Source organism: Methylobacterium cerastii, from assembly GCF_022179125.1.
Taxonomy (GTDB): domain Bacteria; phylum Pseudomonadota; class Alphaproteobacteria; order Rhizobiales; family Beijerinckiaceae; genus Methylobacterium; species Methylobacterium cerastii.
Genome location: NZ_BPQG01000069.1, coordinates 1 through 56390, shown reverse-complemented (window position 1 = coordinate 56390; position 56390 = coordinate 1). Strand labels below are relative to the sequence as shown.

Here is a 56390-nt window from a genome sequence, read left to right as displayed (position 1 = left end):
CCGAGTTCCTGGAAGATCCGCGTCATCTCGGCGAGCGTCGTGCGCAGGCTCCGGCCCGACGCGCCCCAGCGGTCCTCGGCGTCGGTGAAGCGCTCGGGCGCCACGTAGCGCACGCCGACCTCGGCGACGGCCGGGCCGGCGAGCGCCAGCCCCGCCAGGGCGGCGAGCGCGAGACGCCTCATTGCTTGGTGCGGTTGATCACCGCCAGCAACGCCCGGGCGACCGGCTCGGTGACGTTGCGGCGATACCTGCGGTGGACCAGCTGACCGTTGTGGTAGACGTCGTGCTCGACGTAGAGCCGCTCGCCGTCCCAGCGGACGATGTTGTCGGTCTCGGTGGTTTCCTCGACGCCGAGGTCGTCCCGAAGGATCGCGCTGCCGGTCTGGGTGAACATGCGCAACTCCTCGCACTTCGATCGGGGATCGCCAGCGCGGACGATCCCTCCGTCGAGGGCCACAATAGGCAACCGACGCGGACTGCGCCAGTTCTCGCGACGGCTCCCGAGGCTGCGACGCCTGACAGGCGACCGCCGGTCTCGCTCCCAACCAGATCAACGAACCGTGACCTGATCCTTGATCTTGTCGTAGGTGGCGCGGCTGAGCACGCGCTTCGACAGCAGCTGGTCGACCGAAGCGTAGGGCCGCCGCTGGATGATCGCCCGCCCGATGCTGCCGCCGCCGCGCAGACCGTTCAGATCCGCGACCGACGCGGTGTTGAGGTCGACGAGCGCCAACGCCCTCGGGCCGGCGGTGTCGGCGGCCGCGTCCACCTCCGCCCGCCCGGCAGGCTGGGAGGCGTCCAACTCGGGGGAGACGGTTCGCGGCTCAGGGGGCGTTTGCTGGACGGCGGGTGCCTCGGCCGTCGGCTGAGGCGCGGGCGTCGGCATGGTTGCCGGCGCAGGCATGGGAGCGGGTGCAGGCGGACGTGCCACGGCCGTGTCGCGCCGCGGCGCCGTCGAGGGCACCGGCACCGGCGGCCCGACCTGTCGCGGCGGCGGGGCCGTCGCCGCGGGCGGCGTCGCGACGGGCCGCTCGTCCACGGGGGCTGCGCCGTGCGGCAAAAAGTACTGGACCAGGGCGGCGAGGCAGCCCGCGACGACCAGCAGAAGCGAAATCCGCAGAATCGCCGAACCGCTCAGCATCTCCTCTCCCATCCCTGTGATTTTTCAAACTCTTGCCAGGATAGGGACTTCACGCTGCTTGAGCAAAGCGCGGCGTCGACGATCGAGGCGTCGTCAACAGGTGTCGGGGCCAAGACATCACCATCGAGACATCGCCTTCCGACGACGCCAACGGCGGGAACTTGATCGAACGTCCCGCCGGGGGCCGACGCGCATCCAGCCTCTGGCATCGACGCCGGGTCCTCGGCGGCCCATACCGGCCGGAATGCCGACCACCCGTCTCGACACCGTCCTCGCCGCCCCCGTCGCCGCGGCGCGGCGCCATCTCGCCGAACGCTTCGGATCGGTGCGCTACCTGCCGGCCCTGTTCGCGCAGGTGCGCGCCGCGAGCCCGCGCCTGTTCGCCGCAAGCCTCGCCCTGCGCCTCGTCGGCGCCGGCCTCCCGGTGGCGACCCTATGGCTCGCCAAGTTGATCCTCGACGCGATCGTGGCGGAGCACGCCCGGCCGCGCGCCACCCCGATGAGCCTCGACGCGTGGCTCTCGGACCCGCACCTGTCGCGGCTCGCCGCCCTCGTGGCCGCCGAGCTCGCGCTGGCGATCCTCGCCGACCTGATCGGCCGCCTGAGCACGCTCGTGGACGGCTTGCTCGGCGACCTCTACTCCAACGCCGCCTCGCTGCGGCTGATGCGCCATGCGGCGGCCCTCGACCTCGCCCAGTTCGAGGACAGCGCGCAGCAGGACCGGCTCGAGCGGGCGCGCCGGCAGGTCACCGGTCGCACCAGCCTGATCGGCCAGGTGTTCGGGCAGGGGCAGGCGCTGGTGACGCTGCTGTCGTTCGCGGCCGGCGTCGCGGTCTACACCCCCTGGCTGATCGTGCTGATCGCGGCGGCCTTGATCCCCGCCTTCCTCAACGAGGCGCACTTCACCCGCGCCGGCTACCGCCTGGCCTGGATGCGAACCCCGGAGCGGCGGCGGATCGACTACCTGCGCTACCTCGGCGCCAGCGTCGAATCGGCCAAGGAGGTCAAGCTGTTCGGCCTGAACGGCTACATCACCGACCTCTATGCCGGCTTGGCCGACAAGGTGGTGGCCGACAACCGCGCCTTAGCGATCCGCCGCGCCGGCTGGGGCGGCGCGTTCGCCGCGCTCGGGACGCTGGCCTACTACGCCGCCTACGCCGTCATCGTCTGGCGCACGGTGGCGGGCGGCTTCTCCATCGGCGACCTCGCCTTCCTCGCCGGCGCCTTCCAGCGCCTGCGCGGGCTGATCGAGGGCCTGCTGATCGGCTTCACCCAGATCGCGGGCCAGTCGCAGTACCTGGAGGACCTGTTCTCGTTCTTCGCGATCGAACCGTCGATCCACTCGCCCGACCGCCCCGTGCCCATGCCGGCGCCGATCCGGCAGGGCCTGACGTTCGAGGATGTCGGCTTCCGCTATCCCGGTTCGGAGGCCTGGGCGGTGCGGCACCTCAGCTTCACGCTGGCGGCCGGCGAGACCCTGGCGCTCGTCGGCGAGAACGGCGCCGGCAAGACCACCATCGTCAAGCTGATGACCCGTCTCTACGACCCGACCGAGGGGCGCATCCTGCTCGACGGCCTGCCGCTGCCGGCCTACGACCTCGACGCGCTGCGCGCCCGCATCGGCGCGATCTTCCAGGACTTCGTCCGCTTCGACCTCACCGCCGGCGAGAACGTCGCCGTCGGACGGATCGAGGCGCGGGACGATTCCGAGCGCATCGGCCGGGCGGCGGTGCGCGGCCTCGCCGACGCGGTGATCGCGCGGTTGCCGGGCGGCTACGACCAGCCTCTCGGCAAGCGTTTCGACGGCGGCGTCGACCTCTCCGGCGGCCAATGGCAGAAGATCGCCCTGTCGCGCGCCTACATGCGCGACGCCGAGATCCTGATCCTCGACGAGCCGACGGCGGCGCTCGACGCGCGCGCCGAGTACGACGTGTTCCGCCGCTTCCGCGATCTCAGCGCGGGCCGGGCGGCGGTGCTGATCTCGCACCGCTTCTCCACCGTTCGGATGGCCGACCGCATCCTCGTGCTGGAGGACGGCAAGGTGCTCGAAGCCGGCACGCACGACGCGCTCCTCGCCCGCCGCGGCCGCTACGCCGAGCTGTTCGAGCTCCAGGCGGCCGGCTACCGCTGATCCGGCTCGGCATTGCTCCGGACCTGGCATTGCTCCGCGCCCGGCACCCACTACCTGCAGCCTGCGCCTGCGCCTGACTTTTCACCTCGGCGGTCGCCGCCTCGGGAGTTTCCACGATGCCACGTCACGCCACCGCCCTCGTCGCCGCGCTCCTCGCCGGCGCGGCCTGCTTCGGCGAAACGGCGCACGCGGCGCCGGCGACCCCGGATGCCGCGACCAAGCCGGCGCCCGAGAGTCCGAAGTCCCAAAAGCCCGAGCCGGTGATCCTCGCCAACCATAAGGCGGTCTACGACCTGTCGCTGGCCTCCAGCGGCGGCACGCGGTCGGTCGAGAGCGCGCGCGGGCGCATCGTCATCGACTTCAAGGGCGACGCGTGCCGCGGCTACACCATGCAGACGCGGCAGGTGACCGTGCTCGAATCGGGCGAGAGCGGCGGCCGCACCTCGGACCTGCGCAACACCACCTTCGAGGGCGGCGAAGCCCACGACTTCCGCTTCCGCACCGTGACGGTGCTGAACGGCCAGCCGAGCCCGGCCGTGGACGGCACGGCGGATGCGAACGGCGACGCCTTCAAGATCCGGCTCAAGGAGCCGAAGAAGGAGCAGGTCTCGGCCGCCGGCCCGGTGCTGTTCCCGAGCCTGCACATGCGCCGCCTCGTCCAGGCCGCGCGGGCGGGCGAGACCACGATGTCGGCGAAGGTCTTCGACGGCTCGGACGACGGCAAGAAAGTCTACGACACCCTCGCGATCATCGGCCGCCGCGCCACGGGGCCGGCGAACGCCGCGGCGTCCGACCGCGACAAGCCCCTGCACGAGGGCGCGATGGCCACCGTGCCGCACTGGCCGGTGACCTTGAGCTACTTCACCCAAGGGGAGGGCGAGCGCACCCCGATCTACACCCTGACCTTCGACCTCTACGAGAACGGGGTCAGCGGCGCGCTCAAGCTCGATTACGGCGACTTCGCCATCCTGGGCGACATGACCCGCCTCGACCTCGACAAGGCGCCGGACAAGCCCTGCGCCCCGTGAGCGGCGCGGCGGCGCCTGTCAGAACTCGTCGGAGCCGCGCGGGGAGAGCCTTCCCCACGCCGCCGCGATCCGCTCGGGCTTGACGTCGAGCCCCTTGGCGCAAGCGAGCAGGACACCTTCGTCGCCCATGACGTGGTCGAGGACGCCGGCCAGGAACGCCGGGTCGGACAGCGACGCCCGCACGGTCTCGGGCGACAGGCCGGTGGCGTTCAGGAACGGGAACAGCCGGTCCTCGTCGGCGACGATCCAGCCGAGCACGTCCACGGCCAGGTTGTGGTCCGCGCCGGTGGCTCGCCCGGACCCATCGTCTTGAAGTGATTTGCGATTCATCAACATCTGGCGCTTACAAAGGAGGGAAGTCGGGTAACGTCCCGTAAAGGACGCGCGGCGGCACCGGGATCGAAGCGTGATGAAGAAGACGGTGCTCATCGTCGAGGACAACGAACTGAACATGAAGCTCTTCAACGATTTGTTGGAGGCCCATGGCTATGCGACCCTCAAGACGGCCAACGGCATCGAGGCGATCGAGCTCGCCCGCGCCCACCATCCCGACCTCATCCTGATGGACATTCAGCTCCCCGAGGTCTCGGGGCTCGAAGTGACCAAATGGCTCAAGGAGGACGACGACCTCAAGCACATTCCGGTCGTCGCGATCACCGCCTTCGCCATGAAGGGCGACGAGGAGCGCATCCTCGAAGGGGGCTGCGAGGCCTATTTGTCCAAGCCGATCTCCGTCGCGAAGTTTTTGGCAACAGTTCGCACGTATCTTGCCGACAAGTAGGGTTCGGATCGAGCCCTCGCCGGCGCCTTCGATCGCCCGCTGAAATTTTGTGCGAGGAACGATGTCGGCCCGCGTCCTGATCGTCGACGACCTCTTCCCGAACGTGAAGCTTCTGGAGACGAAGCTCGCGCTGGAATATTTCGACACCGTCGCGGCCATGAACGGCCCGGACGCGATCGCGATCTGCGAGAAGGGTCTGTGCGACATCGTCCTGCTCGACGTGATGATGCCCGGCATGGACGGGTTCGAGGTCTGCCGCATCCTCAAGAACAACCCGCTCACCGCGCACCTGCCGGTGGTGATGGTCACGGCCCTCGACCAGCCCTCGGACCGCCTGAAGGGCCTCGACGCCGGCGCCGACGACTTCCTGACGAAACCGATCGACGACACCGCCCTGTTCAGCCGTGTGCGCAGCCTCGTTCGCCTCAAGGCCGTCACCGACGAGCTACGCAGCCGCGCGCTGGCCTCGCGCGAGTTCGGCATGGGCGACCCGCTGGCGCTCGCGACCGCCGAGACCGGCCTCAACGCCAGCCTGCTGCTGGTCGAGGACCGGCGCGGCTCGGCCGAGCGGATGGCGGCGGCGCTCGGCCAGTACCACACGGTCACGGTCGAGGCCGACCCGCAGGCGGCGATCCACGTGGCGGCCGAGGGCAACTTCGACCTCGTGCTCGTCAGCCTCGACCTCGAAGGCTTCGACGGGCTGCGCCTGTGCAGCCAGCTGCGCAGCCTGGAGCGCACCCGGCAGGTGCCGCTGATCATGGTGGCCGAGGCGCATGACCGCGCCCGGATCGTGCGCGGCCTCGATTTCGGGGTGCACGACTACCTCCTGCGCCCGGTCGACCGGAACGAGCTGGTGGCGCGGGTCCGCACGCAGATCCGCCGCAAGCGCTTCTCCGAGGTTCTGCGCAGTGCCGTGCAGGCCTCGATGGAGATGGCCGTCACCGACGGGCTCACCGGCCTGCACAACCGGCGCTACCTCGACAACCACCTCGCCGGCCTGTTCGCCGATCCGCGGCTGCGCGAGCGCCCGGTGGCCGGGCTGATCCTCGACATCGACCACTTCAAGGCGATCAACGACACATACGGCCACGAGGCCGGCGACGAGGTGCTGCGCACCTTCGCCGACCGCGTGCGCCTACACACCCGCACCATCGACATCGTCGCCCGCTACGGCGGCGAGGAGGTGGTCATCCTGCTCCCCGACGCCGGGCTCGCCGAGGCCTACGCCATCGCCGAGCGCATCCGCGAGCGGATCGAGGGCACGCCGTTTCAGGTTCACCGCGACACCCGCAGCGTCGCCGTCACCGTCTCGATCGGCGTCGCGAACCGGCGGCCCGAGGATGTCGGCCCCGGCGAGATGCTGAAGCGGGCCGACCTCGCGCTCTACCGCGCCAAGGCCTCGGGCCGGAACCGTGTCGAGGCCCAGGCGGCCTGACACCTGCCGACCTCGGCCGAGCCGCCTCCGCTCGCCCCGACGTCGCCGCACCGCCGGTTGACACCCGTCCGCGCTTCGCCAACACCTCGCGCCGTTCGCGGCCGGGGCCGCCGGCACCTGCACCCGCGGCCGCTCCGGCCTTCGGATGGGAGTCCTGTGACGACGATGGCGGCGATGCGCTCCTACCTCGATTTCGAGAAGCCCGTGGCCGAGCTGGAGGCGAAGCTCGAAGAGCTTCGCGCCGTCGGCGCCCGCGACGGCGCGGTCGCGATCAGCGAGGAGGTCGGGCGGCTGGAGGCGAAGGCGGCGCAGGCGCTCGCCGAGATCTACGCCAACCTCACCCCCTGGCAGAAGACGCAGGTCGCCCGGCATCCGCAGCGCCCGCATTTCGTCGATTACTGCGCCGGGCTCATCGAGGAGTTCACGCCGCTGGCCGGCGACCGCGGTTTCGGCGAGGACGCGGCGATCGTCGGCGGCATGGGACGCTTCCGCGGCCGTCCGGTCTGCGTGCTCGGCCAGGAGAAGGGCGCGACCACCGAGACGCGCCTGCGCCACAACTTCGGCATGGCGCGGCCCGAAGGCTACCGCAAGGCGGTGCGCCTGATGGAGCTCGCCGACCGCTTCGGTCTGCCGGTGCTCGCCTTCGTCGACACCGCCGGCGCTTTCCCCGGGATCGAAGCGGAGGAGCGCGGGCAGGCCGAGGCCATCGCCCGCTCGACGGAGGCTTGCCTCGGCCTCGGCGTGCCCAACGTCGCCCTGGTGATCGGGGAGGGTGGCTCGGGCGGCGCCATCGCGCTCGCCACCGCCAACCGCGTCTTGATGATGGAGCACGCGATCTACGGCGTGATCTCGCCGGAGGGCGCCGCCTCGATCCTGTGGCGCGACCAGGGCCGCGCGCCCGACGCCGCCACCGCGATGAAGATCACCGCGCAGGACCTGATGCGCCTCGGCATCATCGACACCATCGTTCCCGAGGCGACCGGCGGCGCCCACCGCGACCGCTCAGGCGCCATCGCGGCCGCAGGCGACGCCCTGGCCGGCGCGCTCGCCGAGTTCGACGGGGTTGGCGCCGACGAGATCCGCGACCGGCGCGCCCGCAAGTTCCTCGAGATCGGCCGGCGCCTGTGAGCGGTCAGGAACCCGGCGGCCCCTACGGCACCGGCTTCCTGCGCGGGCTCGGACGCAGGCTCGGCGGTCTGCTCGCCAGCGAGCGCGAGCCCGGCCTCGTCAACCACGTCTCGCTCGGCGCCCACTGCCAGATGGCGCATGTGCTGAAGACGCTCGGGCTGCGCACCTGGTCGGGGCCGTTCGACTGGATCTTCACCATGCCGGGAATGGTCCGCGACTGCCTCGCCGACGACTTCGCCGACCTCCTCGACCGGACCCAGCTCGAGACGATCCCCCTGGCCGAGCGGCAAGGCGAGGGCATCTGGCGCGGACGCCACAGGCTGTACCGCGAGCGCCACGGCCTCGAATGCGTGTTCAACCACCACGACCCGGCCGCCGACGACGCCGACTACCGCTTCCTTGCCGACGGCGTCCGGCGCCTGCGGATCGCTTTGGCGAACCCCGCCGCCGCGAACCGATTCTGGCTGCTGACGCACCTCCACACCCCGATGGATGTAGTACAATCCATCTGCGACGCTTTGGCACAGTCTGGGTCACGGAACCATTTAACGTTTTTGCAACACCTGCCGGGGGCGTGCGAACGCCGCGTCGTCACCGGCGAGGCGACGCGGCCGGACCTGCGTTGGCTTGCGGTGGAAACCCCTTCCGCATCAATCGGTTTGCGGCTCGCCGAGCCTGCCGACGACGCCTTCCTCGTCGACGTGATCGCGGCGGAGTCGCGGCGCCCGGTGCCGCCATCCCCGTGATCCCCACGTTGGCCGTGCAGGGCAGGGCGGCGGGACGCCGATCCTTGCGGTAACGGAGGGGTAAGTTTACCAAAGCTAGAGAGTGGGGGAGTGACGCACGACGGTTGCCGCCAAGGCCCGCGCGCGGTGTGTTCGAGGACGAGGTTCCCCCATGGCTGTGCGCCGGTTCGCCGTTGCAAGTCTCGATCGCGCGTCCCGTTTGCTCGCGCCCGTCGTCGTCGCGGCCGCCCTGACCCTCGGCGGCTGCCAGGACGGGATGATCAACGGCGCCTCGACGCGCTCGCTGACGCCGATCCCGCCGCAGACCTTGTCCCTGATGCAGACCAAGGGCATGCAGCAGGGCGATCCGATCCTGATCCGCGCCTACAAGAAGGAAGCGGAGATGGAGGTGTGGAAGCGCGGCACCGACGGCCGCTACGCGCTCCTGAAAACCTATCCGATCTGCCGCTGGTCGGGCCAGCTCGGGCCCAAGCGCAAGCAGGGCGACCGCCAGGCGCCCGAGGGGTTCTACACGATCACCCCCGCCCAGATGAACCCGAACTCGTCCTACTACCTGTCCTTCGACACCGGATTCCCGAACGCCTACGACCGGGCGAACGGCAGCACCGGCAACTACCTGATGGTCCACGGCACCTGTTCGTCGGCCGGGTGCTTCGCGATGACCGACGCGTCGATGTCGGAGATCTATGCCGTCGCCCGCGAAGCCTTCGCCGGCGGGCAGCGCGCCTTCCAGTTCCAGTCGTATCCGTTCCGGATGACGGCCTCGAACATGACCAAGTACCGCAACGACCCGAACGCCCCGTTCTGGCGCAACCTCAAGGAGGGGGCCGACTACTTCGAGGCCCTGCGCGACGAGCCGAAGGTCGGGGTCTGCGGCACGAAGTACGTGTTCGGCGGCGCCGACGCGGCGGCCGGATCGTGCACGCCCAAGGTCGACCCGCTGGTCGCCGAGAAGCGCGCCCACGACAACCACGAGATCGCAGAGCTCGTCGCCAAGGGCACGCCGGCGACGCGAGTGGTCTACGACGACGGCGGCGGCAACCCGGTGTTTCGCGCCGAGCAGAGTACGGCCTTCGCCAACCTGTCCGGCACCGAGACCGAGCTGCCCTACAGCGCCAAAGATTACGGGCGGCACAACCTCGGCGACGTGAGCCGCCCAGAGAGCTTGGCCGCCGGCCCGCGCGAGATCGAGGTCGACGCCAAGGGCCGGCCGGTGATGCTCGCCGCCGCCCCCGAGGCGCCGATCCCGACGAAGGCCGCCGCCGCCCTCGGCAAGGGGGGCAAATCGGATGCGGCCAAGTCCGATACGGGTAAGTCCGATACGGGTAAGTCCGATACGGGTAAGTCCGATGCAGGAAAGCCCGATGCAGGAAAGCCCGGCGCGTTGAAGCCCGAGGCCCGGACGCTGATGGCCAAGCAGCCCGGCCCGGCCGACGACGACGCCAAGGCGACCGAGAAGGCCAAGCCCGTCCGCATCGCGGTCGCCGGCGCGGACGACGACCCGAGCGCCTACCAGAAGCTCCTCGGCAAGGTCTTCAACAAGGAGACCGCGCCGGTCCCGGCGACGCCCACCGCAGACGCGGTGGTGGCCGAGCCGATGAAGGCGGCGGCCCACAACGTGAAGATCGCCCACGTCGCGCCGCGCTCGGTCCACAAGGTGACGACGGCGCTTCGCACGGACAAATCCGACAAGGATTGATCGCCCGTCGACCACCTGAACCGAAGAGAGCCGCCGGTCGCAGGACCGGCGGCTCTCTTCGTTCGCAGAGCGATACTTTTAGAGCAGCGGGCGGTCGCGGTTCATCAGCCAGAGCGCGTGGATCATGCCCGGCAGGCCGAACATCAGCGTCAGCACGATGTTGAGCAGGAACTGCAGGCCGATGCCGTTGGTCACGAGGACGGCGATCGGCGGCAGGAAGATCGCGAGGAGGATGCGGACGAGCGACGACACGGGAACTCCGGGTATGCGGGCGTTGTCGCAGGTGGAACGAAGCTCGGCCGTTTCCGTTCCAGCCCCGGCCAGGGGATCCCCCGGCGTTCCGCGCATGCGCCGGCCATATCCCCGCCGTGAACTCGCCCGATGAGGCGGCCCGCGCGCCTTCCCGTCGAAGGCATCCCCGCGCCGCCGAGGGCGTTCCCCGTGACAGCACCGATCCGGCCCAACCCCCCCGACGGTCAGGCGATCCCGCGCGAGCGTCCCTGGACCGGGCCGGGCTTCGTCGAGTTCGTAGCGATCATCGCCCTGATGATGGCGGTCACCGCGATCTCGATCGACAACCTGCTGCCGGCCTTCCCGGCGATCCAGGACAGATTCGGGGTCAGCGACCCGAACCACCTGCAATGGCTGATCTACGTCTACATGATCGGGTTCGGCGCGGCGCAGATCGTCTACGGCCCGGTCTCCGACGCGCTCGGGCGGCGTCGCGTGCTGCTGGGCACGCTCGCCGTCTACGTCGCAGGCACGCTGCTGGCGATGGTCGCGCCGTCGTTCGGCTGGCTGCTCGCCGCCCGCGTGATCCAGGGGCTCGGCGCCGCAGGCGGCCGGGTGCTCTCGACCGCGATCGTGCGCGACCGCTTCGCCGGGCGCGAGATGGCGAGCGTGATGTCCTTCACCATGATGGTGTTCCTGATCGTGCCGATGATCGCGCCGGCGATCGGCGGGGCCATGCTCGCCCTCGGCTCCTGGACCTACGTCTTCGTCTCGATGCTCGGGCTCGCGGGGCTGCTCGCGGTCTGGTTCACGGCGCGCATGCCCGAGACCCTGCACCCGGAATACCGCCGGCCGCTCTCCTTCGCCTCGACCTGGGACGCGTTGCGCACGACGCTCCGCTGCCGCGTGGCGATCGGCTACGCCACCGCGCTCGGCCTGCTCACCGGCTGCATCATGGGCTATGTCGGCTCGGCCCAGCAGGTCTTCGACACCGGGCTCTACCACCTCGGCGAGCTGTTCCCCCTGGCCTTCGGCCTGGTCGCCGGCGCGATGGGCGCGGCGACCCTGGTCAACGCGCGGGTGGTCCGCCGTCTCGGGATGCGGGCGCTGTCGCATGCAGGCCTCACGGCCTTCGTCGCGGTGGCGCTCGGACAGGTCGCGATCGGGCTCAGCTATCGCGGGCATCCGCCGCTGGTCCTGTTCCTGGCCGTGCTGGCGGCCAACCAGTTCCTGATCAGCTTCGCGATGCCGAACTTCAACGCGCTGGCACTGCAGCCGCTGGGCGCGATCGCCGGCACGGCCTCGTCGTTCCTCGGATTCTACACCACGATCCTCGGGGCGCTGTGCGGCTTCGTGATCGGCCAGTGCTTCGACGGCACCACCCTTCCGATCGCCTTCGGCTATGCCGGGCTCGGCGCCGCGGCGCTCCTGGTGGTGGCTTGGACCGAGCGCGGAAAGCTGTTTCGCGGCGGCGTCTCCGGTTGAGGGCGGCCGCCGCTTAACCCGGTCTTCAGGGGCGCGGGGGACGATGCCGCCTTCGCCCCACACCACCGGAGTCCACGCGTGATCGCCCGAGCCCAGGACGGACTGCTCCTCGCTGCGCGCCTCTTGCTCGCGGCCGCGCTGCTGCCGACCGGCATCGCCCGCGCCCTCAACGTCTCGGGCTTCGCGCTGACGCTGGCCGGCGCCGGCGTCCCGGCCCCGAACACGGTGGCGACGCTCGCCGTCGTGGTCCAGGTGTTCGGGCCGCTGGCGCTGATCGTCGGCGTGCTGCCGCGGATCACCGGCGTCGCGCTGGCCGGGTTCGCCGCCCTGACGGCGGTGCTGCTCCACGCCTTCTGGCAGTTCTCCGGCCCGGCGGCCGCAGCCGAGCGCACCCTGATGCTGGCCGATTTCGGGCTCGCGGGCGGCTTCCTGATCTATGCGCTGACCGGACCGGGCGCCTGGAGCTGGCAGGGCTGGCGCGCCGGCACGGCCGGCCGGCCCGTCGCGAAATCCGCGTCGAAAGCCTCGGCCAAAGGTGGCGCGAAGGCCAGCGCCAACTCAAACCGCCCCCGCCGCGCCAAGGCGGCCTGAGACGGGCTCGCGGCGGACCGCGCTACCGCGCTGCGAGCGCGATCAGGCCGAGGTGCCCGGCGATCCCGAGGAACCCGACGAGGTTGATCCCGAAGACCCGGCCGCGCAGCCTCACGTCGTCGGTCAGGGTCTGCACCGCCGTGTGCGCGAGGCGGCCGGCGACGAACAGCCACGCGCAGGCGACGTCGAACCGGCCGACCTCGCCCAGGGCGACCAGCAGCGCGACGCAGCCGACCATCAGAACCGGCAACTCGAACTGGTTGGCGAGGTTCCGGGTGATCCGCGCGACCGCCCGCGGCTCGTCGCGCCCGAGCACGAAGGCGTCGTAGCCGACCTCGCCCCGCCCCACCGCGCGCAGGCGCGCCAGCGACAGCCAGACGTAGAGCGCCATCATCAGCCCGATCTGGGCCATCACCGGTTGCAGGATCAGGGCGTTCAAGGGAGGCCTTCGCAGGCGGGTCGACGGGGTGGGGGCACGGCCTATTGCCGGCCCGGCGCGGCCGTCGGCGCGGTGCGCGCGATCATCCGGCCGGACACCTCGGCGCCGGCATCCTGCGCGAGTTGCCGGAAGGGGAAGACCGAGGCGGCCGAGATCAGCGCGACGGCTAGGAACGCCGGGCCGAAATCCGCGGCCGCGATCGCGCTGCGGCCGTGCCACGCGGCGGCCCCTTCCAGCGTAAGCGCGCCCAGCGTCACGCCGAGGCTCAGCGAGATCTGCTGCGCGACGCTGGCGAGGCTCGTGCCCGCGCTCATCTCGGCCTTCTCGAGGTCGGCGTAGGCGATGGCGTTGACGCAGGTGAACTGGAGCGAGCGCAGGCAGCCGCCGAGGAACAGGATGCCGAGCATCAGCCCATGCGGCGTGCTCGCGGTGTAGAGGCCGTTCACCGCGAGGAAGAACGCGGCGAACACCGCGTTGCAGACCATGACCGGTCGGAAGCCGTAGCGTCGCAGGATGCGGGGGCCGACCGTCTTCACGAACATCGCCCCGGCGGCGGCCGAGAACGTGATCAGCCCCGATTGCAGCGGATCGAGCCCGAACCCGACCTGCAGCATCAGCGGCAGCAGGAACGGGATCGCCCCGGTGCCGATGCGAAACAGGCTACCGCCGATCACCGCGATGCGGAAAGTCGGGTGGCGCATCAGGTCGAGGCGCAGGATCGGATGGGCCATCCGCCGCGAGTGCCCGAAATAAAGCGCGAGCAGCACGGCGCCGCCGCCGAGGCTCGCCCAGGTCATCCAGCCCGGCAGCAGGTGCCGGCCGGTGGAGGCGAGACCGAGCATCAGGGCGGCGAGCCCCGGCCCGAGCATCGCGAAGCCGACGAGGTCGAGCGGCGGCCGCTCGGGCTCGCGGACGTCCTCGAAGTACAGCGTCGCGAGCACGATCCCGACGATTCCGATCGGGATGTTGATGAAGAAGATCCAGCGCCAGTCGAGATAGGTGGTGATCAGGCCGCCGAGCGGCGGACCCATGATCGGGCCGATCAGGGCCGGAATCGTCAGGTAGGCGAGCGCCGAGACCAGCTCGGCCTTCGGCACGCTGCGCAGGATCACGAGGCGGCCGACCGGCACCATCATTGCGCCGCCCAGACCCTGCAGGAACCGGGCGGCGACGAAGCCGGCGAGCCCGTTGGAGACCGCGCAGGCGACCGAGCCTGCCATGAACACCGCGATCGCCGCGCGGAACACGGTGCGCGAGCCGTAGCGGTCGGCCATCCAGCCGCTGATCGGGATGAAGATCGCCAAACTCACCAGATAGGCGGTGAGCGCGAGCTTCAAGGCGATCGGATCCTCGCCGAGGCTCTGCGCGATGGTGGGAAGCGCCGTGGCGATCACCGTGGAGTCGGTGTTCTCCATGAACAAGGCGGTGGCGACGACGAGGGGGACGATCTGGGATGCGCGCATCGGGCCGGAGGAAGGTTCGGGGCGCCCTGCCTCGTGGCGTCGGCGGGGCGTGCGCTGCAGCGCTTGACACGGGATGTGCGCCCGGTCGATCCGTGGCGGATCGGCCACGCTTTGTTTCTGAACATGGCTGAACGCGGCCTCGACCCTTCCGAGACGGGGGGATCGGCCTTAAGCTTTACGGTAACGATGCCGAGCTTCCGCGCGGTGCCCCGACGTTCGTCGGCGGCGCCCGGGACGCCGCGGCGAGACCCGCGAAAGTGCCAGGATGCTTCGTCCATCGACCCTGCCCCGATCGGTGACAAGGCTCGCCGCCGCGTCTGCGGTGATGTGTGCGCTCGGCGCCTGCGGCACCGTCCTCCTCAACGACGTCGGCTCGCTCTCCCGATATGACCGCCTCCGGGCCAGCACCGAGGCCTCGACCACGGCGCGCCTCTACGCCGACGCCGGGGCGCTCGCCCGGACCAAGACCGTCCGGATCATCCCGACGCAGTTTCCCGCCAACGTTGCGGGCGCCGTCGGCATCGGCGAGGCCGAGCGCCGGCTCGTGGCGAACAACGCCGACCGCGCGCTCTGCTACGAGCTGTCGCTGCGCTACGACGTGGTGTCGAGCCGCAACGCCGACTTGACGGTGCGCGCGCAGGTGACCCGCGTCGACCCGACCGACCTGCTCGGCGCGGGCGCCACCATCGGCACCTCCGCCGCCGTCACCGTGGCGGGGCAAATCGGCATCGGCTTCGCCGAGGGGCTCGGGCGCATCCCGATCCCGCGCGTGCCGATCGGCCTCGGGAGCCTCACGGTCGAGGCCGAGGCGCTCGACCGCCGCCACGAGCAGCGGGCGGCGATGGTGTGGGGCGGGGCGGCGAACTCGTTCACGAGCCAGCCGCGCTACTCGCGGATCAGCGACGCCTACGACCTCGCCGGCGACTTCGGCCAGGATTTCGGCTTCTACCTCGCCACCGGCGAGGACCCGTTCAAGGCGCCGCTCACCCTGCCGACCTGGAACCGCGTCCGCGTGACCACCCTGGGCGAGGCTCCGCTGGACCCGGATTGCGAGGCGTTCGGCCGGGCGCCCGGCGTCGACGGCATCCTCACCGACTACATCGGCCTGCCGCCGGACTATTCCGACAAGGGGCCGCGCACCCGCTGACGGGCGGGGGCGTCCCGGACGCCATGCGGCGGACGCAACCGGCCCACGCGGCGTTTATCCCGCACCGCGCGGGGTTGCCGCCTTTGCGGGCACCGCACCGCATGATACTGGCCCGTGCCAACCCGCTCCATGCCGCGTTCGACCTTCGGTCGCCCCGGCAGCCCTCCAGGACCGTTGGCTCATGGCCCGTATCAGCTCCGCTTCGATCATCGAGGGCCTGACCTTCGACGACGTCCTCCTGCGCCCGGCCGCCTCCTCGGTGATGCCGACCGAGGTCAACGTCGCGACGCAGCTGACGCGCACCATCAGCCTCAACCTGCCGATCGTAGCCTCGGCCATGGACACCGTCACCGAGGCGCCGATGGCCATCGCCATGGCCCAGAACGGCGGCCTCGGCGTGATCCACCGTAACCTCGAGCCGGCCGAGCAGGCCGAGCAGGTGCGGCTGGTCAAGAAGTACGAGTCGGGCATGGTGCTGAACCCGATCACCATCCATCCCGACGAGACCCTGGCCGACGCCTTCGAGGTGATGAAGGTCAACCGCATCTCCGGCATTCCGGTGGTCGAGCGCGGCCCCAACGGCTCGCGCGGCAAGCTCGTGGGCATCCTCACCAACCGCGACGTGCGCTTCGCGACGCACCCGGCCCAGCCCGTCTCCGAGCTAATGACCCGCGACCGGCTGATCACCGTGCGCGAGGGCGTGACGCAGGACGAGGCCAAGCACCTCCTCCACCAGTTCCGGATCGAGAAGCTGCTCGTCGTCGACGACCACTTCCGCTGCATCGGCCTGATCACGGTCAAGGACATCGAGAAGCAGGTCACCTACCCGAAGGCGGTGAAGGACGAGCAGGGCCGCCTCCGGGTGGCGGCGGCCACCACCACCGGCGACCAGGGCTTCGAGCGGGCCGAGCGCCTGATCGACGCCGGCTGCGACGTGATCGTCGTCGACACCGCGCACGGCCACTCGATCAAGGTGCTCGACAGCGTGCGCCGGGTGAAGCAGCTCTCGAACGCCGTGCAGGTCATCGCCGGCAACGTCGCGACCCGCGAGGGCACGCAGGCGCTGATCGACGCAGGCGCGGACGCGGTGAAGGTCGGCATCGGGCCGGGCTCGATCTGCACCACCCGCATCGTCGCCGGCGTCGGCGTCCCGCAGCTCACCGCGATCATGGAGGCGGTCGAGGCCGCCCACGACGCCGGCATCCCGGTGATCGCCGACGGCGGCATCAAGTATTCCGGCGACCTCGCCAAGGCGATCGCCGCCGGCGCCTCGGTGGCGATGCTCGGCTCGCTGCTGGCCGGCACGGACGAGGCACCCGGCGAGGTGTTCCTGTACCAGGGTCGCTCCTACAAGAGCTATCGCGGCATGGGCTCGGTCGGCGCGATGGCCCGCGGCTCAGCCGACCGCTATTTCCAGGCCGAGGTCAACGACACCCACAAGCTCGTGCCCGAGGGTATCGAGGGGCAGGTGCCTTACAAGGGCCCGGTGGCGGCGGTCTTGCACCAGCTCGCCGGCGGCCTGCGCGCCGCGATGGGCTATGTCGGCGCCCCGACCGTGCCGGACTTCCAGGAGCGGGCGCAGTTCATCCGCATCACCAATGCGGGTCTGCGCGAAAGCCACGTCCACGACGTGACGATCACGCGCGAGAGCCCGAACTACCCCTCGCGGACCTAAGGCTTGGCTGAAACCGGCCGTCCCTTGTTCTTCTCGCCGACCCTTGTGCGATCTCACCGGCAGCGAGGCGCGAAGTTGGGATCGTGGGCGACCTGAATCTGACGATTGTCGATCAGATGCTGATGGCGCTATTGCTCGAGCGAGCGGCCGAAGATGGGCGCGCGCCCGAGGAGATCGCCAAGGACGCCCTCTTCCGCGGCCTGATGTGGACGCCGGCAGAGCGCCTCGCACACGCCGATCGCATCCGAGCCGCCTCCCGGGACCCCGCCGACGGCGATCGGCTCGAAGACAGCACGCTGATGATCCGGCGGTTGCGTGACGGAACGTGATCCTCGTCGTTGACGCGAGCGTCATCGTGAAATGGTACATCCGGGAGGAAGGGTCGGACGGCGCCCGTCGCCTTCTGTCCGGACCGGACTTGCTCGTCACACCGACCCATGCGGCCGCCGAGATCGGGCATGTCCTCACGCGCCATGTGCGTGCCGGGGCGCTGCCTCGGGACGAGACGGCCGCGGCGCTCGCAGGGCTGTCCCGCACGGCGTCCGCAATCCCGCTCGGCGTGCTCCATGCCGAAGCGATCGCGGTGGCGGTCGATGCAGGGACCTCGTTCTACGACGCACTCTACGTCGCGGCGGCGGCCGGCTGGAACACGCGCGTCGTCACGGCCGATCTGCATCTCGTCCGCACGATGTCGGGCACACCGTGGGCCGCCCCGGGTCGTCGGCCTCACGGATTGGTCGGCTGAACCTCGGGGTCCATGAGGGCTGAACGCGCGGATCGACGGTGTGTGATCCGAGACGGCCGTTGCGCCGCGCGTTCGGCGCACGCATGGGATCGTCAGGTGAACGCTGCTCGGGAGAAGACGTGATGCGGGTGCTGGTGGTCGGGGCCGGGGCGACCGGTGGCTATTACGGGGCGCGGCTCGCCGAGGCCGGGCGCGACGTGACGTTCCTGGTCCGGCCGGCGCGGGCGAAGAAGCTCGCCGCGAACGGGCTCGTCGTGACGAGCAAGCTCGGCGACCTGCACCTCGGCGCGCCGCGGACGGTGACGGCGGACGCGCTGGCCGAGGCCGGCGGCTTCGATCTCGTGCTGCTCTCGTGCAAGGCCTACGACCTCGACAGCGCCCTCGACGACATCGCCCCCGCGGTGGGGGAGGGCACCGCCATCTTGCCGGTCCTCAACGGGCTGGCCCATCTCGACGCGCTCGACGCGCGCTTCGGCGCACACCGCGTTCTCGGCGGTTCCTGCGCCATCGCGGCGACGCTGGGGCCGGACGGCGAGATCCGCCACATGAGCGACTTCTGCACCCTGACCTACGGCGAGCGCGACGGCACCCGCTCCGAGCGCTGCGCCGCGATCGAGGCGATGATGCAGGGCGCGACGTTCCAGCCGCGCCTGTCGGACAGGATCGTGCTGGAGATGTGGGAGAAGTGGGTGTTCCTCGCCACGCTCGCCGGCGCGACCACGCTGATGCGGGGCGCGATCGGCGACGTCGTCGCGGCCGAGGGCGGCCGGGACTTCATCGCCGGCCTGCACGACGAATGCCTCGCCATCGCCGACGCGAACGGGTTCGCGCCGCGCGAGAAGGTGGCGACCCAGGCCCGCGTCATGCTGACCGCGGACGGATCGCCGCTGACCGCCTCGATGCTCCGCGACATCGAGGGCGGGGGCCGGATCGAGGCCGACCACGTCGTCGGCGACCTGATCGCCCGCGGGCGCGCGACGGAGCGCAAGCTTCCGCACCTCGAGCGCGTGTTCACCGGCTTGAAGACCTACGAACATCGCCGCGCCCGCGAAACGGTCGCCTGAGACCTCGGCCCCGATGAGCCGAGGGACGGGACCGATCAGTAGCGCGGGCCGGGCGGCGGGGGCGGGTTGCCGTATTCGAGCTGCGTCTTCGCATCGAGCGGGCGGCGCGGCGGCGGCGTGAGGTCGGGTGCGGCCGGCGCGGTGGAGCAGGCGGCGACCGCCAGCATCAGGATGCCGGCGAGGGTGAGGTGGATCACGGGCGACATGGGTTCATCCGGCCTTCGCGACGCAGGGACGCGTCGCAGCCTGCGGGTCTGGACGCTGATCGCGCCGGAAGCTCGGCCGTATCGTGTCCGCCGCGCGGGCTAAGCGTGGCCGTATCGTGGCGTCGCCGATTTCCTTCGACAGGCGGTGGGCGCCGGGTCTATCGCGCTCGCGACACCTGCTGATCCGCAAGAGGAGACCGTCCTGACTCCAGCCGCCCGCTGCGCCGCCGCCATCGAGGTGCTCGCCGACATCGCCGGCCGCCGACGGCCGGCCGCCGACGCCCTTAAGGATTGGGGCCTCAACCACCGCTTCGCCGGATCGGGCGACCGCGGCGGCATCGCCAGCCTCGTCTACGACGCCCTGCGGCGGCGGTCCTCGGCCGCCTGGATCATGGGCGACGACAGCCCGCGCGCGGTGCTGCTCGGATCGCTCCGCCTGCAGCAGGGCCTCGCCGCACCCTCGATCGCGGCGCTGTTCAACGGCGAGGGCTTCGCGCCGGAAAAACTCGCCGAGAACGAGGGCCGGCGCCTGTCGGAGGGCAACCTCGCCGACGCGCCGCCGCACGTCGCGGGCGACGTGCCGGAATGGGTGCTGCCGCAGCTCGAGGCGATCCTCGGCGACGAACTCCTGCCCGAGCTGAAGGCGCTCGCCCGGCGCGCGCCCCTCGACATCCGCGTCAACGCCCTGAAGGGCGACCGCGAGGCGGCGATGCCGGGCCTCGCCCACCACGGCGCCGCGCCGACGCCGCATGCGCCCATGGGCCTGCGCGTGCCGATCGGCGCAGACGGGCGCGGGCCGGCCCTGCATGTCGAGCCGGAGTTCTTGGACGGCTGGTACGAGATCCAGGACGAGGGCTCGCAGCTCGCCGCGATGATGTCCGGCGCCCGCAAGGGCGAGACGGTGGTGGACCTCTGCGCAGGCGGCGGCGGCAAGACCCTGGCGCTGGCCGCGCTCACCGGCAACGGCGGCCGCCTCGTCGCCACCGACGACGACCCGCGCCGCCTCGCGCCGATCCACGAGCGCCTGCGCCGGTCCGGCGCGAACGCCGAAGTGCGCACGCCCCGCGGCGGCCGGATGCGCACGGACGTGCTCGGCGACCTCGACGGGCACGTCGACCGCGTGCTGGTGGACGCCCCCTGCACCGGCACCGGCACGTGGCGCCGAAACCCCGACGCGAAGTGGCGCCTGCGGCCCGGCAGCCTCGCCGCCCGGGTCGCCGAGCAGGCGACGGTGCTCGACCGCGCCGGGAGCCTCGTGCGCCCCGGCGGCCGCATCACCTACGTCACCTGCTCGCTGCTGCCGGCGGAGAACGACGACGCCGTGGCGGGCTTCCTCGCACGCGGCGGCGGCGCGTTCGCGGTGGTGCCTGCGCGCGAGGTGGCGGACGCGCACGCTCCCGGCCTCGCCGAGGCGCTTCGCTTCACTGCGCACGGGCTGCAGATGAGCCCGGCGCGCACCGGCACGGACGGGTTCTACGTCGCCACCCTGACCCGGGCCGGCTGAGGGCCGCAACCGCTCCGTCCAGCCGGCGTTGTCCGAGCGATCCCGAAGACGCTGCCTCTCAAGACGCCGCCTCGAAGACACCGCAGGAGACCGATGGGCCTGGATCGGAGAACGCTCCTGGCGGCGACCGCGGCCGCGATGGCCGGGCAGGGCGCGGCGCGGGCACAGGGGGCGGTCAAACCGCCGGGCGAGCTGGTCCCCGCCCTGCCGCGGACGGCGCCGGGCGCGCAGCTTCAGGTCATCGACCTCTGGCCGGGCGACCCGCCGGGCGGCGGCGAGGGTCCCGATCCGAACGGCTACCGCTTCGACGAGACGGCGCGCGGCGTCATCACCAAGGTCGAGCGCCCGTGCCTTCTGGTGATCCGCCCCGACAAGCCGAACGGGTCGGCGATGATCGTGGCGGCCGGCGGCGGCTACCGGTTCATCGACATCGGCAACGAAGGCGTGCCGGTGGGCCAGATGCTGACGGCCGTCGGCGTGACGGTCTTCCTGCTGATCTACCGGCTGCCCGGCGAGGGCTGGGACAACGGCCCCGACGCCCCGCGGCAGGACGCGCAGCGCGCCGTGCGCCTGGTCCGCGCGCAATCGACGGAGCTCGGCATCGATCCGGCCCGCGTCGGCGTGCTGGGCTTCTCGGCCGGCGGCCACCTGATGGGCGAGACCGCGGTCGGCAACCAGAACCTCTATCCGCCGGTGGATGCGCACGACGCCCTGCCGTACCGGCCGGCGCTCGCCGGGTTGCTCTATCCCGTCATCACGATGAAGGCGCCTTTCGACGGCACCTCGACCCGGCGCGTGCTCGTCGGCGACGAGGTCACCGAGGTCGAGATGCGGACCTACTCGGTCGATGTGCAGGTCCGCGCCGACACGCCGCCGATGTTCATGGCGCAAGCGATGGACGACCCGATCGCGGTCTGCGACCACGTGCTCCTGATGTTCGCCGCGCTGCGCAAGGCGAAGATCCCGGCCGAGATGCACCTGTTCGAGCGCGGCGGCCACGGTTTCGGCCTCGGGCCGCCCGGAACGCCGGTGGCGGCGTGGCCCGGCCTGTTCCTCGCCTGGCTCCACGTCCGCGGGTTCCTCGCCGCCTGATACGATTTCGGGTCGATTGGCTCGGTGAGCACCGTGCCCGTTTTCCCGGACGGGTGAAGCGTCAGTGGAACCCGATCCGGAACTCAGCAGAAGACGTCGCGAAGCATCGAAACCTTGCGCCGTTCGGATCGAGCCGCTGACGCGGCCCTTGATGATGCTGGATCCCGGATCACCGTCCGCTGGCGCTCCAGGCGTCCGGAAAACGTCGCGCAGGCGAAGTCGTCGGTCGGAAACCGGATGTGGGCGCGCCGCCATGGTTCGGGATACGCCGTGCCGCATCGGGTCCGGCGCCCATGCGCGCCGTGAACAGGCTGGCGCGGCCCGCATGCGGCGCCCGCGTTGCACGGCGCAATCGCCTCGTCTAACGCGAGGGGCATGAACACCGACCACGATAAGATCCTGATCGTCGACTTCGGCTCGCAGGTGACCCAGCTCATCGCCCGGCGCGTCCGGGAGGAGGGGGTCTATTGCGAGATCGTGCCATTCACGAAGGCGGCCGAGGCCTTCGCCGAGACGCGGCCGAAGGGCGTGATCCTCTCGGGCGGCCCCGAATCGGTGACGAGCGACGCCTCGCCGCGCACGCCCCAGGTGGTGTTCGATTCGGGCGTTCCGGTCTTCGGGATCTGCTACGGCCAGCAGACCATGGCGGCCCAGCTCGGCGGCGAGGTCGAGGGCGGCCACCACGCCGAGTTCGGCCGGGCCGAGATCGAGATCCTGTCCGATTGCCCGCTGTTCAAGGGCGTCTGGCACGTCGGCGAGCATTACCCGGTCTGGATGAGCCACGGCGACCGGGTCACCAAGTTGCCCGACGGCTTCACCACCGTGGCGATCTCGAAGAACGCGCCGTTCGCCGCGGTCGCCGACGAGGCGCGCAACTACTACGCGGTCCAGTTCCACCCCGAGGTGGCGCACACCCCGCACGGCGCCCTGCTGATCCGCAACTTCGTGCGCGACATCGCCGGCTGCTCGGGCGACTGGACCATGGGCGCCTACCGCGCCGAGGCGATCGCCAAGATCCGCGAGCAGGTGGGCTCCGAGAAGGTGATCTGCGGCCTCTCGGGCGGCGTCGATTCCTCGGTGGCGGCGGTACTGCTGCACGAGGCCATCGGCGACCAGCTCACCTGCGTCTTCGTCGATCACGGCCTGCTGCGCATGGGCGAGGCCGAAGAGGTCGTGCGGCTGTTCCGCGACCACTACAACATCCCCCTCGTCCACGTGGAGGCGCAGGACCTGTTCCTCGACGCGCTGACCGGCGTCAGCGACCCCGAGGAGAAGCGCAAGACCATCGGCCGGCTGTTCATCGACGTGTTCGACGCGGAATCGAAGAAGATCGGCGGCGCGGCGTTCCTGGCTCAGGGCACGCTCTATCCGGACGTGATCGAGAGCGTGTCGTTCTCGGGCGGTCCGTCCGTGACGATCAAGAGCCACCACAACGTCGGCGGCCTGCCCGCGCGCATGAACATGAAGCTCGTCGAGCCCCTGCGCGAGCTGTTCAAGGACGAGGTGCGGGTGCTCGGGCGCGAGCTCGGCCTGCCCGACGCCTTCGTCGGCCGCCACCCGTTCCCCGGACCGGGCCTCGCGATCCGCTGCCCCGGCACGATCACCCCGGAAAAGCTGGAGGCCCTGCGCAAGGCCGACGCGATCTACCTCGACGAGATCCGCAAGGCCGGCCTCTACGACACGATCTGGCAGGCCTTCGCGGTGATCCTGCCGGTGAAGACCGTCGGCGTGATGGGCGACGGGCGCACCTACGACCACGTCTGCGCGCTGCGCGCCGTCACCTCCGTCGACGGCATGACCGCCGACTTCTACCCGTTCGACATGGCCTTCCTCGGCCGGGTCGCGACCCGGATCATCAACGAGGTGAAGGGCATCAACCGCGTCACCTACGACATCACCTCGAAGCCCCCCGGCACGATCGAGTGGGAGTGATCCCGGCTGCGTTCGACCAGCCCGGATTTACTGCACACGCAGGCCCCTCAGGCGGTGCCGACGCCATGCCGACCGCCTGAAACATGTGGCTTGAGGGACGGTTAAGCACCTTTCGCTAAGCTCTGCGCCTTACCGAACTCGGGCCAGGGAACGCGAACGATGACAGCCGGCAGGGCCGATCCGATCGGCGTCGACGCGCCGCGGGCCGCCGCGCCGGTCGGCCGCGACCTCGCCCAGACGCTGGTCTTCGCCGGCACCCTGCTGCTCGCCGCCTTCCTGCTGTTCGCCCTGCAGCCGATCTTCACCAAGCGTGTCCTGCCGGTGCTCGGCGGCACGCCGGCGGTGTGGTCCGTGGCGACCGTGGTGTTCCAGGGTCTGCTGCTGGCCGGCTATGCCTACGCCCACGCGATGACGCGCTAGCTGTCCTTGCGCACCTCGGTCGTCGTGCACGGCGTCGTGCTGCTCGCCGGCTCGACGTTCCTGCCGATCGCGGTCGCGACCGAGGCCGGCGCGGCGCAGGGCGGCGACGAGGCGCTTTGGCTCGTCGGCCTGTTCCTCGCGTCGGTCGGCGCGCCGTTCTTCGCCCTGTCGGCGAGCGCGCCGTTGCTGCAGGCCTGGTACGCCCGCTCGGGCAACGCCCGGGCGCAGGACCCGTACTTCCTCTACCGCGCCTCCAACCTCGGCTCGTTCGCAGCGCTGATCGCCTACCCGCTGGCGATCGAGCCGGTCTTCGGGCTCGCCGAGCAGACCCGGCTGTGGTCGGCCGGCTACGCGCTAGCCGCCGGCGCGGTCGCGGCCTGCGCGCTCACCGTCCTCGGTGGCGCGCACAGTCGCGGCCCGGTCGCAGTGACGCCCGAGGTGGCTGGCACCGCCCCGAGCCTGGCGCGCCGCCTCGCCTGGGTCGGCCTTTCGGCCGTGCCGTCCGGCCTGCTCGTCGCCGTCACCGCCCACGTCACCACCGACGTCGCCGCGATCCCGCTGATGTGGGTGCTGCCGCTGGCGCTCTACCTCCTCACCTTCGTCATCACCTTCCGCCCGCTCGCGACCTGGCCCGAGCGTCCCCTCGCGGCGGTGCAGGTGGCGGGGACCGCCGTCGTCCTTGGCGCAGCCATGATCGGGCGTCTGCCCTTCGCCGCCGACCTGCCGCTCAGCCTCGGCCTCTGCTTCGTCGCGGGCCTCGTCGCCCACCGGGCGGTCTACCGCCTGCGGCCGGCCCCGAGCCGGCTGACCGAGTTCTATCTCTGCACCTCGCTCGGCGGCATGCTCGGAGGCCTGTTCGCCGCGCTGATCGCGCCGAGAGTGTTCTCGACGGTGGCCGAATATCCGATCCTGCTGGTGGCGGCGCTCGCCTGCCGGCCCGGCGCCCTGGTCGCCCCGCGGTTCGCCGCCGGGGCGGCCCTGCGGCGGCTTTCCGTGTCGCTGGCCGGCGCGGCCGGCCTCGCCCTCCTCGCGCGGTTCGCGCCCGAGGCGGCGCCTTCCGTGGCCGCCGCGATCATGATGACGATCCTGCTGCTGAGCTGGCGCGCGCCGCGGGCGGCGTTCGGCCGTGCCGCCCTGTTCTGTGCGCTGGTGCTGGCGATGCCGCTCCTGTCGGCACAGGACGTGGAGAACCGGCGGAGCTTCTTCGGCGTCCACCGCATCGAGACCGACCCGCAGGGGCGCTTCCGCCTCCTCGCGCACGGGACGACCCTGCACGGGGCAATGCGCATCCGCGAGGACGACGGGCGCCCGGCCCTCGGGCGCCCGGAGCCGACGACCTACTACGCTACCGGCCATGCGATCGCAGACGTGCTCGAAGTCGCCCGCAACGCCTACGGGCCGCTGCCGCGCGTGTCGGTGGTCGGGCTCGGCGCGGGCAGCCTCGCCTGCCAGGCACGCCCGGGCGAAGCCTGGACCTTCTACGAGATCGACCCGGAGGTCGTCCGGATCGCCAGTGACCCGACCCGGTTCCGCTTCCTCTCAGCCTGCGCGCCCACGGCCCGCATCGTTCAGGGCGACGCCCGCCTGACGCTCGCCCGCGCAACGGAGCCGACGCGCGTCCTCATCGTCGACGCGTTCTCCTCCGACGCGATCCCGATGCACCTGCTGACGGGCGAAGCGCTGGCCCTCTACCGCGACCGCCTCGACGCGCAGGGCGTGCTGGCGCTCCACGTCTCGAACCAGCATTTCGACCTGCGGCCGGCGCTGGCCCGAGCCGCGGCGGAGCAGGGCCTGACGCTGCTTCAGCGCATCGACGCGATCGACGAGCCGATCGAGCGCCGCTACCGCATGCGCGCGATGGTGGTGATCGCGACCCGCGATCCGGCGATCACGCGCGAGGCCGAGCGGCTCGGCTGGACGCGGGTCGCGCCCGACCTGACTCGCCGGCCGTGGACCGACGACTACGCCAACGTGCTGGAAGCCTTCCTCGACCTGATGCGCCTGCGCCTCGGGGGCGGTCTCGCTGCCGGACATTGAGCACGCCCCGCTCTCGGCCCACGCGCGAATTCGACCTCGCTGACAGCGCGGTCTTCGCCACCATGAAGCCGACCGCACTCACAGCGCGGTCTTGGGCATCAGCATGTGCACGCCCTTGTTGCCGTCGACCGTCTGCGTGATGCGCAGGTTTCCGGTGAGCGAGCACAGCATGTAGGCTTGGTTGCGGGTGAGCCCGGTGCGGGCGCAGACGTGGCGCACCATCTCGCGCACCGCCTGCCGCATCGCCTCGTCGAGGCTTTCGTGCAGGCCGATCGACATCAGGTCGGTGGGCGTCTCGGCGAACGGCCATTCGTAGCCGAGGTCCTTGCGCACGGTAAGGCGGAAGGTGCCGGTGAGCCCGGTCTCCAGCGCCGTGATGCAGACCTCGCCGTCGCCCTGCACGCCGTGGCCGTCCCCGGCGTAGAACCCGGCGCCGGCGTTGTAGACCGGCAGGTAGAGGGTCGCGCCGACCTTCAGCTCCTTGTTGTCCATGTTGCCGCCGAAGCCGCGCGGCACCGCCGTGCCGACGCGGCCCCAGGCGGCGGGCGGCGCCGTGCCGAGGATGCCGAAGAACGGATCGAGCGGCAGCTCGGTGCCCCACGGCAGCACGCAGACGCCGCGCGCCACGTCGATGTCCGGGTGGATGGTCTCGTACTCGGTGAACTCGTCGGGCAGCGTCCCCAGCAGCGGCAGGATCGAGACGGAGCCCCAATCCTGACGGAACGCCAGGTCAAGGATCTCCACCTGCAGCACGTCGCCGGGCTCGGCGCCGCGGACGTGGACCGGGCCGGTGACGAAGTGCGGGCCGGGGCCGGGGACGCATTGATCGAGCACCGCCAAGTGCTCGGCCGAGACCCGCGCGGGGTCGGGATGCAGCGTCGCCCGCGCACCTGCGGGAAAGGAATGCAGCGTGACCGTGTCGCCCGACTCGATCTCCAGCACCGGCGGCAGCGCGGCGTCGAAGTATCCGAGCACCATCGTGTCGGGGACGGCCGGAATCTCGTGATGCGTCGGCATGCGCGCTCCTGGGTTGGGTTCGCCGGGTCCGGCGGCGCATCCTGCGCTCCACCTGCCGACGCCGTGCGGGGCGATGCCAATGCAATCAACGAACCAGCGAGCGCCCTTGCCAAGCCTTGGCAAGCGGGAGGGCGGCGGGGCGAGCGGATCCGCCGCTGCCGCCCGCGGCGGCTCACTCTCGCGTCATCGCGCGGGTTGCGGGACCGGCAGCACCGCCATCAGGCCGCCCTCGTCGACGAGGGCGGCGACGATCGTCTCCGGGCCGCAGGCCTTGGCGGGAATGCGGGTGCGGAACCCGATGCGCCGCGTGCCCATCCCCTCGAAGCCCGGCTGCGCGGCAAGGTCCCGGCGGAGGCGCCGCGGCTTGTCCAGGGCGACGAGGCGTCCTCCGCAGAACAGGGCCAGTTGCAGGCCGCGGCTCGGGCGGCCCGGATCGAAGGCGTAAGCCGTGATCAGGAACTCCGTCTGCGACAGGCGCTCGACCGACTCGACGGCCCCGCGCAGGGCGGAGGGTAAGGCGAGACCGCGCTCGGTGATCGCCAGCTCGGCCTGCCTCGGCGCGGTCCAGGCGCCGGCGGGTAGAACGCCGATCGCGGTGCGCGCGCGGCTCTCGGCGAGGGCGTCGCGCGCCGTCTCCACGCTGCCCCAGAGGGCGCAGCCGAGGAAGACGACGAGGAAGGTGGCCACCGCCCGCTTCAGCGCGGCCGGCGTCAGGGCATCGATCCGCCGGCGGAGGCGCCGGTAGACCGCGACGTCGAGGGGGCCGAGTAGGGCGGCGACCAGCAGGGCGCCCGCGACGGCGATGCCGGCGTAAGCCGCGCCCGGCCAGTCCGTTGGGCAGGCCCAGCTCGCCAGCATCAGCACCGGCGGATGCGCGAGGTAAAGCACGTAGCTCCAATCCCCCAGCGCGATCACCGCCCGCGCCGCCGGGCGATCCCGGGGGAGGGCGGGCGCGGTGACGGCGGCGCCCACGATCAGGATTGCGGCGACGCCGCCGATCCAGCGCGCGGCGGCGGTGTCGACGAAGGCGCAAAGCACCACCAAGGGCAGGGCCAGCAGCGCGGTCGCCGGACGCACCCACCCCGCCGCGATCAGGCGCGGCAGCAGCAGGCCCCCCGCGAAGGGCGCGCAGGCCGCCGTGACCGGCACGAGGTAGAGCGGCGGCGGCATCAGGCTGCGGCTGTCGGGGGGCAGCAGCGGGAAGGCGACGGCCAGAAGGACCAGCCAGCAGGCGGCGACGGGAACGAGGCGGCGCGCCCACCCCGCCGCGGCGAGCAGGAACAATCCGACGTAGAAGGACAGTTCCAGGGCGAGCGTCCACTCCACGTTGAGCGGCGAGCCGCGCACGCCGCCCGGCGCAAGCGACAGGGCCAGCACCGACACGCCGCCGAAGGGTAGGCCAAAAGCCGCGAAGACGCCGGCGAACAGGGACACGACCGCGAGATAGGTCGGGAAGATGCGCCCGACCCGATGCGCCAGGAACACGAGCGGCGCGTCGCGGGTGACGAGCCGGGCCATCAGGAACCCGGACAGGGCGAAGAAGATCGCCACGCCCCAGACGCCCATCAGGTGGTCCAGGGCCGCGAACGGCCGCCCGGCCCCGCGCAGGGCCTGCCCGTACACCGCGACGTGGTGCACGAGGACGAGGCAAGCCGCGAACGCCCGCAAAATTTGCAGGTTCGCGATCTCCCCACCCGGACGCGCGATCCCGGTGACCGCGGGCCCCGCCTGCATCGGCACGGCGGGCGGTGCCGGCGCGATGGCGGCGGCAAAATCTCGGCGGGGGCGGTCAAGCATCGCTGCGGCTTCGAACGGTGTGCTGAGCCCAGCACATATCAACGCCGATCTCCTTGGAAACAACAAGAAACATGGCCGACCGGCCGGCGAGGTCCACGGTATCGGCCAGGCGTCGCTCGCCAAGTTCGAGCCATGGGTGTCGAAAGCATGGCAGGTTTCGCCGACCTCGACCCGCGTCCAGTGCGCGAGGCGCTGACGGTGGTGGGCGAGCCCAACATCCACGAGCTGCGTGGCCTGTCCTGCCTGCCGCTCGGCGCGCTCCCGGCCCAGCGTAAGGGCTGCGCGGTGACCCGCTCGTTCTCGATTCCGATCGAGGATCGCGCCAGGCGGGAGTCCGGCGCCCGACCGTGGCGGCTCGGCAAGCCCGGGATCGTCACCACCGACCTGATGCTGCTCGACGCCAGCCCGCGCGCTCTGATCGGCCAGCTCGACCGCGAGCGCTCCGGCCTGCTGATGGCAGCGGTCGACGCCTGCAACGCCCGCTTCGGCCGCTTCGGCCGCTTCGGCCGCGGCAGCGTCATTCCAGCCCGCGCCGGCCTCGTGGAGAAGCGGACGTGGAGCACGAAGTTCGAGATGCGGACGCCGCGCTGCACGACGCAGGTCAGCGAGCTGCCGATCGCGGTGGCGGTCTGATGGAGCGCCTGTGCGACTTGCGCGGGCGCCGCCTCGTCGTAGAGTGCCCGCCGTGCAAGCGGCGCGGAACCTACAACCTAGCGCGGTCCCGACAGCGGTTCGGCGATCATGCCGGCCTTTCCGACGTGTACCCGCGGCTGACGCAGGCGTACCGCTACCAGAAGCCAGTCGGATCGCGCGAGCCCAACCAGTTCGGTCAGACTTGCCGCGCCGCGATCGGCGTCGAGGGTGGCGACGGGCGCAGGAGCTTGCCCTCGCGGACCTAACCGGTACGCAAGGGCTGCTGCTGGATCAAAAACGACCTGCGCGATACGATCGAGGGAATCAGAAGTTCTTCTTCCACCCACGGGCGGAGGGATTGCCGCGGCGCATGTGCTTCATACGGTGCATACGGTGCATACGGTGATGCATGCGGACAGCTTCAACGTTTGAAGCGGCAGATCCTCCCACAGTAAGCGCTGACGTCAGACGCACGGCAGACGCGGTTCCGGCTAGACCGAGAGCTGACCCGACGACGAAGATCGAAGCAAGGCCGATGGTCTTGAGCATGGTGGTCTCTTGATCGTGCGGCACCGCATCATACCCGCGATCGTCAGACCTTTGATTGAGGTCTGCCGTTCCCCCCGGCTCAGTCGTGGACTAAGAGACTTGTCGGCAGTCATCTGATCAGGTCAACGTGCCACGATTTGCAATAACACCACCTGCATCGTTTGCAGTTCGGCGGTGATGTTGTCCAAGGTTGGCTACTGCGTGAGGGACTTGCCCCTCCCGTCGCGCCAGGCGCCGACTTCGGCGTGCCGCCTTCGCACGTCACCGATGTAGTGGCACCTGTCAATGCGCGCGGGCCGCGGGTCGAGGTCTTCGATCCTCGCGATGGTACTGTGATAATGCGGTTCCAGTAGGGACCGCGCCTTCAAGCTCCGTCCCGCTTCGCGCCTCGCGCAACGACCTTGAGAGCGCCGTCGCGCAAAGGCCGTTGCAGTTTGGCGGCTTCCGGCCATTCCGCCGACAACCACGTCTCGTGTTCGTCGGCAGTTGTGAGGATCGCCGGCATCGCCTTCGGATGGATCTCGCCGACCTCGGCGTTCGGCTCCGTCGTCAGGAAGGCATACAGGTCGTCCACGGTTTCGCCGTCCTTGACCTTGCGGACGGATTTCCACCCGTCGAGCAGGATGCCCGCGAAACACGCCAGCGGGCGGTCTTCCCCAAGCGCGAACCAGATGTCACCGCCGGCTTTCACGTTGAACTCGCTGAAGGAGGTCAGGGGCACGAGGCAGCGATGATGAGGTTTCAACCACCGCCGCCAGTGCGGCGACCGGGTGTTGCGGACATTGGTGACGCCTGCATCGACCTTCTTGCCCTTCAGTGCGAACTCCGGCGACGGCATGCCCCAGCGCATCATCGCCAGCGTGCGTTCTCCTTCCCGCATCCGCACGACCGGTGCCATCGTGTTCGGAAAGATGCCCGGCAGCGGCGGCAGGTTGCCGGCCTCGTCGCGCTGAACGCCGAAGGCTTTCCGGATCGCGTCCTGACCTTTGTTGAGGCTGTAGAGGTTGCACATGCCTGCACCGTGCGACGGTCAGGTCCGCGAGGGCAAGCCCCTCCGTCCGCCCCCGCTACTGACACAGCACACGGCACGGATGCCGCAGCTGAGAAGCGCGGTACGTCTCACCACGCGCGCATGTCTGTCAAAGAGTCCTATCCCGCGCTCGTGAAGCGGACACTCGCGCATCGCCGGTTCACGATGCATGCCCGCTGATCTCACTCTGAATTGCCCATGCCCAGGAGGGGGTGCGAAATCCGTTCCCCGGCATCAAGATGGCATGGTTGGTGCACTGCATTCAAAACACAAGTTGCCCCCGATCTCGCGGCGGCACATCATTCGCGCCCCGGCCCCGGGCCGCCCGTGACGGAAAGTCTCGATGTTGCGTCTGTCGGCTGCCTGCCTGATCGCGGGTGTTCTCCTGTCCACGCCGCTCTCCGCCCAGACCCTGCGTTATGGCATGATGGAGGACCCGGATGCGCTCGACCCGACGCTGGCCCGCACCTTCGCCAGCCGAATGGTCTTCACCGCGCTCTGCGACAAGCTCGTCGACATCGGCACGGACCTGAAGCCGGTGCCGCAGCTCGCGACCGCGTGGGAGCTTTCGTCCGACGAGAAGACGCTCACGATGCATCTGCGGCCGGGCGTGAAATTCCACGACGGCGAGCCTTTGAATGCGGCGGCCGCCAAGTTCTCGATCGAACGCCATCTCAAGATGCCGGGCTCGCAGCGCCGCAGCGAGATCGCGCCGATCGACGCTGTCGAGGTCGTCGACGACCTGACCTTCAAGATCGTCCTCAAGGCGCCGTTCGCCCCGCTCATGGCGCAGTTCACCGACCGCGCCGGAATGATGGTCTCGCCGAAGGCCGCCGAGCGGCTCGGCGACAAGTTCTCGACCGCCCCGGTCTGCGCCGGCCCCTTCAAGTTCGTCGAGCGGGTGCCGCAGGACCGGATCGTGGTCGAGCGTTTCCCGGATTACTGGAACAAGGACCAGATCCACATCCAACGGATCGAATTCCGCCCGATCCCCGATGCCACGGTACGCCTGACGAACCTGCGCGCCGGCCAGCTCGACCTGCTGGAGCGCCTGGCGCCGACCGACGTCCCTCAGGTGACCCGCGATGCCAAGCTGAAGCTCGGCTCGGTCTACGAGCTCGGCTTCCAATCGTTGCTGCTCAACCCCGCGAAGGCCGGCTCGCCGCTCGGCGACCCGCGCGTGCGGCAGGCGCTCGAGCTGTCGATCGACCGCAACGCGCTGAACCAGGTGGTGTTCAACGGCGAGTTCCTGGCCGGCAACCAGTGGGTCTCGCCCAAGCATCCGAACTACGTCAAGGAATACCCGGTGCCGAAGCGCGACGTCGCCAAGGCGAAGGCCCTGCTCGCCGAGGCCGGCCAGCCCAAGCCGCAGATCACGCTCTCGGTCTACGCCAATAGCGAGGCGCCGCAGGTCGGGCAGGTGATCCAGGCCATGGCCAAGGAGGCCGGCTTCGACATCAAGATCCAGGCGGCCGACTTCACCACGCTGCTCGATATGGCCGACAAGGGCAACTTCGAGGCCTACCTCTATTCCTGGAGCGGCCGACCGGACCCGGACGGCAACACCTTCAGCTTCCTCGGGTGCAAGACGCCGCTGAACTACACGCGCTATTGCAACGCCGACGCCGACGCGGCGCTCCAGGCCGAGCGCGGCACCGTCGACACGGCCAAGCGTCAGGCCGCCTGGAAGAGCCTGGCCGACCGGGTCCTGACCGATCGTCCGGTCGTCTACCTGCTGCACCGAAAGCTGCTCTGGGCCTACGCGAACAAGCTCACCGGGTTCGTCGCCTACCCGGACGGGCTCGCCCGGTTCACGGGGTTGAAGCTGAACTGATGCTGCAGTTCCTCGCAAGACGCTTGGCGCTCGCGGTCCCGACTCTGATCCTGGCCTCGATGATCATCTTCGCCCTGCAGCAATTGCTGCCGGGCGACACCGCGACCGCTTTGTCCGGCGAGGAGCGCGACCCGGAGGTGATCGCGTTCATCCGCGACAAGTACCACCTCGATCGGCCGCTCCCCGTTCGCTACGGCTACTGGGCGGCGGGCGTCCTCGGCGGCGATCTCGGCGAATCGATCCGCCTGCAGAAGTCGGTCTCGGAACTCGTCGCCGAGAAGCTGCCGGTGACGCTGGAGCTCGCCTGCCTCGCCATGCTGGTGGCGCTCGCCATCGGCGTGCCGATGGGCATCCTCTCGGCGGTCCGGCGCGGCACCTGGGCCGACACGCTGGCCAACGGCGTCGCGCTCTGGGGTCTGTCGATCCCGAACTTCTGGCTCGGCATCCTGATGATCCTGCTGTTCTCGGTGCAGCTCGGCTGGCTGCCGGCCTCCGGCTACGTGCCGCCCTCCGAGAGCTTGTGGGAGAACCTCAAGGCGATGGCGATGCCGGCCTTCGTGCTCGGCAACGCGATCAGCGCGGTGATGATGCGCCACACCCGGGCGGCGATGCTCGGCGTGCTCGGCTCCGACTACGTCCGCACGGCGCGCGCCAAAGGCGTCTCGCCCCTGCGGCTCGTGCTGCGGCATGCGCTCCCCAACGCCGCGATCCCGATTATCACGCTCGGCGCCCTCGAGTTCGGGCAGCTGCTGTCCGGCGCGGTTCTGACCGAGCAGATCTTCTCGGTGCCGGGCTTCGGGAAGCTGATGGTCGACGCCGTGTTCAATCGCGACTTCGCCACCGTGCAGGGCGTCGTGATCTGCACCGCCGCCACCTATGTCGGCCTCAACCTCGCCGCGGACGTGCTGGCGGCGGCCGTCAACCCGAAGCTGAGGCGGGCATGAGCGGGATCGATCGCGACGGCGCCGCGCTCCTGCCGTCCCCCACGGTGGTGGAGGGACGACGGGTGCCTCTGCCCCGCGAGCCCGGTACGCTCCGCGCTTTCTGGCGTCGGCTGCGGGCGCGGCGGAGTGCCGTCGTCGGGTTGGTCATCGTCGTCGGGCTCGTCCTGATGGCGGTGTTCGCTGCATGGATCGCGCCCTACGACCCGACGGAGACCGATTGGGGCGCGGTGCGAGCCGCCCCGTCGCTCGCCCACCCGTTCGGCGGCGACGAGGTCGGGCGCGACGTGCTCGCGCGCATCGTCTACGGGGCGCGGGCCTCGCTCGGTGCCGGCCTCGTCTCGGTGGCGCTCGCCGTCTCGCTCGGCCTGCCGCTAGGGCTCGTCGCCGGCTATGCCGGCGGCTGGGTCGACGGGGCGATCATGCGGCTCACCGATGCGTTGCTGGCGATCCCGTTCCTGATCCTGGCGATCGCGCTCGCAGCCTTCCTCGGTCCGAGCCTGACCAACGCCATGGTGGCGATCGGCCTGTCGGCGACCTCCACCTTCGTCCGGCTCACCCGCGCGCAGGTCCAGGCGTTGGCGGCGGAGGAGTTCGTGGAGGCGGCGCGCTCGGTCGGCAACCCGCCCTGGCGGATCGCGCTGGTGCACATCCTGCCCAATATCGTGCCGGCGATCCTGGTCCAGGCGACGCTCACCATCGCGGCGGCGATCATCGCCGAGGCGAGCCTGTCGTTCCTGGGGCTCGGCCAGCAGCCGCCCGAGCCGAGCTGGGGCGCGATGCTCAACGTCGCCAAGAACTTCCTCGACCAGGCGCCGTGGATGGCGATCTGGCCCGGGCTGTCGATCTTCCTCGCCGTGCTCGGCTTCAACCTGTTCGGCGACGGGCTCCGCGACGCCCTCGATCCGAGAGGCAGGACCTGATGGCGGCGGAGATGGGCGGCGCCCCCCTCCTCGAGGTCCGCGACCTCGCGGTCGCCTTCGACACCGACGGCGGTGCCGTCCACGCCGTCAACGGCGTGTCCTACGCGCTTCGCGAGGGCGAGACGCTGGGAATCGTCGGCGAATCCGGCTCGGGCAAGAGCGTGCACGTGCTGGCGATGCTCGGGCTGATCCCGCGCCCGCCCGGCCGGATCACCGGCGGGCAGGTGCTGTTCCAGGGGCGCGACCTCCTGAGCCTTCCCGAGAAGGCCCTGCGCCGGGTGCGCGGCGGCGAGATCGGGTTCGTGTTCCAGGACCCGATGAGCTCGCTCAACCCCGGCATGACCGTGGCGGCGCAGATCATCGAGCCGCTGCGCATCCATCTCGGCCTCGACCGCCGCGCCGCCCGCGCGCGGGCACGGGAGCTCCTCGACCTCGTCCGCATCCCGAATGCGGCCGGCCGCCTCGACCAGTACCCGCACGAGTTCTCCGGCGGCCAGCGCCAGCGCGTGATGATCGCCGTCGGCATCGCATGCCGGCCGAAGATCCTCATCGCCGACGAGGCGACGACGGCCCTCGACGTGACGGTGCAGGCCGAGATCGTCGCGCTGGTCCAGGACCTGAAGCGCGAGATCGGCATGGCGATCATCTGGATCACCCACGATCTGGGCGTCGTCGCCGGCATCAGCGACACGGTGCAGGTGATGTATGCCGGGCGCATCCTCGAGCGCGGCCCGGTGGACGACATCTTCGCCGACCCGCGCAGCGCCTACACCCTCGGTCTGCTGCGCTCGCTGCCCGACCTCACACGGGGGCGGGCCGGGCGCGGGCGCCTTCGCCAGATCGAGGGCGCTCCGCCGGACATGCGCGTCCCGCCGCCCGGCGACCCGTTCGCGCCGCGCAACGCCTACGCGACCGCCCGCTGCCGCTCCGAGATGCCTCCGCTGGTCCAGGCGAAGGGCGCCGCGCCGGGTCATCTCGTGGCCGCCTGGTACGACCTTCCCGAAATCCTCTCCGACGAAGCGGAGCGTGCGCGGTGATGCGGGCTTCGGACGAACCGATCATCTCGGTGCGCAACCTGTCGAAGCACTATCCGCTGCGGTCGTGGTGGGGCGGCAAGGGGTCCGTGTTCCGGGCGGTGGAGAATGTCAGCTTCGACATCCGCCCCGGCGAGACCCTTGGGCTCGTCGGCGAATCCGGCTCGGGGAAGTCCACGATCGGTCGCGCCGTGACCATGCTGAACCCGCCGACCGAAGGCAGCGTCGCCTTCGAAGGCACGAACCTGTCCATGCTTTCGGCCAAGGCGATGCGCGCGAAACGCGCCCGGATCCAGACCGTGTTCCAGGATCCCTACGCGGCTCTGAACCCGCGGATGAGCGTCGGCGACTACGTCTCCGAGGCGTTCAAGCTGCACCGGCCCGACATGAGCCGTGCCGAGCGCCGCGAGGCGGTCGCCGGACTGTTCGAGCGGGTGGGGCTGGAACCGCGTTTCGCCGGGCGGTTCCCGCACCAGTTCTCCGGCGGCCAGCGCCAGCGCGTCTGCATCGCCCGAGCCATCGCGCTCAAACCGAGCTTCATCGTCGCCGACGAGCCGATCGCGGCGCTCGACGTCTCGATCCAGGCCCAGGTGGTCAACCTGTTGCAGGACCTGCAGGCCGAGCTCGGCCTGTCCTACCTGTTCATCTCCCACGACCTGCGCATGGTGCGCTACCTGTGCCACCGGGTCGCCGTGCTCTGGCGCGGCCGCATCGTCGAGCTGGCCGAGAGCGACGCGCTCTACGACGACCCGCGCCATCCCTACACTCGCCGCCTGCTCGGCGCCGTACCGGTGCCTGTGCCGGCGGTCGAGCGGGCGCGCCTGGCCGCCGAGAGCGCCGCACCGGCTTCCGCCATCGCCGAAGGCGGCGACCTCGTCGAGGTCGCGCCCGGCCATTGGGTCGCCACCCCACCTGAGGATCGCCCATGAGGAATTTCGAGGGACCGGGCCGCTCGCCCGTCTACGCGGCGCAGGCCGCGGTCGCGACCTCGCATCCGGCTTCGACGTTGGTGGCGATCGAGACCCTGCGCGCGGGCGGCAACGCCGTCGACGCGGCGATCGCGGCGGTGGCGGTGCAATGCGTCGTCGACCCGCTGATGACCGGCATCGGCGGCGACTGCTTCGCGCTGTATGCGCCCAAGGGCGCCTCGGTGCCGGTGGCGATCGACGGCTCCGGCCGCAGCCCGGCGGCGGCCGACGCCGCGTGGTACCGCGAACACGGCGTCGCGATCGAGCCGGATTCCCCGCACGCGGTGACCGTGCCCGGCGCGGTGGCGGCGTGGCAGAAGCTCGTCGCAGACCACGGCACCCGTTCGCTCGGCGAGCTGCTGCAGCCGGCAATCCGGCTGGCCGAGGAGGGCTTTCCCGTCCAGCCGCGGGTCGGCTGGGACTGGGCGCGCAACGTCGCCCGCGTCGCAGGCGATCCCCACGCCGCCGCCACCTACCTCGTCGACGGCCGCGCGCCCGCGATCGGCACGGTGGTGCGATTGGAAGAACTCGCCGCGACGCTCCGGCGGATCGCCCGCGAGGGCGCGCGCGGTTTCTACGAGGGGCCGGTGGCCGACGACCTCGTCGGCCGCCTGCGGCAACTCGGCGGCCTCCACACCCTGGAGGATTTCGCGCGCGCCGCACCGGACGTGGTCACCCCGATCAGCACGCGCTACCGCGGCTACGACGTCTACGAGTGCCCGCCCGCCGGCCAGGGGCTCGCGGCGCTGATGATGCTCAACGTGCTGAAGCCCTTCGACGTGGCGGGGCTCTCGGACCTCGACCGGGTCCACCTCTTCGCCGAAGCCTGCAAGCAGGGCTACCACCACCGCGACGCGCTATTCGGCGACCCGGCCCTCCAGGCGATCCCGGTGGAGCACCTGCTATCCGACGCTTGGCAGGCCGCCGCCCACGGGGCGATCGACATGGGCCGGGCGCAGGCGCCCACGCTTTATCCCGAGATCCGCGCCGAGGTCGCGGCCCGCGCGCACAAGGACACGGTCTACCTCTGCGTGGTCGACCGGGACGGCAACGCGATCTCGCTGATCAACTCGATCTTCCAGGGCTTCGGCTCCGGCATCCTCGGGCCGTCGAGCGGCGTGCTGCTGCACAACCGCGGCCTTTCGTTCCGCACGGAAGCCGGCCACCCCAACACGATCGGCCCGTCCAAGCGCCCGATGCACACCATCATCCCCGGCATGCTGATGCGGAACGGTCGCGCGGTCGCGCCCTTCGGCGTGATGGGCGGGCACTACCAGGCGATGGGCCACGTCGAGCTGCTGACCGGGCTGATCGACCGCGGCCTGGACCCGCAAGAGGCGCTCGATGCACCACGCAGCTTCGCCTACGGCGGTACCCTGGAACTCGAAGGCGGCCTCTCCGGCCTCTCCGCCGAGCTGAAGGGCCGCGGCCACGACGCACTCCCCGCGCCCCTGCCGCTCGGCGGCGGTCAGGTGATCTGGATCGACCATGAAGCCGGCATGCTCGCGGCCGGCTCGGACCCCCGCAAGGATGGCAGCGCGCTGGGTTACTGAGGCCGCTCGACGCTTGGTCTGCGCCGGGTCGGGACTCCGATGTCGGACCGTGAGACAGCAAGGGGGCTCCAGTCGCGACACCGTTGACCTGCCGGTGACAGATCAAGAGCACCGTGCTTTCGAACCGGGCTCGGGGCCGGTTCTCTGGAGAGATGAACGAAGCACCCGTCATCCCGCGATCAGATCGGGGGCGGGCCTGCTTTTTTGGTAGCGTTCCATTAAGTGCCTGCTAACTGCAAGCCGACACCCTTGGACGCATGTCGAAGCGTACCAAGCGAGCTACACGAGCCCTTCTCTGGATGGCGGCGTTGACCCTCTGCGGTTTCGCAGCGGTCATGCTGATGCAAGCCAATCGACCGCCGGATCAGGTAGCAAGGCGGACGACGGACGGAGATCCGATCACGACCGGCTCGATACAGCCCGCACCCATGCGCTGGTGTGGAGCGGCTGCGTGGTGTCGGTGATAAGTTTTCGTCGATCGCAACCCAATCAATGCCAGCAAGAAATGCAATGCCAGCAAGAAATGCAATGCCAGCAAGAAATGCAATGCCAGCAAGAAATGGCTTTTTTATTTTTGATCCGTGTTGAACACGGACAGCATCAACCGCGTTTGAACTCCGATTACCAGGATCGGAGAAACGCAATATGCGCACCAAGACATTCGCTATCGCAGCCTCGCTCGTTCTGTCGCTCTCGGGTGCCGCATTGGCTCAGACTGCTGCTGGGAGCGGAAGCACCGAGGGCAATATGAACAACCCCGGCAGTGTGAAGAGCAATTCCGAAAAGGGCTCGACAGGTTCGGCGACTGGAGCCGCGATGGGTGCCGATCGCATGGCAGCACCTGGCGCCAGCGGTGGCGCTTCCACTGCCGCCACCGGAGCGCCGGCTGGAAGCACGGGTGGCAACGGTGTGACCGGAAGCGGCGCTGCTCCCAGCGGTAAGTAAGGACGACGGTCCCGCCAGCCCGTAATTGGTTCGGGCTGCGGGACTGCCTTTTATGGCGATCCACTTTCATTCCGATCCGGACGAAGGATTCGGGAAGCTACCCCGCGCCCCTGGAGGCGTTCCCGTTCGGATTGGTTCCGGGGGTAGCGGTGGGGGCAGCGATCTGGTTCGATGGCGCGCTATCAAAGGAGAGCGCGATCTCGACCCGGACAGCCTCGTCTTCATCGACGAGACCGCTGCCGCGATGACCATGGTGCGGCCCTACGATCGATCCGGACAGGGCGAGCGCTGCCGGATCTGCATGCCGTACGGGCACGACTAGACCACCACCGTCACCGCTGCCCTTCGCACGAGCGGCCTCGTCGCCACCACCCTGTTCAATGGTGCGACGACCGGCGAGCGCTTCCTGGCTTACGTTTCTGACATGCTAATCCCGATACTGAAGCGTGGCGATCCTGTCATCTGCAATGACTTGAGCGTCCACAAGGTGGCCGGGGTGAGGGAGACAATCGAGGCGGCGGGTGCCCACCTCCTCTATCTCCCGCCCGACAGCCCGGACTTCAACCCGATCGAGAAAGCCTTCGCCAACCTGAAGGCGCTCCTGCGAACGGCGGCGGCGCGCACCGTCCCAGACCTCTGGGCCGCAATCCAAAACGCTTTCAAAGTCTTCCGCCGGTATGAATGCCGAAACGACATTGCCGCCACCGGTGACGATGCCGTCGACCCAACATGATCGGCAACGGCTCTCGCCCGCGCACGAGCGGCTGACGAAGCGGGCGGACGCGCCGTCATCGGACCTGTCATAGGTTAGAGCGGCACAACCGCGCCGTGTGCCATGTTCCTCGCCGAGCCCGCCGGACGCCGTCCGGCAGAGGCGCCCGATCCTCGCCGCGGTGGGACCGGGGCGTCCGCTCATCGAAGCGAGGTCTGCATCTTGGCGAGGTCTGCATCTTGAGCGAGCGGGTTCTGATCACGGGGGGCGCCGGCTTCATCGGCACGCACCTGACGGCCGCGTTGCTCAAGCGCGGACACCAGGTCCGCGTCCTCGACAGCCTGATCGAGCAGGTGCACGGAAGCCAGGGGCAGACGCGTCCGGCCGCACTCAGCCCGGAGGCCGAGTTCGTGGCCGGCGACGTGCGCGACGGCGCGCTGGTGGCCCAGGCGCTGCGGGGCATCGACTCCGTCGTGCACCTCGCCGCCGAGGTCGGCGTCGGGCAGAGCATGTACGCGGTCGAGCGCTACGTCTCGGTCAACGATTGCGGTACGGCCGCACTGTTCCAGGCGCTGATCGAGCGTCCGGTGCGGCGCGTCGTCGTCGCCTCCTCGATGAGCATCTACGGCGAGGGCCTCTATCGGGCCGACGACGGCACCATCGTCCAGGACGCCGTGCGCCGGGCGCGCAAGCCCGGAGACCCGTGGGACCCGCTGGATGCAGGCGGCCGGCCGCTGGTGCCGGTGCCGACCCCGGAATGGAAGGCGCCGACCCTCGCCTCGGTCTACGCCCTCACCAAGTACGTGCAGGAGCGCCTGACCCTGACCCTGAGCCCGGTCTACGGCATGGAAGGCGTGGCCCTGCGGCTGTGGAACGCCTACGGGCCCGGCCAAGCCCTCTCGAACCCCTATACCGGCGTGCTGGCGATCTTCGCCTCGCGGCTCCACAACGGGCAGCCGCCGATGATCTTCGAGGACGGCGAGCAGCGCCGCGACTTCGTCCACGTGGAGGACGTCGCGGAGGCCTTCGTTCTGGCGCTGGAGCACCCGGCGGCGGCGGGCCAGGTCTACAACGTCGGCAGCGGCGAGGACCGCTCGGTGCGGGAGGTGGCGCAGATCCTCGCCCGCGCCATGGGCCGGCCGGGGCTGGAACCCGAGGTCGCGGGCAAGGCGCGCACCGGGGACATCCGCCACTGCATCGCCGACATCGGCAAGATCCGGGCGGAGCTCGGCTACCAGCCGCGGCGCGACTTCGCGGCGGGCGTGGCGGAGCTCGCGGCCTGGGTCGCGGACCGCGAGGCGATCGACCGCGGGAACGAGGCACGCGGCGAGCTCGAAGCCCGGGGCCTGGTTGCGTGACGGCGCAAGAGCCCGAAGCGGCGCGAGACTCCGCGATGGTGCAGGCGCCGCGCACCGTCCTGATCACCGGCGGGGCCGGCTTCATCGGCGCGAACCTCGCCGACCGGCTCGCGCGGGCCGGGCACCGCGTCGTCGTCTACGACGCCCTCAGCCGCCCCGGGGTCGCCGCGAACCTCGCCTGGCTGCAGGCGAGCCATCCCGACCGGATCGACGCGGTCGTCGCCGACATCCGCGACGCGGACCGGCTCGGTGCATGTGTGGCGGACGTCGATGCGGTCTTCCACCTCGCCGCGCAGGTCGCGGTGACGACGAGTCTGACCGCGCCGCTGACCGACTTCGCGGTCAACCTCGGCGGCACCCTGAACCTGCTCGAGGCCCTGCGCCGACGCGGCGGCCGGGTGCCGCTGGTCTTCGCCTCGACCAACAAGGTCTACGGCGACCTGTACGACGTCGACCTCGCGCCCTCCGGCGACGCCTACCTGCCGAGCGACCCGGACGTCCGGCGCTGGGGCATCGGGGAGGACCGGCGCCTCGACTTCCACACGCCCTACGGCTGCTCGAAGGGCGGCGCCGACCAGTACGTGCTCGACTACGCCCGCAGCTTCGGCATCCCAGCGGTGGTGATGCGGATGAGCTGCATCTACGGTCCGCGCCAGATGGGCACGGAGGACCAGGGCTGGGTCGCGCACTTCCTGATCAGCGCGCTGGAGCAGCGCCCGATCAGCATCTACGGCGACGGGCGCCAGGTCCGCGACATCCTCCACGTCGCCGACGCGGTGGAGGCCTACCGCGCGGCCTGGGCCGGGATCGACCGGGTCGCCGGCCGGGCGTTCAATCTCGGCGGCGGTCCGGCCAACGCCGTGAGCCTGCGCCAGGTGGTGGCGCATATCGAGACGCTGGCCGGCCGGTCGATTTGCGCTTCGCCGACTGGCGCGCCGGCGACCAGCGCTACTACGTCTCGGACACGCGCCGGGTCTCGGCCGCCCTCGGCCTCGCGCCGCAGCGTCCGTGGCGCGAGGGCGTGGCCGACCTCGCCGACTGGCTGATCGAGGCCCGCGGCCTCGACCGCGGCACCTCCGCCGCCATGCGGGGGGCGGCCGAATGAGGGTCGCGCTCGTCAACCCGGCCTGGGACTACGGCAACAGCATCTATTTCGGCTGCCGCGAGCCGCACCTGCCGCTTGAGCTGGGCTACGCACGGGCGCTTTTGGAGGAGGCCGGGCACGCGGTGCTGCTCCTCGACGCGCACCTGTGCGGATCGACCAACGCGGACTGCGCCGACGCGGTCGCGGCCTTCGCGCCCGACATGACGGTGGTCGCGACCGCGCCGACCTACCTGTTCTGGCGCTGCGCCCCGCCCGAGTTGCGGGTGCCGCGCGCCTTCCTCGACGCGTTGGCCGGCCGCGGTGGGCGCACCGTCGCCGTCGGACCGCACGGCTCGGCCACCCCGCGCCCGACGCTGGAGAAGCTCGGCTGCGACGTCGTGGTGCGCGGCGAGTGCGAGGAGATCGTGCTGGCCCTGGCGCAAGCCGACGCCCTCGCCGCCGTGCCGAGCATCGCCTACCGGGCGCAAGACACGGCCGACCGCGTGCAAGGCGAGGTCGTCGTGACCGGCGGCCCGCATGCCGGCCGCTTCGTCGACCTGCCGGCCTTGCGCTGGCCGGAAGCGTGGGTCGCGCGCCACCATCACCATCATCACCGCTTCGACCGGTCGCCGGACGGCCCTGGCGCCGAGGTCGAGGCCTCGCGCGGCTGCCCTTACACCTGCAGCTTCTGCGCGAAGATCCATTTTCGCGACGCCTACCGGCGGCGCGACCTCGCCCCGGTGCTGGCCGAGATCGACGGCCTGATCGCGCAAGGGGTGACCTACCTCTACTTCATCGACGAGATCTTCCTGCCGCAGAAGCCCCTGCTCGAGGCCCTGGCCACCCGAGACGTCCGCTTCGGCATCCAGACCCGCATCGACCTGTGGAAGCCCGAGATGCTCGACCTGCTCGGGGCGGCGGGCTGCGTCTCGATCGAGGCCGGCGTCGAGAGCCTGACCGAGGCGGGCCGCGCGGCGCTGGACAAGAAGTGCCGCGCCACCACGGACGAGCTCGCCGACCGGCTGATTCATGCGCGGCGGACGGTGCCGTTCGTGCAGGCCAACCTGATCAAGGTGGCGGGCGACGACCCCGCCCTCGTCGCCGCGTGGCGCGAGCGCCTGCGTGCCCACGGCGTCTGGGCGAACGACCCGGTGCCGCTCTATCCTTACCCGAGCTCACCCGACTACCGCACCCTGTGGGGCGAACCCGACGACCAGGCCTGGGAGCGGGCGCACGCCCACTACCTCGGGCAGTTCGAGGGCTTCAGCGACATCCAGGCTGAGCGCCCGCTGCCGCTCGCCGAGCTTGAGGCGGGGTGCGGATGCGGGTGAGCGCGCCGGGCCTGCACGTCCTGATGACGGCCGACGCAGTCGGCGGCGTCTGGACCTACGCCCTCGACCTCACCGAAGGCCTGGCGGCGGATGGCGTGGGCGTGACCCTCGCCGTGCTCGGCCCGGCGCCGTCCGACGCGCAAAAGGCGCAAGCCGAGGCCGCCGGCTGCCGCCTCCGCGTCACCGGGCTGCCCCTCGACTGGACGGCGCCGTCGCCGGAGGCCTTGCGCCTCGCCGGGCAGGCGCTGGACGGCATCGCGCGTGAGACGAAGGCCGACCTCGTCCACCTGCACAGCCCTGCCTTCGCCGGCGCCATCGACGGGCCGGTCGTCGCAGTCTGCCATTCCTGCGTCGCGACCTGGTGGGCGTCGGTCGAATCCGGGCCGCTGCCCGCCGACCTCGTCTGGCGCGCCGACCTCGTCGCCGACAGCTGTCGGCAGGCCGACGCGCTGATCGCCCCGAGCCATGCCTTCGCCGCCGCCACCGCCCGCGCCTACGGCCTGACCAGGGCGCCGGAGGTGGTCCACAACGGTCGCCGGCCGGCGGGTGCCGCACCCTTCGACCGCGAGCCCGCGCCGTTCGCGCTCACCGCCGGGCGACTGTGGGACCGGGCGAAGAACGCGGCTGCGCTCGACGCCGCCGCAGCGCTGGCCCGGCTGCCGATCCGCGCTGCGGGCCCGACGGAGGGGCCGAACGGCGACCGGGTGGCGCTGCCCCACCTCGACCGCCTCGGAACCCTCGACGCGGCGGCGCTGGCGGCGCAATTCGCCCGGCGGCCGATCTTCGTGTCGACGGCGCGCTACGAGCCGTTCGGCCTCGCGGTGCTGGAGGCGGCGCAGGCTGGCTGCGCCCTGGTGCTCTCCGACATCCCGACCTTCCGCGAGCTGTGGGACGGGGCCGCGGCCTTCGTCGACCCGGACGACTCGGAAAGCCTCGCCCGGACCCTCGATACCCTTGCCGCCGACCGGCCGCGTCGGGCCGCGCTCGGCGCGGCGGCACGGCTCCGGGCCGGGCGCTACGGCGTGGCGGCGATGGTCGCGGGCACCCGCCGCGTCTTCGACGCGGTGCTCGAAGGACGCCGGCGCATCCCCGCCCGCAAAGGGGCCGCCGCATGAGGATCGCTTACTTCACCCATTCCCTGGTCTCGTGCTGGAACCACGGCAACGCGCACTTCCTGCGCGGCGTCCTGCGTGAGCTGACCCGGCGCGGGCACGCGGTGATGGCCTACGAGCCCGACGGCGCCTGGAGCCTGCAGAACCTGCTGCGCGACCACGGCGCGGTCGGGCTCTCGGCCTTCCACGGGGCCTACCCGGAACTCGACGGCACCTCCTACGGCGCGATCGAGCCGGTGGTGGACGCGGTCGCCGACGCCGACCTCGTCGTGGTGCACGAGTGGAACGATCCGGCCCTCGTCGCCGCGCTGGGCACCGCACGCAAGCACGGCGCGCCCTACACCCTGCTGTTCCACGACCCGCATCACCGCGCCGTGAGCGACCCTGAGGCGATGCGTCGCTACGACCTGTCCGGCTACGACGGCGTGCTCGCCTTCGGCGAGACGCTGGCGGCGATCTATCGCGATGGGGGCTGGGGCGAGCGGACCTTCGTCTGGCACGAGGCCGCCGACACGCGCCTGTTCCGGCCGCCGCCGGAGGCCTACGAGCCGCGCCGCGCCGGCTTGGTCTGGATCGGCAATTGGGGCGACGACGAGCGCAGCGCCGAGCTCGAACGCTACCTGTTCCGCCCGGCCGACAGCGTCGGGCTGCCCCTCGACGTCTACGGCGTGCGCTATCCCGATGCGGCGCGCGAGACGCTGGCCCGCTACGGCGTGCGCTATCATGGCTGGGCCCCGAACGCCGAGGCGCCGGACCTGTTCGCGCGCTACCTCGCCACCGTGCACGTGCCCCGGCGCTTCTACGTCGAGCGGCTGCCCGGCATCCCGACGATCCGGGTGTTCGAGGCCCTGGCCTGCGGCATCCCCCTCGTCAGCGCGCCCTGGGACGACGCCGAGGGCCTGTTCTCCCCGGGCGAGGACTACCTCGTGGCCGCCGACGAGCCGGCGATGGAGGCCCACCTGCGCGCCCTCGCCAACGAGCCGGAGCTTCGCCGCAGCCTCGCCGCCAGCGGCCGCGCCACGATCGAGGCGCGCCACACCTGCCGCCACCGCGCCGACGAGCTTCTGGCGATCGCCGCCTGGCTCGGCGGCGACGCACACGAAGACCGAGACGCACACGAAGCGCCAGCCGCGTTCGAGATCTACGGCGCACACGAAGTCCCCGTCGCAGGCTACGGTCCCGACGCCGTCGACAGTCCTGGCACTCCGGAGCACGCCGCTTGAAGATCGCCTTCTACGGATCGAGCCTGCTGTCCTCGTACTGGAACGGGGCCGCCACCTATTACCGCGGCCTGCTGCGCGACCTCGCCGCCCGCGGATACGCGATCACCTTCTACGAGCCCGACGCCTACGACCGCCAGGCGCATCGCGACATCGACCCGCCCGACTGGGCCGCCGTTCGGGTGTATCCGGCGACGCCCGAGGCGATGCGCGCCGTCGCGGCCGAGGCCGCCTCGGCCGACGTGGTGGTGAAGGCGAGCGGCGTCGGCGTGTTCGACGACGAACTGCTGGCCGGCGTCGTCGCCGCCTCGCGCCCGGAAGCGATCCGCATCTTCTGGGACGTCGACGCGCCGGCCACTCTGGCCGAGCTCGCGGCCGCGCCGGACCACCCCCTGCACCGGGCGATGCCCGAGCTCGACCTCGTCCTCACCTACGGCGGCGGGCCGCCGGTGATCGCCGCCTATGAGGGCTTCAGCGCAGCCGCCTGCATCCCGGTCTACAACGCCCTCGACCCGACGACGCACCACCCGGTGCCGGCCGAGCCGCGCTTCGCCGGCGACCTCGCTTTCCTCGGCAACCGCCTGCCCGACCGCGAGGCGCGGGTGGAGACGTTCTTCCTCGACGCCGCCGCGCGGCTGCCCCAGCGCGCCTTCCTGATCGGCGGCAGCGGCTGGGCCGACAAGGCGATGCCGGCCAACGTGCGCCACCTCGGCCATGTCTACACGCGCGAGCACAACGCCTTCAACACGACGCCACTGGCCGTCCTGAACATCGCCCGCGACAGCATGGCGGCGGTCGGCTATTCGCCGGCGACCCGTGTGTTCGAGGCCGCCGGCGCCGACGCGTGCCTAATCACCGACGCCTGGACCGGCCTCGACCTGTTCCTGGCCGAGGGAACGGAGGTGCTGGTCGCCCGCGACGGGCGGGACGTGGCCGAGCACCTCGCCGCGCTGACGCCGGAGCGCGCGCGCGCGGTCGGCGCAGCCGCGCGCGCGCGGATCACCGCCGAGCACAGCTACGCCCACCGCGGCGCGCAGGTGGACGCGATCCTCCGCCGGGTCGCGGAGGAGAAGCGCTCAGGCGGCAAGCGCGGCCGGGGCGCCGCCTAGTGCGGCTCGCGGTCCTCGGCCTCAGCCTGTCCTCGTCCTGGGGCAACGGGCATGCCACCACCTACCGCGCCCTGCTCCGGGCCTTCGCCGCCCGCGGCCACCAGGTCCTGTTCCTGGAGCGCGACGTGCCCTGGTACGCCGAGCACCGCGACCTCGCCGAGCCGGATTTCTGCGACCTGGCGTTCTACCGCGACCTCTCGGGTCTCGACCGCTTCCGCCCGGACCTCGCGGCGGCGGACGCCGTCGTCGTCGGCTCCTACGTTCCCGAGGGCGTCGCAGTGGGCGGGCGCGTCTGCGCCTGGGCGCGGGGCGTGCGCGCCTTCTACGACATCGACACGCCGGTGACGCTGGCCAAGCTCGCCGCCGGAGACCACGAATACGTCGCCCCGGACTTGATCCGCGCCTACGACCTGTACCTGTCCTTCACCGGCGGCCCGACCCTCGCGCTCCTGGAGTCGCGCTACGGCGCGCCGGCCGCGCGCGCGCTCTACTGCTCGGTCGACCCGCAGGCCTACCCGGCGCTCGCGCGCGAGACGCGTTTCGACCTCTCCTATCTCGGCACCTACAGCCCCGACCGGCAGCCGACGCTGGAGCGCCTGCTGATCGAGCCGGCGCGGCGCGCACCGCACCTGCGCTTCGCGGTGGCCGGCCCGCAATACCCGTCAGCGATCGACTGGCCCGACAACGTCGCGCGGATCGAGCACGTGCCGCCGGCCGAGCACCCCGCCTTCTACGCCGGCAGCCGCTACACCCTGAACGTCACCCGCGCCGACATGATCCGTGCCGGCTACAGCCCGAGCGTTCGGCTGTTCGAGGCCGCCGCCTGCGGCACGCCGATCCTCACCGACCGCTGGGAGGGCCTCGACACGGTGCTCGCTCCGGGCACCGAAATCCTGCCCGCCGACAGCGCCGACGACGTGCTCGCCACGTTGGAAGGAATGCCGGACGCCGACCGGCTCCGCATCGCGGCCGCCGCCCGGACGCGGGTGCTGGCCGCCCATACCGCCGCCCACCGCGCCGCCGAGCTCGAGGCGCACCTGCTCGCGGCGGCCGGGCGGCACAGGGCCGCTGACGCCAGGAACAATGATGCCGGCTCTCTGCTTGGCGACAAAGGGGGAGATACTGTGCTCGATCTGTCAGGGACAAGACGATGACGCGTGAGAACAGTCTGCGCATCCTGGTCGCCGGTGGTGCGGGCTTCATCGGATCGCATCTCGTCGACGCTCTGCTCGCGACGGGCGCGCGCGTCACGGTCCTCGACAACATGCTGACGGGGCGCGAGGCCAACCTCGCCCACCTCCGCCGCGAGCCGCGCTTCGATCTCGTCGAGGCCGACATCGTCGCGTCGCTCCCTAAGCTCGACCGCTTCGACCGCATCTTCAACCTGGCCTGCCCGGCCTCGCCGCCGCATTACCAGGCCGATCCGGTCCACACGATGCTGACCAGCGTGGCCGGCACCCACCGCCTGCTGGAGCGCGCCCGCGACGACGGCGCACGCTTCCTCCAGGCCTCGACCAGCGAGGTCTACGGCGACCCCGACGTGCATCCACAGCGTGAAACCTACTGGGGCAACGTCAACCCGACGGGACCGCGCGCCTGCTACGACGAGGGCAAGCGCGCGGCGGAGGCGCTGGTGTTCGACTTCGAGCGGATGCACGGCCTCCAGGTCCGCGTCGCGCGCATCTTCAACACCTACGGCCCGCGCATGCGTGCCGACGACGGGCGCGTGGTCTCCAACGTGATTTGCCAGGCGCTCGCCGGCGACGACATCACCGTCTACGGCGACGGGTGCCAGACGCGCTCGTTCTGCTACGCCAGCGACCTCGTGGACGGCTTGATGCGCCTGATGGCCTGCGAGGACGTCCACGGCCCGGTCAACCTCGGCAACCCGAACGAGCTGAGCATCGGCGACCTCGTCGAGCGCGTGGTGCGCCTCACCGGCACGCCGTCCCGCGTGGTCCGGCGACCGCTGCCGGTGGACGACCCGCGGCGGCGCAAGCCCGACATCGGCCGGGCGACGGCGTTGCTGGGCTGGGCGCCGACGGTGGATCTGCAGGCCGGGCTGGAGGCCACCACCGCATGGTTCGCCCGCGAGGTCTCACCGGGTGCACGTGCGACGGGCATTGCGGAGGTGCATGCCCTTGTCAGCTGATCGCGCACCCTCGGCGGCCCGACGGGCGCCGATCGCAGGACGGTCGTGATGACGCGCTCAGAGATCCGCGTCGGCCTCGTCGGCGTCGGCAACTGCGCCTCCGCCTTCGTGCAGGGCCTGCACCACTACCGCGACGCCGAGGCGGATGAGGCGGTGCCGGGGCTGATGAACGTCCGCCTCGGCGGCTACCACGTCCGGGATGTGGCGGTGGCCTCCGCCTTCGACATCAGCGCCGCCAAGGTCGGGCGCGACCTGTCGGAGGCGATCCTGGCGGCGCCGAACAACACGCAGGTCTTCGCCGCGGTGCCGCCGTCCGGCGTCACCGTACGGCGAGGCCCGACCCTCGACGGCCTCGGCCGCTACCTGCGCGACAGCGTCGTCGAGTCCGAGGCGCCGGCCGCCGACGTCACGGCCGAGCTGGAGCGGACGGGCACGCAGATACTCGTCTCCTACCTGCCGGTCGGCTCGCAGAAGGCGACCGAGTTCTACGCGCAATGCGCCCTCGACGCCGGCTGCGCCTTCGTCAACTGCATCCCGGTCTTCATCGCCTCAGACCGGGGTTGGCGCGCGCGGTTCGCGGCCCGCAGGTTGCCGCTCGTCGGCGACGACATCAAGAGCCAGATCGGCGCCACCATCGTGCACCGCATGCTGGCCAACCTGATGCGCGAGCGCGGGGTGCGCCTCGACCGGACCTACCAGCTCAACTTCGGTGGCAACGCCGACTTCAAGAACATGCTCGAGCGCGAGCGCCTGGAATCGAAGAAGCTCTCCAAGACGCGCGCCGTGACGAGCCAGCTCGACGTGCCGCTCGCCGACGACGACATCCATGTCGGCCCGAGCGACCACGTGCCCTGGCTCACCGATCGCAAGTGGGCGCAGATCCGCCTGGAAGGCACCGGTTTCGGCGGCGTGCCGCTCAACATCGAGTTGAAGCTGGAGGTCTGGGATTCGCCGAACTCGGCCGGCATCGTCATCGACGCGGTGCGCTGCGCCCGCCTCGCCCTCGACCGCGGGATCGGCGGGGCGCTGGTCGGCCCGTCGAGCTACTTCATGAAGGCGCCGCCGCGCCAGTTCACCGACGCGGAGGCGCGGGCGCGCACGCAGGCCTTTATCGCCGGGGAGCCCGATCCGGACGAGGCGGAGCCGGCATGAGCCGGATCCATCTCGTGCGCCACGCCACGCACGACCGCGTCGGCACGATCCTGTGCGGCCGCATGCCAGGCGTTCGGCTCGGGCCGGCCGGGCACGCGGAAGCCGCGGCTCTCGCCGACGCGCTCGCGGGCTCGGGCGCCACCACCGTGCTGTCGAGCCCGCGCGATCGCGCGCTAGACACGGCCCGACCGATCGCCGATCGCCTCGGCTTGGCGGTGACGATCGCCCCGGAGCTCGACGAGATCGATTTCGGCGACTGGACCGGGCGGAGCTTCGCCGACCTCGACGGCGACCCGGACTGGACCGCCTGGAACACGGCGCGCGCATCCGCCCGTCCGCCAAAGGGACAGGGCTCCTGCGAGAGCATGGCGGAGGCCGGCGCGCGGGCGCTCGCACTCCTAGCTCGGCAGCCGAAGGCGTGCGTCGCGGTGAGCCACGGCGACGTGATCCGCGCCGTGCTGCTCGCTATCCTCGGCCTCTCCACCGACGCCTACGACCGCCTTACCGTTGCCCCGGCCTCGATCAGCAGCCTCGACCTCTGGCCCGGCGGCGGCCGCCTCGTCGGGCTCAACCGCTGCGTGGACGCCTGATGCGGGCGCCGGTCATCGCGTGCGGGCAGGCGCCGCGGCGCGCCGTTCCCTCTCGTCGCTGCGTAGGGATCCAGAAGCGGACGGCGCTTCCATCGCGAACAGGGGCCGAGCCATGAACCCGTCCGACACGACCGATCCCGCCTCCGAGCTGCGCCGGCAGATCGACGCCCTCGGGGACTGGTTCCACAACATCGACATCGACGGGGTGCCGACCGCGCCGAACCACTTCCTCGGCGACTATCCGCGGGTGAAGTGGCGCAGCTTCGCCAACGCGATCCCCGACGACCTCTCCGGGCGGACCGTCCTTGACGTCGGCTGCAACGGCGGCTTCTACGCCATCGAGATGAAGCGGCGCGGAGCCGCACGCGTGCTCGCGGTCGACACCGACGAGCGCTATCTCATGCAGGCGCGCTTCGCGGCCGGGCGCTGTGGCCAGGAGATCGAGTTCCGTCAGCTCTCCGTCTACGACGTCGGCGCCTTGGCCGAGCGGTTCGACGTGGTGCTGTTCATGGGTGTGCTCTACCACCTGCGCCACCCCCTGCTCGCCCTCGACCTGATCCGCGAGCATGTGGCCGACGACCTGTTCGTGTTCCAATCGATGCAGCGCGGCTCGGAGGCGGTGGCTCCCGTGGCGCAAGATTACGATTTCTGGGACATGGACCACTTCGACGCGCCCGGTTACCCGAAGCTGCACTTCGTCGAGAACGCCTACTCGGGCGACCACACGAACTGGTGGGTACCCAACCGCGCCTGCACCGAGGCGATGTTGCGCGCCAGCGGCTTCCGCATCGAGAGCCATCCGGAAGCGGAGGTCTACGTCTGCCGCCGCGCGCCGCAGCCCGAAGGGGCGGGCGCGATCCATCCCGCCCGACCGCTGACACCGTAAGGACGACGCCCCGTGATCGAAGCGGTGATGCTCTGGAACGAGCCCAACAACAAGTCGCACTGGGACCCGGAGGTCGACCCGGAATGGGTGCGCTTCGGCGAGATGGCGCGCGCCGCCGGGCTCGCGATCCGCGCCGAGAACCCGACCCTGACGCGGGTGCTCGGCGGCATCTCGCCGATCGACCCGCTCTTCATCGGCCGCATGGCGGCGGCCGGCGTCCTCGACGCGGTGGATGCCGTGGCGGTGCACGGGTTCCCCCTCGATTGGAACCTCTGGCAGATCCACGAATGGCCGGAGAAGATCGCCGAGATCCGCGCCGTCACCGACCTGCCGGTTTGGGTTTCCGAAGTCGGCGTCTCGACCTTCGGCGCCGAGGAGGTGCAGCTCTGGGGCCTTGCCCGCACGGCCGAGCTACTCGTCGGCCGCGCCCCGCGCATCCACTGGTACAGCCTCTACGACCTGCCGCGCGAATGGGAGGCCACCACACGCCACCGCGAGGCGGAGGGCTCCTCGTATTACCGCCACTTCCACATGGGCCTGCTGCGCCAAGACGGCACCCCGAAGCTGGCGATGGAGGAATTCGCCAAGCACACCCCGGCGCTCGGCCTGTGCCAGTGGTTCCACTACCAGGACCACCGGCTCGACGCGGCGGTGGACTGGATGAAGCGCCTCGGCGTCACCCATTTGCGCACCGGCCTGTCCTGGGCCGACAGCTTCCGCCCCGATGCGCTGGCTTGGTTCGACCGGCAGATGGAGGCGCTCGTCGACTTCCAGGTGACCGTGACGTTCTGCTTCACGCCCGAGCACCGGGGCATCGCGCCCCACCACTCGAGCGCACCCGTCGATTTCCGCGAATACGCCGACTTCTGCGCGGCGATGGTGCGCCGCTACGCGCCTGGAGGCGCCGGGCCGGCCTGATCCGGTGCTCGTCTACGGCGAGACCACCTGGACCGGGGACCCGCGGGCGCGGATCGCCGGGCTCGACGCCCTGCTCCGCGAAGGCGCCGACGCGGCGCCTGGGATCCTCCGCCACGGCACCCTGACGGCGGCCCTGATCGAGGCCGGCGAGTTGGCGCAGGGGATCGCCGACGCGGCGTTCGAGGGTTTCTGCGCCGATGCGCCCTCGCCGGCTACGGATGCCGCCACGGTCGTGCTGATGCGGCTCGCCCGGGCCACCTGGGCCTCGTGGCGGGGCGGCCTCGACGGCGAGATGCCTGGACCGGACATCCTGCGCGAATTCGCGGGCGTGACGCTGCCCGGCCGCATCGCCACGCGCTGGGCGGAGGGGTTCGCCCATTACGCGCTCTACCCCGAGGGCTACGCGATGGCGGCCGTCGCCTCCGGCCTGACGGCGGCGACGCGGGTCGTCGGCATCCGCAGCATCGGTACCCCGCTCGGGGCGATGGTCGCCGCCGCCCTCGACGCCGCAGACCCGGTGACGGTCCGGCCGACCGGGCACCCGTTCCGGCGGGAGCTGGCGCTCTCCGCGCCGCTGACCGCCCGCCTCCGCGCGGGCGATCCGCCGGCCTACGCCGTCGTCGACGAGGGACCCGGCCTGTCCGGAAGCTCGTTCGGTGCCGTGGTCGACACGCTCGAATCCTGGGGCGTGGCGCAGGCCCGCATCGCGCTGTTCCCGAGCCATCCCGGCGCACCGGGCGACCGGGCAAGCTCGCGCCACCGCGCGCGCTGGAACGGGCTCGCGCGTCACGTCGCACCGTCGGCCGACCACCTGATCGAGGGCGACCGGCCGACGCTCGCCGGCTGGATCGCCGACCTGACCGGCCCGCTGGTAGGGCCCCTCGACGACCTCTCGGGCGGAGCCTGGCGGCGCCGGCATTACGCGAGCGAGGCCGATTGGCCGCCGGCCAACACCGCGCAGGAGCGGCGCAAGGTCCTGGCGCGAACCCCGAGCGGGCCGTGGCTCGCCAAGTTCGCCGGGCTCGGGCCGGCGGCCCGGCGCAGGCTCGACCGCGCCCGCAGCCTGCACGCGGCCGGCTTCACGCCGGAGCCGGCCGGCTACCGCCACGGCTTCCTCGTGGAACGCTGGATGGCGGAGGCGCGGCCCCTCGACCGCTGGACGCGCGACGTAGGCGCCCCGGCCCCGCACCTCGCCTTACCGGACCTTGGAGAACGGGCCGGAGATTATCTCGGGTTCCGAGCGCGGGCCTTCGCTCGCGAGGCCGGACGGGGCGCGTCGCTCGCCGACCTGGTCGCGATGGCGCGCCACAACACGGCGGAGGCGCTCGGCCCCGACATCGCTCGCGCCCTCGACGCCTGGACGCCTGCGCAGATCGAATCCCTCGCCCGGCGGGTCCGCCCGGTCGAGGTCGACGGGCGCCTGCACGCCTGGGAGTGGCTGGTACTCCCGGACGGGCGGCTCCTGAAGGCCGACGCCCTCGACCACCATGCCGGCCACGACCTCGTCGGCTGCCAGGACATCGCCTGGGACGTGGCCGGCGCGGCCGTGGAGCTCGCCCTCGACCCCCACGCCCTGCTGCCGACGCTCGCCGACAGGGCGGGAACCCGCGTCGACCCCGACCTCCTGGCGCTGCTGACCCCCTGCTACCTCGCCTTCCAGCTCGGCTTCTCCAACATGGCGCAGGCCGCCACCGGAGATCCGAACGAAGCCGCACGCCACGCGCGCTCGGTGGAGCGCTACGCGACGCGTTTGCGCGCGGCGCTCGGCAACGGGCGCTCTTGAATTGAACCGCACGTTCGGATGAGGCGGCAGTTCGTTCTCAAACGGATCCCAGGCTTGCCCGAGATCCGTGCGTTTGGTGTTCAAGCCGGGCACGCTCGAAACAGAGAGGGGATCGAGACGACACGCCCCAGAAGGAGACACCGATCCCCCCTCCACCCTCGCACATGGGAAAGGACGCCTCGCCGCGCGATCCATGCACGGCACCTGCCATTGCGCGATACTTCTCATAGGGCGAGAGGTAAGCCGCATGGCTCGAAACCACACCTTATCGAGAACCACTTCTCCGAGGCCAGACCTCTGCCATGACAGACCGTGAAGGGCATCGTGCCGGCGCGTGAACGGGCGACACCCGTCAGCACGATGCTTATCATGGGAGAGGCGGCGACCGCTGTGAGGCCGACGCGGCGGGTGACGGCCGTGCGCCTGATCGTGTGGTTGGTCGCCCGAATGACACGCCGCGTCCGGCGATCATGGCAGCTGTTCGGCGATCCAGGCCTGCGCACGGTCGAGATCCTTGAACAACGGTGGGTGCGCGTCGCCCACCGGGCCGAACCCAGCCTCTAGGAACCATTTGCCCGCGTCCGTCTCGTGAAGGTCCGAGAGCTGGACCAGGATGGCGACCAGGAACCCGTCGTGGAAGACCAGCCGGCTCTCCTGATCGTTGCTGCCGGTGGCCACCTGCACCGGCTGAAGACGCAGGTTCATGCTGCAACCCTCCCGCCGAGGTGGAGGTATTCCGGCCTGAATTCGGCCAGAGCCTCCAGCCGCGCTCGATCGAGAATGCGCAGATACCCGCCGGACATCGCGATCAGCCCTTGCCGCTGCAGATCCGCGAGCGTTCGGTTCACGTGGACGGTCGTGAGGCCGGTGGTGTCGGCCAAGTCGTTTGGCGTAATCGGCAGGGGATAGCCCTCATCGGCGGCATGTCCTGCCGCGCGCAGGCGAAGCAAAAGCTCACACATCAGGTGGGCGATGCGCTCCGGGGCGGACCGCCGTCCGAGGTTGACGACCCACTCGCGCAACGTCGCCTCGTCCACGAGCGTGGCGAGCCGCAGCGCGTGAGCGATGCCGGGATGGTGCCGTAGCAATTCGAGAATGGTCGCGAGATCGATCCGCACGACCTTGCAGGTGGCCAGGGTGCCGATCGAGTGGTCCATCCGGGCAAGCAGGGCCACGTCGAGGTCGCAGTAGTCGCCCGGAATGAGGTAGGCCATGATCTGGCGGGCACCGTTGGCCCGCAGGGTGTATCGGCAGGCTATCCCGTCCATGATCAGGTAGACGCCGTCCGGCTTGTCGCCGACGCTGATCAAATCGATCCCAGGTTCGATGACCTGAGGGTTCGCGCTGATCTGCTCAAGCACCGCCCGGTCTTCGTCAGCGAGTGTGGCAAGGCTTTCCAGCTTCAAGATCAGGGGATTGGTACTTCTGCCGTCGCCGGGCGGGGCAGCCTTGTAAAGGTCGTCGCTTGCCTGTGGCATTGCCTTTCACCCAAACTTTGTCGCGAGGCTCGAAGAAGCTACAACCCTTGATGGGCCGTCGCGAACAGCCACATCGGATTTGGTATCTAGGATAGTGATCGCCGAGCGCCAACCGGACGTGCTCCATCGAAAACCGCCTGATTGATCCTCCCCCGGTTCCA

Annotated in this window: 52 protein-coding genes and 3 pseudogenes (1 of these 55 running past the window's edge); 41 read left to right on the top strand and 14 right to left on the bottom strand. The window is 70.9% G+C overall.

The genetic code is table 11. The annotated features are described in order from the left end of the window. The 3 genes from MFF13_RS20605 to MFF13_RS20595 form a co-directional block, all read right to left on the bottom strand. Window positions 1-182, bottom strand: the beginning of a protein-coding gene (locus MFF13_RS20605) for a DUF3016 domain-containing protein (RefSeq protein WP_147828783.1). Its footprint begins 316 nt before the window's first position; 182 of the gene's 498 nt are visible here — the first part of the coding sequence; the start codon lies at window positions 180-182; its stop codon lies off the left edge, out of view. Beyond that, entirely contained in the window at window positions 179-394 is a 216-nt protein-coding gene (locus MFF13_RS20600; protein ID WP_238272850.1) for a hypothetical protein, read from the bottom strand. Before MFF13_RS20600 ends, MFF13_RS20605 begins: the two co-directional genes overlap by 4 nt. A gap of 156 nt (window positions 395-550) precedes the next feature. Then, a complete protein-coding gene (locus MFF13_RS20595) occupies window positions 551-1141 on the bottom strand; it encodes a ComEA family DNA-binding protein (RefSeq protein WP_238272849.1) in 591 nt (196 codons plus the stop codon). 244 nt (window positions 1142-1385) lie between these two features. Between MFF13_RS20595 and MFF13_RS20590 the strand changes: the two genes are divergently transcribed. Further along, the gene (locus tag MFF13_RS20590; RefSeq protein WP_147828781.1) at window positions 1386-3272 is read left to right on the top strand and encodes an ABC transporter ATP-binding protein; all 1887 of its coding nucleotides are present in this window, start codon (window positions 1386-1388) and stop codon (window positions 3270-3272) included. Window positions 3273-3388: 116 nt separating this feature from the next. After that, window positions 3389-4300, top strand: a complete 912-nt coding sequence (locus tag MFF13_RS20585) for a cell envelope integrity EipB family protein (protein ID WP_147828780.1) — start codon at window positions 3389-3391, stop codon at window positions 4298-4300. 18 nt (window positions 4301-4318) lie between these two features. Here MFF13_RS20585 and MFF13_RS20580 read toward each other — a convergent pair whose 3' ends face one another. Continuing rightward, a complete protein-coding gene (locus tag MFF13_RS20580; RefSeq protein ID WP_147753902.1) occupies window positions 4319-4630 on the bottom strand; it encodes a DUF3572 domain-containing protein in 312 nt (103 codons plus the stop codon). Window positions 4631-4709: 79 nt separating this feature from the next. Between MFF13_RS20580 and MFF13_RS20575 the strand changes: the two genes are divergently transcribed. From MFF13_RS20575 to MFF13_RS20555, 5 genes are all read left to right on the top strand, one after another. Beyond that, a complete protein-coding gene (locus tag MFF13_RS20575; RefSeq protein WP_147753907.1) occupies window positions 4710-5081 on the top strand; it encodes a response regulator in 372 nt (123 codons plus the stop codon). 61 nt (window positions 5082-5142) lie between these two features. Next, complete coding sequence (locus MFF13_RS20570; protein ID WP_238272848.1) at window positions 5143-6516, top strand: PleD family two-component system response regulator; 1374 nt, start codon at window positions 5143-5145, stop codon at window positions 6514-6516. Window positions 6517-6690: 174 nt separating this feature from the next. After that, complete coding sequence (locus MFF13_RS20565; protein ID WP_187273623.1) at window positions 6691-7644, top strand: acetyl-CoA carboxylase carboxyltransferase subunit alpha; 954 nt, start codon at window positions 6691-6693, stop codon at window positions 7642-7644. Continuing rightward, a complete protein-coding gene (locus MFF13_RS20560) occupies window positions 7641-8390 on the top strand; it encodes a DUF1796 family putative cysteine peptidase (RefSeq protein WP_306422434.1) in 750 nt (249 codons plus the stop codon). The genes MFF13_RS20565 and MFF13_RS20560 overlap by 4 nt, the downstream gene beginning before the upstream one ends. 151 nt (window positions 8391-8541) lie before the next feature. Then, window positions 8542-10089, top strand: coding sequence for a L,D-transpeptidase family protein (locus MFF13_RS20555; protein ID WP_238272847.1), 1548 nt, complete (start codon window positions 8542-8544; stop codon window positions 10087-10089). A gap of 78 nt (window positions 10090-10167) precedes the next feature. On the opposite strand, the gene MFF13_RS20550 is transcribed toward MFF13_RS20555, so the two are convergent. Then, window positions 10168-10341, bottom strand: a complete 174-nt coding sequence (locus MFF13_RS20550; protein ID WP_147761587.1) for a YqaE/Pmp3 family membrane protein — start codon at window positions 10339-10341, stop codon at window positions 10168-10170. Between the two features lie 189 nt (window positions 10342-10530). Between MFF13_RS20550 and MFF13_RS20545 the strand changes: the two genes are divergently transcribed. Together MFF13_RS20545 and MFF13_RS20540 are read left to right on the top strand one after the other, a co-directional pair. Next, window positions 10531-11805, top strand: a complete 1275-nt coding sequence (locus MFF13_RS20545; RefSeq protein WP_238272846.1) for a multidrug effflux MFS transporter — start codon at window positions 10531-10533, stop codon at window positions 11803-11805. Window positions 11806-11883: 78 nt separating this feature from the next. Next, window positions 11884-12396, top strand: a complete 513-nt coding sequence (locus MFF13_RS20540; protein WP_147828777.1) for a DoxX family protein — start codon at window positions 11884-11886, stop codon at window positions 12394-12396. A gap of 22 nt (window positions 12397-12418) precedes the next feature. On the opposite strand, the gene MFF13_RS20535 is transcribed toward MFF13_RS20540, so the two are convergent. Both MFF13_RS20535 and MFF13_RS20530 read right to left on the bottom strand, forming a co-directional pair. Continuing rightward, complete coding sequence (locus MFF13_RS20535; RefSeq protein ID WP_238272845.1) at window positions 12419-12835, bottom strand: MAPEG family protein; 417 nt, start codon at window positions 12833-12835, stop codon at window positions 12419-12421. A gap of 41 nt (window positions 12836-12876) precedes the next feature. Further along, window positions 12877-14298, bottom strand: a complete 1422-nt coding sequence (locus tag MFF13_RS20530) for an MFS transporter (protein ID WP_238272844.1) — start codon at window positions 14296-14298, stop codon at window positions 12877-12879. A 265-nt stretch (window positions 14299-14563) separates the two neighbouring features. On the opposite strand from MFF13_RS20530, the gene MFF13_RS20525 reads away from it, so the two are divergent. From MFF13_RS20525 to panE, 5 genes are all read left to right on the top strand, one after another. Further along, window positions 14564-15445 (top strand): DUF3313 domain-containing protein, encoded by an 882-nt coding sequence (locus MFF13_RS20525; RefSeq protein WP_147828775.1) that lies wholly within the window; start codon window positions 14564-14566, stop codon window positions 15443-15445. Window positions 15446-15626: 181 nt separating this feature from the next. Next, the gene (guaB, locus tag MFF13_RS20520) at window positions 15627-17120 is read left to right on the top strand and encodes an IMP dehydrogenase (RefSeq protein ID WP_147752281.1); all 1494 of its coding nucleotides are present in this window, start codon (window positions 15627-15629) and stop codon (window positions 17118-17120) included. Window positions 17121-17203: 83 nt separating this feature from the next. Beyond that, window positions 17204-17449, top strand: a complete 246-nt coding sequence (locus MFF13_RS20515) for a hypothetical protein (protein ID WP_238272843.1) — start codon at window positions 17204-17206, stop codon at window positions 17447-17449. After that, on the top strand, window positions 17446-17865 hold the full coding sequence (locus MFF13_RS20510) for a type II toxin-antitoxin system VapC family toxin (RefSeq protein ID WP_147828773.1): 420 nt from the start codon (window positions 17446-17448) through the stop codon (window positions 17863-17865). The genes MFF13_RS20515 and MFF13_RS20510 overlap by 4 nt, the downstream gene beginning before the upstream one ends. A gap of 122 nt (window positions 17866-17987) precedes the next feature. Continuing rightward, entirely contained in the window at window positions 17988-18929 is a 942-nt protein-coding gene (gene panE / locus MFF13_RS20505) for a 2-dehydropantoate 2-reductase (protein ID WP_147828772.1), read from the top strand. Between the two features lie 35 nt (window positions 18930-18964). Here the strand turns inward: panE and MFF13_RS20500 are convergent, their stop codons facing one another. Next, window positions 18965-19135 carry a hypothetical protein gene (locus MFF13_RS20500; RefSeq protein WP_187273620.1) on the bottom strand — a complete coding sequence of 57 codons (171 nt, stop codon included), beginning with the start codon at window positions 19133-19135 and terminating at the stop codon, window positions 18965-18967. A 202-nt stretch (window positions 19136-19337) separates the two neighbouring features. Between MFF13_RS20500 and MFF13_RS20495 the strand changes: the two genes are divergently transcribed. The 5 genes from MFF13_RS20495 (at window position 19338) to MFF13_RS20475 (ending at window position 26120) form a co-directional block, all read left to right on the top strand. Beyond that, window positions 19338-20639 carry an RsmB/NOP family class I SAM-dependent RNA methyltransferase gene (locus MFF13_RS20495; protein WP_147828794.1) on the top strand — a complete coding sequence of 434 codons (1302 nt, stop codon included), beginning with the start codon at window positions 19338-19340 and terminating at the stop codon, window positions 20637-20639. A 93-nt stretch (window positions 20640-20732) separates the two neighbouring features. Next, window positions 20733-21731, top strand: a complete 999-nt coding sequence (locus tag MFF13_RS20490; RefSeq protein ID WP_147752286.1) for an alpha/beta hydrolase — start codon at window positions 20733-20735, stop codon at window positions 21729-21731. A gap of 375 nt (window positions 21732-22106) precedes the next feature. Beyond that, window positions 22107-23663: a glutamine-hydrolyzing GMP synthase gene (gene guaA / locus MFF13_RS20485; protein ID WP_147764316.1), complete on the top strand. Its 1557-nt coding sequence runs from the start codon at window positions 22107-22109 to the stop codon at window positions 23661-23663. 159 nt (window positions 23664-23822) lie between these two features. Then, window positions 23823-24083: a hypothetical protein gene (locus tag MFF13_RS20480; RefSeq protein ID WP_238272842.1), complete on the top strand. Its 261-nt coding sequence runs from the start codon at window positions 23823-23825 to the stop codon at window positions 24081-24083. A 6-nt stretch (window positions 24084-24089) separates the two neighbouring features. Beyond that, entirely contained in the window at window positions 24090-26120 is a 2031-nt protein-coding gene (locus tag MFF13_RS20475; RefSeq protein ID WP_238272841.1) for a fused MFS/spermidine synthase, read from the top strand. 78 nt (window positions 26121-26198) lie between these two features. Here MFF13_RS20475 and MFF13_RS20470 read toward each other — a convergent pair whose 3' ends face one another. Together MFF13_RS20470 and MFF13_RS20465 are read right to left on the bottom strand one after the other, a co-directional pair. Continuing rightward, complete coding sequence (locus MFF13_RS20470; protein WP_147828770.1) at window positions 26199-27137, bottom strand: acetamidase/formamidase family protein; 939 nt, start codon at window positions 27135-27137, stop codon at window positions 26199-26201. Between the two features lie 183 nt (window positions 27138-27320). Next, complete coding sequence (locus MFF13_RS20465) at window positions 27321-28934, bottom strand: acyltransferase family protein (protein WP_238272840.1); 1614 nt, start codon at window positions 28932-28934, stop codon at window positions 27321-27323. An 85-nt stretch (window positions 28935-29019) separates the two neighbouring features. Here MFF13_RS20465 and MFF13_RS20460 point away from each other — a divergent pair. Then, window positions 29020-29567: pseudogene (locus MFF13_RS20460) on the top strand (DUF4113 domain-containing protein); the annotation flags it as partial. A gap of 324 nt (window positions 29568-29891) precedes the next feature. Here the strand turns inward: MFF13_RS20460 and MFF13_RS20455 are convergent. Continuing rightward, on the bottom strand, window positions 29892-30116 hold the full coding sequence (locus MFF13_RS20455) for a hypothetical protein (RefSeq protein WP_238272839.1): 225 nt from the start codon (window positions 30114-30116) through the stop codon (window positions 29892-29894). 364 nt (window positions 30117-30480) lie between these two features. Next, on the bottom strand, window positions 30481-31128 hold the full coding sequence (locus tag MFF13_RS20450) for an SOS response-associated peptidase (protein WP_147828765.1): 648 nt from the start codon (window positions 31126-31128) through the stop codon (window positions 30481-30483). A gap of 361 nt (window positions 31129-31489) precedes the next feature. Here MFF13_RS20450 and MFF13_RS20445 point away from each other — a divergent pair, with 361 nt between their 5' ends. The 21 genes and pseudogenes from MFF13_RS20445 (at window position 31490) to MFF13_RS20345 (ending at window position 54751) form a co-directional block, all read left to right on the top strand. Beyond that, window positions 31490-32980 (top strand): ABC transporter substrate-binding protein, encoded by a 1491-nt coding sequence (locus tag MFF13_RS20445; RefSeq protein ID WP_147828764.1) that lies wholly within the window; start codon window positions 31490-31492, stop codon window positions 32978-32980. Then, window positions 32980-33924 carry an ABC transporter permease gene (locus MFF13_RS20440; protein WP_147828763.1) on the top strand — a complete coding sequence of 315 codons (945 nt, stop codon included), beginning with the start codon at window positions 32980-32982 and terminating at the stop codon, window positions 33922-33924. Before MFF13_RS20445 ends, MFF13_RS20440 begins: the two co-directional genes overlap by 1 nt. After that, window positions 33921-34844 carry an ABC transporter permease gene (locus tag MFF13_RS20435; protein WP_238272838.1) on the top strand — a complete coding sequence of 308 codons (924 nt, stop codon included), beginning with the start codon at window positions 33921-33923 and terminating at the stop codon, window positions 34842-34844. Before MFF13_RS20440 ends, MFF13_RS20435 begins: the two co-directional genes overlap by 4 nt. Then, window positions 34844-35881, top strand: coding sequence for an ABC transporter ATP-binding protein (locus MFF13_RS20430; RefSeq protein WP_238272837.1), 1038 nt, complete (start codon window positions 34844-34846; stop codon window positions 35879-35881). The genes MFF13_RS20435 and MFF13_RS20430 overlap by 1 nt, the downstream gene beginning before the upstream one ends. Next, window positions 35881-36807, top strand: coding sequence for an ABC transporter ATP-binding protein (locus tag MFF13_RS20425; RefSeq protein WP_238272836.1), 927 nt, complete (start codon window positions 35881-35883; stop codon window positions 36805-36807). The genes MFF13_RS20430 and MFF13_RS20425 overlap by 1 nt, the downstream gene beginning before the upstream one ends. Then, the gene (locus MFF13_RS20420) at window positions 36804-38399 is read left to right on the top strand and encodes a gamma-glutamyltransferase family protein (protein WP_238272835.1); all 1596 of its coding nucleotides are present in this window, start codon (window positions 36804-36806) and stop codon (window positions 38397-38399) included. Before MFF13_RS20425 ends, MFF13_RS20420 begins: the two co-directional genes overlap by 4 nt. Before the next feature lie 645 nt (window positions 38400-39044). Further along, a complete protein-coding gene (locus MFF13_RS20415) occupies window positions 39045-39344 on the top strand; it encodes a hypothetical protein (RefSeq protein WP_147752300.1) in 300 nt (99 codons plus the stop codon). A gap of 184 nt (window positions 39345-39528) precedes the next feature. Then, a pseudogene (locus MFF13_RS20410) lies at window positions 39529-40077 on the top strand (IS630 family transposase); the annotation flags it as partial. A gap of 218 nt (window positions 40078-40295) precedes the next feature. Further along, complete coding sequence (locus MFF13_RS20405) at window positions 40296-41414, top strand: NAD-dependent epimerase/dehydratase family protein (protein WP_238272834.1); 1119 nt, start codon at window positions 40296-40298, stop codon at window positions 41412-41414. A gap of 35 nt (window positions 41415-41449) precedes the next feature. After that, window positions 41450-42519 (top strand): annotated as a pseudogene (locus MFF13_RS20400) (SDR family NAD(P)-dependent oxidoreductase). Further along, window positions 42516-43829, top strand: a complete 1314-nt coding sequence (locus MFF13_RS20395) for a TIGR04295 family B12-binding domain-containing radical SAM protein (protein WP_238272833.1) — start codon at window positions 42516-42518, stop codon at window positions 43827-43829. Before MFF13_RS20400 ends, MFF13_RS20395 begins: the two are co-directional and overlap by 4 nt. Further along, window positions 43820-44944 (top strand): glycosyltransferase family 4 protein, encoded by a 1125-nt coding sequence (locus MFF13_RS20390; protein ID WP_238272832.1) that lies wholly within the window; start codon window positions 43820-43822, stop codon window positions 44942-44944. The genes MFF13_RS20395 and MFF13_RS20390 overlap by 10 nt, the downstream gene beginning before the upstream one ends. Then, window positions 44941-46164, top strand: coding sequence for a CgeB family protein (locus MFF13_RS20385; protein WP_238272831.1), 1224 nt, complete (start codon window positions 44941-44943; stop codon window positions 46162-46164). The genes MFF13_RS20390 and MFF13_RS20385 overlap by 4 nt, the downstream gene beginning before the upstream one ends. Next, a complete protein-coding gene (locus MFF13_RS20380; RefSeq protein WP_238272830.1) occupies window positions 46161-47270 on the top strand; it encodes a CgeB family protein in 1110 nt (369 codons plus the stop codon). Before MFF13_RS20385 ends, MFF13_RS20380 begins: the two co-directional genes overlap by 4 nt. Beyond that, a complete protein-coding gene (locus MFF13_RS20375) occupies window positions 47270-48424 on the top strand; it encodes a CgeB family protein (RefSeq protein WP_238272829.1) in 1155 nt (384 codons plus the stop codon). The genes MFF13_RS20380 and MFF13_RS20375 overlap by 1 nt, the downstream gene beginning before the upstream one ends. Further along, the gene (locus tag MFF13_RS20370) at window positions 48421-49422 is read left to right on the top strand and encodes a UDP-glucuronic acid decarboxylase family protein (protein ID WP_238272828.1); all 1002 of its coding nucleotides are present in this window, start codon (window positions 48421-48423) and stop codon (window positions 49420-49422) included. The genes MFF13_RS20375 and MFF13_RS20370 overlap by 4 nt, the downstream gene beginning before the upstream one ends. A 48-nt stretch (window positions 49423-49470) precedes the next feature. Further along, window positions 49471-50574, top strand: coding sequence for an inositol-3-phosphate synthase (locus MFF13_RS20365; protein ID WP_238272827.1), 1104 nt, complete (start codon window positions 49471-49473; stop codon window positions 50572-50574). Beyond that, on the top strand, window positions 50571-51164 hold the full coding sequence (locus MFF13_RS20360; RefSeq protein ID WP_238272826.1) for a histidine phosphatase family protein: 594 nt from the start codon (window positions 50571-50573) through the stop codon (window positions 51162-51164). The genes MFF13_RS20365 and MFF13_RS20360 overlap by 4 nt, the downstream gene beginning before the upstream one ends. 112 nt (window positions 51165-51276) lie before the next feature. Then, complete coding sequence (locus MFF13_RS20355; protein ID WP_238272825.1) at window positions 51277-52050, top strand: TIGR04290 family methyltransferase; 774 nt, start codon at window positions 51277-51279, stop codon at window positions 52048-52050. A gap of 12 nt (window positions 52051-52062) precedes the next feature. After that, window positions 52063-52968 (top strand): glycoside hydrolase 5 family protein, encoded by a 906-nt coding sequence (locus MFF13_RS20350; RefSeq protein ID WP_238272824.1) that lies wholly within the window; start codon window positions 52063-52065, stop codon window positions 52966-52968. A 4-nt stretch (window positions 52969-52972) separates the two neighbouring features. Next, window positions 52973-54751 carry a hypothetical protein gene (locus tag MFF13_RS20345; RefSeq protein ID WP_147828759.1) on the top strand — a complete coding sequence of 593 codons (1779 nt, stop codon included), beginning with the start codon at window positions 52973-52975 and terminating at the stop codon, window positions 54749-54751. 468 nt (window positions 54752-55219) lie between these two features. Here the strand turns inward: MFF13_RS20345 and MFF13_RS20340 are convergent, their stop codons facing one another. Further along, on the bottom strand, window positions 55220-55456 hold the full coding sequence (locus tag MFF13_RS20340; protein ID WP_147828758.1) for a hypothetical protein: 237 nt from the start codon (window positions 55454-55456) through the stop codon (window positions 55220-55222). Continuing rightward, window positions 55453-56229, bottom strand: coding sequence for a Crp/Fnr family transcriptional regulator (locus MFF13_RS20335; RefSeq protein ID WP_147828757.1), 777 nt, complete (start codon window positions 56227-56229; stop codon window positions 55453-55455). The genes MFF13_RS20340 and MFF13_RS20335 overlap by 4 nt, the downstream gene beginning before the upstream one ends. Between the last annotated feature and the right edge of the window lie 161 nt (window positions 56230-56390).

What these genes read in the sequence shown, in the direction of transcription:
- MFF13_RS20490 (WP_147752286.1), top strand. Translation starts at nt 20,733, where the DNA reads ATGGGCCTGGATCGGAGAACGCTCCTGGCGGCGACCGCGGCCGCGATG.
- MFF13_RS20390 (WP_238272832.1), top strand. Translation starts at nt 43,820, where the DNA reads ATGCGGGTGAGCGCGCCGGGCCTGCACGTCCTGATGACGGCCGACGCA.
- MFF13_RS20575 (WP_147753907.1), top strand. Translation starts at nt 4,710, where the DNA reads ATGAAGAAGACGGTGCTCATCGTCGAGGACAACGAACTGAACATGAAG.
- MFF13_RS20565 (WP_187273623.1), top strand. Translation starts at nt 6,691, where the DNA reads ATGCGCTCCTACCTCGATTTCGAGAAGCCCGTGGCCGAGCTGGAGGCG.
- MFF13_RS20595 (WP_238272849.1), bottom strand. Translation starts at nt 1,141, where the DNA reads ATGCTGAGCGGTTCGGCGATTCTGCGGATTTCGCTTCTGCTGGTCGTC.
- MFF13_RS20335 (WP_147828757.1), bottom strand. Translation starts at nt 56,229, where the DNA reads ATGCCACAGGCAAGCGACGACCTTTACAAGGCTGCCCCGCCCGGCGAC.
- panE (WP_147828772.1), top strand. Translation starts at nt 17,988, where the DNA reads ATGCGGGTGCTGGTGGTCGGGGCCGGGGCGACCGGTGGCTATTACGGG.
- MFF13_RS20465 (WP_238272840.1), bottom strand. Translation starts at nt 28,934, where the DNA reads ATGCTTGACCGCCCCCGCCGAGATTTTGCCGCCGCCATCGCGCCGGCA.
- MFF13_RS20445 (WP_147828764.1), top strand. Translation starts at nt 31,490, where the DNA reads ATGTTGCGTCTGTCGGCTGCCTGCCTGATCGCGGGTGTTCTCCTGTCC.
- MFF13_RS20430 (WP_238272837.1), top strand. Translation starts at nt 34,844, where the DNA reads ATGGCGGCGGAGATGGGCGGCGCCCCCCTCCTCGAGGTCCGCGACCTC.
- MFF13_RS20365 (WP_238272827.1), top strand. Translation starts at nt 49,471, where the DNA reads ATGACGCGCTCAGAGATCCGCGTCGGCCTCGTCGGCGTCGGCAACTGC.
- MFF13_RS20525 (WP_147828775.1), top strand. Translation starts at nt 14,564, where the DNA reads ATGCTTCGTCCATCGACCCTGCCCCGATCGGTGACAAGGCTCGCCGCC.
- MFF13_RS20580 (WP_147753902.1), bottom strand. Translation starts at nt 4,630, where the DNA reads ATGAATCGCAAATCACTTCAAGACGATGGGTCCGGGCGAGCCACCGGC.
- MFF13_RS20360 (WP_238272826.1), top strand. Translation starts at nt 50,571, where the DNA reads ATGAGCCGGATCCATCTCGTGCGCCACGCCACGCACGACCGCGTCGGC.
- guaA (WP_147764316.1), top strand. Translation starts at nt 22,107, where the DNA reads ATGAACACCGACCACGATAAGATCCTGATCGTCGACTTCGGCTCGCAG.
- MFF13_RS20530 (WP_238272844.1), bottom strand. Translation starts at nt 14,298, where the DNA reads ATGCGCGCATCCCAGATCGTCCCCCTCGTCGTCGCCACCGCCTTGTTC.
- MFF13_RS20500 (WP_187273620.1), bottom strand. Translation starts at nt 19,135, where the DNA reads ATGTCGCCCGTGATCCACCTCACCCTCGCCGGCATCCTGATGCTGGCG.
- MFF13_RS20590 (WP_147828781.1), top strand. Translation starts at nt 1,386, where the DNA reads ATGCCGACCACCCGTCTCGACACCGTCCTCGCCGCCCCCGTCGCCGCG.
- guaB (WP_147752281.1), top strand. Translation starts at nt 15,627, where the DNA reads ATGGCCCGTATCAGCTCCGCTTCGATCATCGAGGGCCTGACCTTCGAC.
- MFF13_RS20420 (WP_238272835.1), top strand. Translation starts at nt 36,804, where the DNA reads ATGAGGAATTTCGAGGGACCGGGCCGCTCGCCCGTCTACGCGGCGCAG.
- MFF13_RS20425 (WP_238272836.1), top strand. Translation starts at nt 35,881, where the DNA reads ATGCGGGCTTCGGACGAACCGATCATCTCGGTGCGCAACCTGTCGAAG.
- MFF13_RS20435 (WP_238272838.1), top strand. Translation starts at nt 33,921, where the DNA reads ATGAGCGGGATCGATCGCGACGGCGCCGCGCTCCTGCCGTCCCCCACG.
- MFF13_RS20480 (WP_238272842.1), top strand. Translation starts at nt 23,823, where the DNA reads ATGACAGCCGGCAGGGCCGATCCGATCGGCGTCGACGCGCCGCGGGCC.
- MFF13_RS20600 (WP_238272850.1), bottom strand. Translation starts at nt 394, where the DNA reads ATGTTCACCCAGACCGGCAGCGCGATCCTTCGGGACGACCTCGGCGTC.
- MFF13_RS20340 (WP_147828758.1), bottom strand. Translation starts at nt 55,456, where the DNA reads ATGAACCTGCGTCTTCAGCCGGTGCAGGTGGCCACCGGCAGCAACGAT.
- MFF13_RS20555 (WP_238272847.1), top strand. Translation starts at nt 8,542, where the DNA reads ATGGCTGTGCGCCGGTTCGCCGTTGCAAGTCTCGATCGCGCGTCCCGT.
- MFF13_RS20415 (WP_147752300.1), top strand. Translation starts at nt 39,045, where the DNA reads ATGCGCACCAAGACATTCGCTATCGCAGCCTCGCTCGTTCTGTCGCTC.
- MFF13_RS20455 (WP_238272839.1), bottom strand. Translation starts at nt 30,116, where the DNA reads ATGCTCAAGACCATCGGCCTTGCTTCGATCTTCGTCGTCGGGTCAGCT.
- MFF13_RS20395 (WP_238272833.1), top strand. Translation starts at nt 42,516, where the DNA reads ATGAGGGTCGCGCTCGTCAACCCGGCCTGGGACTACGGCAACAGCATC.
- MFF13_RS20470 (WP_147828770.1), bottom strand. Translation starts at nt 27,137, where the DNA reads ATGCCGACGCATCACGAGATTCCGGCCGTCCCCGACACGATGGTGCTC.
- MFF13_RS20355 (WP_238272825.1), top strand. Translation starts at nt 51,277, where the DNA reads ATGAACCCGTCCGACACGACCGATCCCGCCTCCGAGCTGCGCCGGCAG.
- MFF13_RS20450 (WP_147828765.1), bottom strand. Translation starts at nt 31,128, where the DNA reads ATGTGCAACCTCTACAGCCTCAACAAAGGTCAGGACGCGATCCGGAAA.
- MFF13_RS20570 (WP_238272848.1), top strand. Translation starts at nt 5,143, where the DNA reads ATGTCGGCCCGCGTCCTGATCGTCGACGACCTCTTCCCGAACGTGAAG.
- MFF13_RS20370 (WP_238272828.1), top strand. Translation starts at nt 48,421, where the DNA reads ATGACGCGTGAGAACAGTCTGCGCATCCTGGTCGCCGGTGGTGCGGGC.
- MFF13_RS20585 (WP_147828780.1), top strand. Translation starts at nt 3,389, where the DNA reads ATGCCACGTCACGCCACCGCCCTCGTCGCCGCGCTCCTCGCCGGCGCG.
- MFF13_RS20385 (WP_238272831.1), top strand. Translation starts at nt 44,941, where the DNA reads ATGAGGATCGCTTACTTCACCCATTCCCTGGTCTCGTGCTGGAACCAC.
- MFF13_RS20440 (WP_147828763.1), top strand. Translation starts at nt 32,980, where the DNA reads ATGCTGCAGTTCCTCGCAAGACGCTTGGCGCTCGCGGTCCCGACTCTG.